Origin of the sequence: Maribellus sp. CM-23 (genome assembly GCF_021354595.1) — a bacterium.
Classification (GTDB): domain Bacteria; phylum Bacteroidota; class Bacteroidia; order Bacteroidales; family Prolixibacteraceae; genus Draconibacterium.
Genome location: NZ_JADWYJ010000004.1, coordinates 115,344 through 173,014 on the forward strand (window position 1 = coordinate 115,344; position 57,671 = coordinate 173,014).

The 57,671-nt window shown below is 44.0% G+C and carries 32 protein-coding genes, 1 pseudogene and 1 riboswitch (2 of these 34 cut by a window edge); of the genes and pseudogenes, 14 read left to right on the top strand and 19 right to left on the bottom strand.

Going from position 1 to position 57,671, the window contains the following annotated elements:
- From INQ51_RS14415 to INQ51_RS14460, 10 genes are all read right to left on the bottom strand, one after another.
- A protein-coding gene (locus tag INQ51_RS14415) for a SusC/RagA family TonB-linked outer membrane protein (RefSeq protein ID WP_233378672.1) crosses the window boundary here: on the bottom strand, window positions 1-657 show its 5' end (the start). 2,469 nt of this gene lie to the left of the window's left edge; the window shows 657 of its 3,126 coding nt (coding positions 1-657); the start codon lies at window positions 655-657; the stop codon falls past the left edge of the window.
- Window positions 658-1,021: 364 nt separating this feature from the next.
- Window positions 1,022-2,230: an ROK family protein gene (locus INQ51_RS14420; RefSeq protein ID WP_233378673.1), complete on the bottom strand. Its 1,209-nt coding sequence runs from the start codon at window positions 2,228-2,230 to the stop codon at window positions 1,022-1,024.
- 407 nt (window positions 2,231-2,637) lie between these two features.
- Window positions 2,638-3,978, bottom strand: a complete 1,341-nt coding sequence (locus INQ51_RS14425; protein WP_233378674.1) for an alpha amylase family protein — start codon at window positions 3,976-3,978, stop codon at window positions 2,638-2,640.
- Between the two features lie 46 nt (window positions 3,979-4,024).
- Window positions 4,025-5,695, bottom strand: coding sequence for a glycoside hydrolase family 10 protein (locus tag INQ51_RS14430; RefSeq protein WP_233378675.1), 1,671 nt, complete (start codon window positions 5,693-5,695; stop codon window positions 4,025-4,027).
- A gap of 87 nt (window positions 5,696-5,782) precedes the next feature.
- Window positions 5,783-7,096 carry an alpha amylase family protein gene (locus tag INQ51_RS14435; RefSeq protein WP_233378676.1) on the bottom strand — a complete coding sequence of 438 codons (1,314 nt, stop codon included), beginning with the start codon at window positions 7,094-7,096 and terminating at the stop codon, window positions 5,783-5,785.
- Between the two features lie 145 nt (window positions 7,097-7,241).
- Window positions 7,242-8,633: a DUF5018 domain-containing protein gene (locus INQ51_RS14440; protein WP_233378677.1), complete on the bottom strand. Its 1,392-nt coding sequence runs from the start codon at window positions 8,631-8,633 to the stop codon at window positions 7,242-7,244.
- Between the two features lie 13 nt (window positions 8,634-8,646).
- Window positions 8,647-10,269: a RagB/SusD family nutrient uptake outer membrane protein gene (locus INQ51_RS14445; protein WP_233378678.1), complete on the bottom strand. Its 1,623-nt coding sequence runs from the start codon at window positions 10,267-10,269 to the stop codon at window positions 8,647-8,649.
- Between the two features lie 12 nt (window positions 10,270-10,281).
- Entirely contained in the window at window positions 10,282-13,452 is a 3,171-nt protein-coding gene (locus tag INQ51_RS14450) for a SusC/RagA family TonB-linked outer membrane protein (protein WP_233378679.1), read from the bottom strand.
- Between the two features lie 269 nt (window positions 13,453-13,721).
- A complete protein-coding gene (locus tag INQ51_RS14455) occupies window positions 13,722-14,858 on the bottom strand; it encodes a DUF4855 domain-containing protein (protein WP_233378680.1) in 1,137 nt (378 codons plus the stop codon).
- A 277-nt stretch (window positions 14,859-15,135) separates the two neighbouring features.
- Window positions 15,136-16,380 carry an ROK family protein gene (locus INQ51_RS14460; protein ID WP_233378681.1) on the bottom strand — a complete coding sequence of 415 codons (1,245 nt, stop codon included), beginning with the start codon at window positions 16,378-16,380 and terminating at the stop codon, window positions 15,136-15,138.
- A gap of 319 nt (window positions 16,381-16,699) precedes the next feature.
- On the opposite strand from INQ51_RS14460, the gene INQ51_RS14465 reads away from it, so the two are divergent.
- Window positions 16,700-19,675, top strand: coding sequence for a PEP/pyruvate-binding domain-containing protein (locus tag INQ51_RS14465; RefSeq protein WP_233378682.1), 2,976 nt, complete (start codon window positions 16,700-16,702; stop codon window positions 19,673-19,675).
- Between the two features lie 68 nt (window positions 19,676-19,743).
- Here INQ51_RS14465 and INQ51_RS14470 read toward each other — a convergent pair whose 3' ends face one another.
- A complete protein-coding gene (locus INQ51_RS14470) occupies window positions 19,744-20,409 on the bottom strand; it encodes a Crp/Fnr family transcriptional regulator (RefSeq protein WP_233378683.1) in 666 nt (221 codons plus the stop codon).
- Window positions 20,410-20,536: 127 nt separating this feature from the next.
- On the opposite strand from INQ51_RS14470, the gene INQ51_RS14475 reads away from it, so the two are divergent.
- Window positions 20,537-20,986, top strand: coding sequence for an OsmC family protein (locus INQ51_RS14475; RefSeq protein ID WP_233378684.1), 450 nt, complete (start codon window positions 20,537-20,539; stop codon window positions 20,984-20,986).
- A gap of 455 nt (window positions 20,987-21,441) precedes the next feature.
- Window positions 21,442-24,561 carry a DUF5107 domain-containing protein gene (locus INQ51_RS14480; protein WP_233378685.1) on the top strand — a complete coding sequence of 1,040 codons (3,120 nt, stop codon included), beginning with the start codon at window positions 21,442-21,444 and terminating at the stop codon, window positions 24,559-24,561.
- A 212-nt stretch (window positions 24,562-24,773) separates the two neighbouring features.
- Here INQ51_RS14480 and INQ51_RS14485 read toward each other — a convergent pair whose 3' ends face one another.
- The 4 genes from INQ51_RS14485 to INQ51_RS14500 form a co-directional block, all read right to left on the bottom strand.
- Window positions 24,774-25,592, bottom strand: coding sequence for a metallophosphoesterase (locus INQ51_RS14485; RefSeq protein WP_233378686.1), 819 nt, complete (start codon window positions 25,590-25,592; stop codon window positions 24,774-24,776).
- Window positions 25,593-25,691: 99 nt separating this feature from the next.
- The gene (locus INQ51_RS14490; protein ID WP_317207966.1) at window positions 25,692-27,098 is read right to left on the bottom strand and encodes an aldehyde dehydrogenase; all 1,407 of its coding nucleotides are present in this window, start codon (window positions 27,096-27,098) and stop codon (window positions 25,692-25,694) included.
- Between the two features lie 137 nt (window positions 27,099-27,235).
- On the bottom strand, window positions 27,236-28,000 hold the full coding sequence (gene map / locus INQ51_RS14495; RefSeq protein ID WP_233378688.1) for a type I methionyl aminopeptidase: 765 nt from the start codon (window positions 27,998-28,000) through the stop codon (window positions 27,236-27,238).
- 188 nt (window positions 28,001-28,188) lie between these two features.
- The gene (locus INQ51_RS14500; protein WP_233378689.1) at window positions 28,189-28,977 is read right to left on the bottom strand and encodes an AraC family transcriptional regulator; all 789 of its coding nucleotides are present in this window, start codon (window positions 28,975-28,977) and stop codon (window positions 28,189-28,191) included.
- Between the two features lie 68 nt (window positions 28,978-29,045).
- On the opposite strand from INQ51_RS14500, the gene INQ51_RS14505 reads away from it, so the two are divergent.
- From INQ51_RS14505 to INQ51_RS14545, 9 genes are all read left to right on the top strand, one after another.
- Window positions 29,046-29,801 carry a class I SAM-dependent methyltransferase gene (locus INQ51_RS14505; protein WP_233378690.1) on the top strand — a complete coding sequence of 252 codons (756 nt, stop codon included), beginning with the start codon at window positions 29,046-29,048 and terminating at the stop codon, window positions 29,799-29,801.
- Window positions 29,802-29,994: 193 nt separating this feature from the next.
- A complete protein-coding gene (locus tag INQ51_RS14510) occupies window positions 29,995-30,858 on the top strand; it encodes a helix-turn-helix domain-containing protein (RefSeq protein ID WP_233378691.1) in 864 nt (287 codons plus the stop codon).
- Window positions 30,859-31,026: 168 nt separating this feature from the next.
- Entirely contained in the window at window positions 31,027-31,581 is a 555-nt protein-coding gene (locus tag INQ51_RS14515) for an OsmC family protein (protein WP_233378692.1), read from the top strand.
- 441 nt (window positions 31,582-32,022) lie between these two features.
- Complete coding sequence (locus INQ51_RS14520) at window positions 32,023-34,317, top strand: sodium-translocating pyrophosphatase (protein ID WP_233378693.1); 2,295 nt, start codon at window positions 32,023-32,025, stop codon at window positions 34,315-34,317.
- Between the two features lie 236 nt (window positions 34,318-34,553).
- Window positions 34,554-35,567, top strand: a complete 1,014-nt coding sequence (locus INQ51_RS14525) for a dihydroorotate dehydrogenase-like protein (protein ID WP_233378694.1) — start codon at window positions 34,554-34,556, stop codon at window positions 35,565-35,567.
- Window positions 35,568-35,739: 172 nt separating this feature from the next.
- Window positions 35,740-35,929, top strand: a riboswitch (cobalamin riboswitch).
- Between the two features lie 107 nt (window positions 35,930-36,036).
- Window positions 36,037-38,082, top strand: a complete 2,046-nt coding sequence (locus INQ51_RS14530; protein WP_233378695.1) for a TonB-dependent receptor plug domain-containing protein — start codon at window positions 36,037-36,039, stop codon at window positions 38,080-38,082.
- Window positions 38,079-39,236: a YncE family protein gene (locus INQ51_RS14535; RefSeq protein ID WP_233378696.1), complete on the top strand. Its 1,158-nt coding sequence runs from the start codon at window positions 38,079-38,081 to the stop codon at window positions 39,234-39,236. The genes INQ51_RS14530 and INQ51_RS14535 overlap by 4 nt, the downstream gene beginning before the upstream one ends.
- A 15-nt stretch (window positions 39,237-39,251) precedes the next feature.
- Window positions 39,252-40,532: a hypothetical protein gene (locus tag INQ51_RS14540; protein ID WP_233378697.1), complete on the top strand. Its 1,281-nt coding sequence runs from the start codon at window positions 39,252-39,254 to the stop codon at window positions 40,530-40,532.
- Window positions 40,533-40,558: 26 nt separating this feature from the next.
- Window positions 40,559-41,887, top strand: coding sequence for a DUF5074 domain-containing protein (locus tag INQ51_RS14545; protein WP_233378698.1), 1,329 nt, complete (start codon window positions 40,559-40,561; stop codon window positions 41,885-41,887).
- A gap of 201 nt (window positions 41,888-42,088) precedes the next feature.
- On the opposite strand, the gene INQ51_RS22640 is transcribed toward INQ51_RS14545, so the two are convergent.
- From INQ51_RS22640 to INQ51_RS14560, 4 genes and pseudogenes are all read right to left on the bottom strand, one after another.
- A complete protein-coding gene (locus INQ51_RS22640) occupies window positions 42,089-43,159 on the bottom strand; it encodes a PKD domain-containing protein (protein WP_317207967.1) in 1,071 nt (356 codons plus the stop codon).
- Between the two features lie 360 nt (window positions 43,160-43,519).
- A pseudogene (locus INQ51_RS14550) lies at window positions 43,520-50,077 on the bottom strand (MopE-related protein); the annotation flags it as partial.
- Between the two features lie 162 nt (window positions 50,078-50,239).
- On the bottom strand, window positions 50,240-50,956 hold the full coding sequence (locus INQ51_RS14555) for a LytR/AlgR family response regulator transcription factor (RefSeq protein WP_233378700.1): 717 nt from the start codon (window positions 50,954-50,956) through the stop codon (window positions 50,240-50,242).
- Window positions 50,953-52,749 (bottom strand): sensor histidine kinase, encoded by a 1,797-nt coding sequence (locus tag INQ51_RS14560; RefSeq protein ID WP_233378701.1) that lies wholly within the window; start codon window positions 52,747-52,749, stop codon window positions 50,953-50,955. Before INQ51_RS14560 ends, INQ51_RS14555 begins: the two co-directional genes overlap by 4 nt.
- 755 nt (window positions 52,750-53,504) lie before the next feature.
- Here INQ51_RS14560 and INQ51_RS14565 point away from each other — a divergent pair.
- On the top strand, window positions 53,505-53,981 hold the full coding sequence (locus INQ51_RS14565) for a hypothetical protein (protein ID WP_233378702.1): 477 nt from the start codon (window positions 53,505-53,507) through the stop codon (window positions 53,979-53,981).
- A gap of 30 nt (window positions 53,982-54,011) precedes the next feature.
- Window positions 54,012-57,671: the 5' portion of an HYR domain-containing protein gene (locus INQ51_RS14570; RefSeq protein ID WP_233378703.1), read on the top strand. The gene runs 1,989 nt beyond the window's last position; 3,660 of the gene's 5,649 nt are visible here — the first part of the coding sequence; the start codon lies at window positions 54,012-54,014; its stop codon lies beyond the right edge, outside the window.

The following is a 57,671-nucleotide window of genomic DNA, read 5'->3' on the forward strand; positions in this document are numbered from 1 at the left end:
GATGACCACTGATGTCGCATTTAATCCGTAGACTGAAGCTGAGGTGGCATCCTTGAGAATTGAGATTGATTCAATTTCGTTTGGATCGATCTCATTTATGCTTCTGATTACACCATCTACAATATAAGTAGCACCTTCACCTCTTACAAGCAGTGATGCACCATCTTGTCCCGGTTGTCCTGATTGCTGCAATGAGGTAATACCTGCCACCCTTGCCCCCAATACGTTTGTCACACCGACTACGGGAGCCTTGGCCAATTCTGTCTCCGAAATTGTTGAAACAGCGCCAGTTACACTGGTTTTGCGCTGTGTGCCATATCCGACGACAACTATTTCATCCAACCCTTCAGTTGAAGCACTGAGTTGAACGTCTATTTTTTGCCTGCTCCCTACTTTTTCTTCCCTGGTTGTAAAACCGATGAAAGAAAAAACAAGAATGGCGTCACTGTTTTCAACCGAAATTGAATAATTACCGTTAATGTCGGTAACTGTTCCTGTTAGTTTTCCTTTTATAGTAACTGAAGCCCCAATCAAGGGATCTCCGTTTGCTTCTGATACACTTCCTTTTACCATTGTTTGGGCAATGGAGTATTGCGAGAATACGCACATAAAGAGAATGAGCAGAAAACCAACCTGATAAATTCTTTTTTTCATCATATCAATTAGTATTGATTCACTCTTAAAATGATCTTTAATTCTTAAAGCAGTTTGTCTGAAATATTTTGATATTCCTTTGTTAGTGACATTCTATCTGGATGGTTGCGAGTATTTCTGTTTGATCATCACAACCTTCAGTTTTGTAAAATAGAATGTTTGCAGAGAGTTTTTGTTTTTAATCAACCAAATGATTGAAAACAAATCTTTTATATTACTGAGAAAAAAAGTAAATTTGATGCATCTAATTTACTTAGTAGCCTGTCCTAGCGCCTCCGAAGCCTTGTGGCAGGCTTTTTTTTGTCAACTGTTTAGTTAATCTTTCATAATTTCATTGTTTTTAGTCGGTTACTGTTCTATGGATTTGTTATAATAATTGTAGCTGATTAAATACAATGGCGCCCGCTCCTTTGATGGTCGCATCTTCGGTAGAAGAGAACATCAGTTCGCAATTGCGAAGAGGAAGCGACAAGGTGGTGTGGGTCATTCCCGACTTAACGGAATCCGTGAGGATGTCCCGGGCCAGGGTAAAGCCTCCGCCAATGATAATGATTCCCGGGTTCAGAAGGTTGATCATGTTGCCGAGCGCTTTCCCCAGTTTGAACCCAATATTATGTGTTAACGAAATGGACAGAGCGTCTCCTTCTGAAGCCGCTTTCAGTATGTCCTGGTATTTTATTTCGGATAAGTTTTTGTTGGTGGTCAATAACGAGGTTTCTCCTTGTTCGATGTGTTCCTGGAAGTTTTGTTCCAGGGCATGTCCGCCGACTTCAGTTCCGAGGCAACCACGTTTTCCGCACAAACAAAGGCGGTTGGAATCGCCCAGTTGTATGTGTCCGAATTCTCCGGCAAACCCCTGTTCTCCACCAATGATTTCTCCGTTTGAAATGATGGCAAGCCCCATTCCGCGGCTGAGGTTTAGCACAAAGGCATTCTGGATGTTTCGTGCTTTTCCGAAATACTGTTCAGCAAGCCCCAAAACGTGTGTGTCGTTGTCCACATAAACCGGGAAGTCAAATTTGTCCGAAAAGAAATCGACCAAAGACCCATCGAGGAAGTTGAAATAATTGTAGGAATAACCGGTGCGCGCATTAACACGTCCTGTAATCCCGATGCCCATTCCAAGAATCCGTTTGGGCTCAATTTTTGAATTTTCTACCGCCTGCCGGATAATACCAACCACATTTTCAAGACACGCAATCGAATTTTCCAGTACGAAGTTCTCATCTGAGTTTGAGTAAACCTCGTTCATCTCCATGTTGAATATGGAAATGGATATTCCTTTTAGCTGGATAACGAGGCCAATTGAGTAGGCGTATTCGGGATCGACCTTGTACAAAACGGGACGTCGTCCGTTGTCGGTTTCCTTTTTCCCTGAGTCGATAATGATCTTGTCGCTGATGAGCTCGTTGATGAGTTTGGTGCCCGTAGGAACACTTAATTTCACCTTCTTACAGATCCCGGGGATCGTAAGTTCCTTCTCGGACCGGTTCAACAAGGCAACAATTTTACGTTTTTGCGCCAGCTGACGGTTTAGGTTATTGATATCGTCAATATTTCTTGAGAACAAGTCCACAGGTCGATTACAGTTTATTTTTATTTGACATTGGCAAGTTTATAAATATTTTTAGTAATGTCAAAAGGAAAAATCAATATTTTGATTTAATGAGCGATTTTTGCACTTGGATTTGGAAGAAATACCAGAGAGGCAAGGTGCTTTTGCGCATTTTTTTCAAAGTTGTCGGCTTTTGGCAACAGAGAAGAACCGCAAAGTAGGAGATAGGTTTCATTCGGAATTTAATTTCCGGTTGATAAGTAATGCATTTTCATTTCTACACCTTCATTCTGTGAAGGGCGAGTTGTTAAAACAAATTGCTGCTTCATTGCCTTTACTTGTCTTTGTGAATTTTTTTTGGTCTTATTTCCAAATTATATTAAAGCAACTGATCGGTATTTTTGGGGGCTTAAATCATCAGGCGGTATTTATGGGTTTAAGGTTTCAGAAAGCACGTTCCACCAATTTCGATCGATGATATGAACGATATCAAAAAGCATCAGACCGTCTGATTTGTTGAGAGCCATTTTCAGAGCCCGCGCAAACTGTTCTTTGTCGCCCTCGTACTGATCGACGTAGATGCTTCCGTAAAAAGGAGTTGCTCCCTTGATCAGCTCATTGGCCATATCCGCACAACCTTCCACCGAGTACCAGTATTCACGGCCTTTCCCCATTGCCGCTTCGGTGCGGTTGTTCATCATTTCTTCATTCATTTTTTCGACTTCCTCTATCGTAACTTCTTTGAAATAAAGGCCGCCCATGAATAAGTCGAGCAACTCGGCATATCCCGTGTTTTGATAATTCTTTGTCGCCCAATCATATTTCACGGATTGGTTGTACTTTTTACTGGCCCAGTTTACGCCGAGCTCGTAATAGACCGGATACCACGCTCCGGCATAAATTCCGAAATCTATATTCGAGTCAATGTTTTTAATGGTTTTTCGGGCATCGGCACAAAAATCATGAATGATGGTGGCACGCCACTCTACCCAATGGTTAAAGTGCTTGCCGCGTTTCCAAACATCGGCTCCGTTCTCATCCTTTGCCCAGTAAATAATGTCCTCGGGGAATTTTTCAACTTTAAGCCCGGCATATTCTTCAAACATGGCTTTTGACTGGAGACTAAAGTCCGAAGTAATACCATCGTACCGCATCCGATCGAGAATTATCCCTTTGATGGATGGATACATTGTTACAAACTCACGGATTATGTTGAGCTGGTATTCCTGCACTTCGGGTAGGGCAGGATTCAGCATTCCGTTATAATTCCATTTCATTTCAGAAATAGGTCGCAAGCCATCCGTCCAGTAATTGGTCGATTGCCAGCCGGCATGTTCGTCGTAAATAATCCCCCGATCGTAAAAGTTATGTCCGCCGCTGAATACATTCAACGAAGCATAAACGCCCAACTTATGTTTGCGGGCCTTGTTCATAATTACTTTGACCATGTCGTATTTGTCAGGGCGAGCAAAGCTTTTCCATTCTCCCATGTACGGGACATATTCGCTCCTGAAAAGCGTTTCTCCCATGATGGATTTTACATCAACAACCAGATCGGTAAAACCGGCTTGTTTTACTTTTTTTAGGTAGTAATCAACTGAATCAGGATAACTCAGGCGTTCGAAGTTTGCCTGGCAGTCCAACCACATGAACAAGGGCTTATCTTGCTTTTTTTCATTTGCCAATACAGAGTTGCCGCCTGACAAGCTCCAACTCCCCAGCCAAAAGCTGAGTATGATAAGTGATTTGAAAAATGCTGTCGTATCCATTTTGTTGTTTCTCCTAAAAAAGGGCAGTCTTGATTTTTTATTCTGGCTAAAGACGACGGAATGGCCCATGTTTCAATGCTTCGAGCTGTTGTTCACTCAGTCCGTTGAATGAGAACAGGCATACACCATCAGCGCCGGCTTCTCTTGAAACTTCAATTTGCTCCAGCAAAGTTTCCGGTGTAAACCCAAGGTAGGGGCCCAGGCCCACAATCGAGCGAGCCTCTGTTCCTTTAGTGATTTTCATCAAGCTCTGTGTGTCGTTTCTCACCATCTCGTTATCAATGGCGTAACTCATAATGTAAACGACATCCACCTGGTCATTCTCTACCCATGATCCCCAGTTCTGGAATTTCAACCTTGTACTTTCAATTGGGTGGGGTACCACGTCAACGGAGAGCTTAACTTCGGTATGTTTTGTTTGCAGCAGGTCATTCACTTGTTTTACAAAGCCGGTAATATTGTTTGTGCGGTAGTTATTCCATTGTTCCCATTCCTTTTTGTTTTCGGGAGAAATGGCCATAATGTCGAAATTCAGCTGATTGCCCACTTGTTTGCGGCAGTAATCGCAATAGCAAAATCCTTTGTCCCAGGGCTCACTCAGCGAATAGCGAATGTAGTCAAGTTGTACTTCCGTGATGGGATATCTCTCCAACATGGTATCGACTGTTTTCAGCAGGAAGTCGGCCACTTCAGGTCGTGAAGGGCAGAAGTAATGAAAGCCCGGTTCCAATTCAGCAAAAATTTCTCCGTGTCTGAATTTGCCTACCCATTCAGGTTTCTGCTTCACGAGGGGAGAGTTGGCGCCTCCAACAAAAAACATTTCGCACCAGGGGATAACCTGCATGCCGTATTTTTCACATTCTTCCGTCATAATCTGCATGGGATCCCAGCCTGCAAATTGGGGAAGTTGAGGCAATAGGGCATGGGCATCGGGATAGATGGCGTAACCATCGTAAATGGTTTCCGGGAGTATGGCATTGAATCCGGCATCAGCCATGCGCTTGATGGTGGCTCTTAACTCTTCCGGCGTTTTGTCTCTTAAGCGAACCCAAACTCCTCTGAACTCATTTTCTCGTGGTTCAAATGAACTGTAATACAGATCCTTCGCGCTATTCAATAACTTTTTCCCATGCGTCAAAACCAATTCTGCATTTTGTTCTTTTTTTGCTTTTTCAAAAGCGTCGAAATCGGCTTGTCCGTTTTTAACGAAGAGGTCAATTGCCTGTTTGTTGGTCATTTTTCCGGCATCAGCACGTTGCAATACTTTTTTGTACAGTTCGCGTGCCTGGTAAATGTAGGTGTTTTCTGTGGTGGCATAATGTATCACATCGCCTTCCAGTTTAATTTCCATTCCTACATTAAGGGTCTGGTTTATCCATTGGCTCGCAATTTCATTCCCCGAAAGCACCAGTCCGTCAGCCGGAATATCGGAGTTGTTACTTCCAATACTTACCACGCGGCCATGCTGAATAACAGCTTCACTTCCCCATTCATTCGTTCCGGTTTTTTCGCCAAAGGCATTGGTATATGCCACCAGGTGATTCGGGCCTCGTCCTCCCGGGAAATCCCTGTTTTCGGGATCTACCGAGCTTAGTTTCTTTGTTCCTTTCTCATGGAAAATGGCTGGATCCAAAGAGGTGTCCAACCAGCTTGTTTTTGTTTGACAACCGATTAAGCCTAGCAGGGAAAATATCCCGATTAAAAAGTAATGCTTCATTGTTACATTATTTTCGATTAACAAATTCAATCTTTTTCTGGATTTTTCTATTTCAGGAGTATTCCCACCAGGAATGCTTCCCTTAATCTAGTCATTTGCCAAAGCACGGTCGATGCCCCGCTTAACAGCATCCCACTGATCGTACATCCTTAAATAGATCATATCAAAAAACATCAAGCCGTCGCCCACGGTCATTGCAATATACACAGCTTCTTCAGCATCTTTTGGCTTGTTCTCGTAGTTAAGCCCGTACAAACTTCCCACTACATTTACATCTCCCAAGATGACTTTTTTTGCGTTCAGGATCGCTCCTTCAACGGTCCATTCATTTGCGGCGCCGTACAAGGTTGTGCCGTAAGCCCCGGTCATGTATAAATCCAAAAGGGAGGCATAGCCATAGTTTTTGTACGCCGGGGTTGCCCAGGAATAGTGGGCAGAAGTATCGTAGCGCTTACTGGCCCAGTTCACGCCTTCGTTGTAATAAGACGAATACCACGATCCGGTATAGGTGCCAAATTTTATATCCTGATTTACTTCTTTAATGGCTTGCTTGGCTTTTTGGAAGAAATCATAGGTAATTTTTGCTCTGAATTCGAGCCACTGTTTATAATGCGTTCCCGGGTTTACTTTGTCTGCATTCCAGGTAAAAACAGAATAGGGGAAAGAATCCACCGTTTTCCCGATGTATTTTTCAAACGCAGCCTTTGTGAGTTGGGAGAAGTCGCTTTCGATGGAGTTAAAGCGGGCCCTGTCCAAAATAATACCATCGAGCTTGGAGTAATTTTGAGCCAGCTCCCTAAGGATAGACAAAAGATACGCCTGTACTTGCGGGTTTACGGGATTGAAAAATTTGGCGTGCGATTTATCATCATCCATTATTGAAATAATGCCTGACGGATAATAGAGCTGAGTTGCCCAGGTGCTTTTTTCGCTATCCCGGTACAAAACACCGCCGTCGCGTATATTTCCGCCTACCATCACATTGATGTTTGCATTCACTTTCAGACCCAGGTTGTGCGCTTCTTCGATAAACGTACCCAGATAGTCCCACGAAGCCGTTCTTTGCACATGGTTTAAAGTTGTGATTGACTCAATAATGTTGCTGTTGTACAAAACATCTCCGCAGGTAGGTCTTACATCCACAACAATTTCAGTGAATCCACTGTGTTTTGCTTTGGCGAGACAAGTCCGAACGTTTTCTTTACTGTTGGCCAGGTAATCAAAATTCGCTGAAGCATCCATCCATAAAATCCGGGGTTTTTCATCCACCGGAATCGAAGGGAGTTCGACAGGAGGTTCTTTCCATTTTACCTCGTCATCTTCAAGTTCTTGGCCAACTGACCCGGAGCAGCCAGTCAGTACCAACAGGCAAATAAATACTGTATGAAGTTTATTTTTCATGTGAAATGCCTCCAAAGTATCAATAAAAAAAGAAAGAAAGGCGGCCGAGTTTTTGGCAGATGCTTCCTGATGTTGGCACATTGCAGGAAACTTGGTGCCATAACTTAGCCACCTCTCTTTTACTATCTAAGCAATAGACTGCTTATTAATAGATTTCCCAGAGTTCTACTCCTCCGTTGGTACACAAGAAAGCTACCAAGGCTGATTTTCCGTCTGGGCTAACCTTCACTTTTACATCACCGGTAACATTGCCGTTGCTGGCAAAATTAGGATCCAAGGGGAAATTCAACCAGTCGTTCCAATTCCTGAATTTAATTAGATCCATGATCGAACTAATTTTATCAGGTCTCAGCATTACTTTTCTGATGTCGAAAATCTCCCGCATCCAGTTGCCTCCATTTTGCTCAATCATAAACATATAGTATGCTCCATCCATTTGGGCATAATCGAAAGCATGGCCACCACCTAACCATTGGTGATAAATTCCCTGAATATGGTGCTCTGATTGATAGATGGGCTGATTGGTTGTTCCATCCATATACGTAATGGCAACTTTGCCAACGCCGTCTTCGTACCGGGCCACAAAATAGTTGCTGTTGGCACCAACTTCTATCGGTACAATTTTGGCTTGTACGCCCATGGTATAGTCGAGCGAATAATCCACTCTTCGAGGTTCTTGCGTTACTACCTGTCCATCTTTTATTTCCCATTGCAGGAACATGTTTTTCTTGGAAAGGCCCAGGTAGAGGAAGGCATGGTCGGTCATATCTCCTCTAACATATATTTTTCTACCAACCTGTACTCCCGGAATATCCAGAACATATTCAAACAACATTTTAGGTGTGGCTGTTACTCCTTCCCACCAATACATGTGAATTACATCTCCTTCAGCTACTCCAAAGTTGCAGGAAGCGATGTTGCCCGCATCATCGGTAGCCATGTGTAGCGGAACTGTTCTTTGCAGGCTGCCCCAGTCGATGCCTTCCATGGAAATATTTCCGGCTCTTTCTCCGTCCGAAATGTTGGCGTAAAATAATCCGCCCCTGTCGTGCACCACTACATAATCGCCACTAAAACCTACGGCGCCGTTGTTATGGTTGTTAAAGCCCAATTCGGTGGCTGTTTTTTTCCATAGGGTACGATGTTGATAAACAACGCTCAAGCGGGCCTCGATAATATAGGCTTGACGTTCGCCGTCTGCACCAACTACTTCAAAGTTGTATGGTTGGGAGAGGTCAACCGGTCCTACGAAAGCAGGTTCTATGCGGGCATTGTTGGGAATGTTCGCCGATACGCTAATCTTAGTCATATCGGTGGTTTTTAACCCGTTTACATCAGCGTCAATTTTGATAACACTTTCTGTATCTGTTTCCTCTACAGTAATTTTAGTATCAACCAAATCAGAGGTAAGGAAACTAAGTGCAGTCAGTTTATTTCCGGCAGTGGGAACCAATTCTTCTGCTTCCTGGCACCCTGTCAGCAAAAAGGCTAAGCCGAATATGCACAACGATAATGATATATATACATTCTTTTTCATGATTGTTCTTTTTTTACCAAAGCGGTGTTTGCTTGCACAAAGGATTATTATCTATTTCATTTTGAGGAACAGGGAGTTTGTAGTAACTCTCTTTAAACACGCGATCCTTATCATCACATTCTACCGTTTCGTAAATGAATGAATCTCCATCTTTCGTGATTTTGGTACCATGCATTCTTACTCCGTTAAGAACTTCTGTTGCCAGTTTCCAGCGACGTAAATCCCAATAGCGCTGACCTTCAAAAGCCAGTTCTACTTTGCGTTCTTCCCGGATAATTTCGCGCAGTGCTTCCTTATCGCTAACAGTGATTTTGGGCAACTTGGCTCTTGTACGGACTTTATTGAGCGAAACCAGGGCGTCTTCACCTCTTCCCAGTTCATTGAGTGCCTCGGCATGGTTTAAAAGCACTTCGGCATACCTTACTTCGTACCAGGTTTGTGCGCTCACCTGATCCATCGGAGCGTTTTCATCAAGCATTTTACGGATGTAATACCCTGTAGTGGTACCTCCTGAACTTTGTTGTGCAGCATAAGGCTCAAAACCATCTTGTCCGCCTACAAAAGTTTCAATGGTGCGTCCTTTCCAGCTTGCACCGTTGTAGAGAACTGAGGCGTAAAAGCGGGGTTCCCTGTTTGCGTAAGGATTGGCAGCATGTTCCGGGTTATTCCAATCGAATTCACTTCCGTCCGCCATCCGGTATGAGTCAACCATTTCAAGCGTAGGCCCTGCGATACCGATAACCCCTTCGCTTTTATCACCTTTGGGGCAATACAACTGGTGGAATGAATGTCCTAAAGTTCCTCCAAAACGATAGGAAAGAACACCTTCTTTGCTGTCCCGGGTTTTGAAGATTTTATCATAATCCGATTCCAGCTGGTATAAATTATCCTCTTCTTTTATTACCTCTTCGGCAGCGTCAACGGCCTCCTGCCATCTTTCGGCATAAAGCATCACTCTCGATTTGTAACCATACACTGCGCCTTTTGTCAAACGTCCCAAGCTGGCAGCCTCCCATTGTGCGGGCAGGTTTTCAGCAGCAAAATCCAGTTCCTTGGTGATAAAATCATAACATTCACTCTCGGTGCTTCTGGCTTTGTAAGCTTCATTTGGTCCATCGATATAATCGCGAATAATAATTCCACCGTGACTTCTAACCAACATAAAGTGCAGGAATCCTCTGAAGAACCGGGCCTGGGCTTCCATAAGAACCTTGTCTTCGTTGGAATAGGTGACGTAATTTTCCAGACCATACAGGAACTCATTGATCCTGCGTATACGGTTGTATTCATATTGATAGTCGGACAATACAATGCCGGTTGGGCTGATGATAGGGTTGAGGATTGTTTTGTTTACATCTCCGCCATTGGCTCCCATCACATGTTGGTTGTACTTTACGATGTCGCTAAAACCGTCGTTCAGTGCAACGCCAGCATATTTTTTCCCATACGGACCATATTCATAAATGGGTTTGTAAAAACCATTGATATACAGATAGGTATTTTCTTTTGTCTTCCAAATCTCTGCTTCTGTGTACACCGTGCGAGGCTCCGGGTTTAGATACTCCTCACTGCAAGCACCCAGGAGTAGCAATGTGAACAGAGCGAGTAGCTGATATTTAAAATTTCTTATTTTCATTGTTATTCCTTTTTAAAATGTTACACTTAGACCGAACTCGTATGTACGTTGCTGCGGATAATATCCGTTGCTAATCTCCGGAGCTTCCGGGTCAATGCCATACTTATTTAAACCTGACCATGTGAGAAGGTTGGATCCTGTGAAACTTAACCTGACCACATCGATCCCGGCTGCTTTTAAGTAGCTGCTGTTTACGGTATACCCGATCTGTGCATTTTTTAACCGGAGGTAACTGGCATCGCGCATCCACCAGGATGAAGCCCATCCGTTGGCATTACCTACTTCGGCTGCAACGGTGGTAAGACGGGCAAATTCTGAGTCCATGTTTTCGGGTGTCCAGCTATCTTCAATCAGGAATCTGGGCGAGTTCCCGTTTCCGTGGAAAGGACGAGTGTAAATGGTCGCATCTACCGCTCCATTCCCGTAAACTCCACTTAGGAATATGTCACGAATTGCTGCTCCCTGAAAGAATACGGAAGCGTCAAAGTTTTTCCATGAAGCGCTCATGTTAAGACCGTACATTAATTCAGGGAAGCTGCTGTTACCCAGGAATGTATAATCCTGAGCTCTCTCGATTTTACCATCTCCGTTCAAGTCTTTGTAAATGATATCTCCGGGCCGGATCTGGCTAATCTTCTGAAGGTGACTCAAGGTAGGAGTGTTCATGATCTGCTCTTCACTCTGGTATAAGCCTTCAGCAATGAAGCCCATTTTTTCACCGAGTTTTCTTCCGGTGCGTTTTTGATAAGCCGGAGTATTCGGGCTTTCGTTCATTTTCAGAACTTTATTTCTCGACCACCCCATGTTACCTTTAACACTGTAGTTTACTTGGCCAACTTTGTTGTTGTGAGTCAGTACCAGTTCAAGTCCGTGGTTTGCCACTTCGCCACCGTTCACTGTTCCCGGGTAGTTTCCTCCCAGAGACCAGGGGTAAAGGCTGCCTCCGCTGATCAGGATATCGCGGGTGTGTTTGTAGAAGTAGTCAAACTCCATCCCGAATATGCCTCTGCTAAACATTAACTCAAAACCGACGTTGTAAGTGGCTGTTTTTTCCCAGGTAATGTCCCTGTTTACTTCTCCGGCAGTATATACCGAGATGTATTCTTTGTCGCCAATATAAATGGTTGCAGGGTTTCTTCTCATCATGTTCAGGTAGGCAAACTGTCCCACGTTGAGGTCGTTACCAAGCACACCGGCAGAAGCACGAAGTTTCAGGTTTTCGATAACATCTTTTAACCCGCTAAAAAAAGCTTCTTCTGAAATTCTCCATCCGGCAGATGCAGCAGGGAAGAAACCCCAACGGTTTTGCGGAGCGAAACGTGAAGAGCCGTCGTAACGGGCAGCCAGCTCAAGCAGGTATTTGTTGTCGAAGGCATAGTTGATCCTGCCTACAAAACCTGCGCGTCTGAATACGCTGCTGTTTCCCCATACGTTGGGTCTTCCGTTATTGTCTTTGATGTCATTCCCCATGTCCAGTTCGTGCAGGGTGGTAACATCATAATCAATGGCTACCGCCCCCAAATCTTCACCTTCCTGTAATGCCTCTTCAAAAAGGAATAATCCGGAAATGTCATGTTTGCCGAATGTATTTGCATAATTGATTGATGGCTGTAATGTTCTACGGTAGAACTGGCTGGTTGCGTGGGTGAATGATTCAACGTTGTTCGCAGTTACTGATAAGTTTGTCAGCACTTCGGAGTAGGTATTGGTAGCAATATCGTAGCTGTTTACCATTTCCGGAGCAGCCCATGCACGACGCGTAGTATAATCTTTATCGTAACTCATTTTAATGCCAAGTTCCAATCCTTTGATCCAGGGAAGTTCCCAGGCAAATTTTGCAGAAGACTGCAGGACATTCAACACCGAATTGTTGTAGCCCACATTGTTGTAAACCACCGGGTTAAACGTGTTGTTTTTGTTAAAATGGCCTACTGTCGGCAATCCGTCGTAAGTGGTTGGCAAAAACGGGAACACTTTCGATGCCAATGTGATCGGGTTGTTCCATGCCTGGTTCGATACTGCGAAATATCCTGCTTTTCGATCTTCCTGCCGGGCTGCCAAATCCAACTCCAGGCGAAATCCGTGATTCAGTTTTACGTCAATATTCGACCGTACATTGTACCGTTTGAAATCGAAGTTGTCAATAATTCCATCCTGCGAAAGATATCCTGCCGACAGGAAATATCTTACTGACTCGTTTCCTCCGTTTACACTTAAGTTGTGGTGGGTTGAGAAAGAACCCGGTTTCATAATTTCATCAAACCAGTTGGTGTTACCAATTTTTCCTTCGGGATCGCCATTTAGTGATTTCTCGTAAAGGCTTTGGGTGAAAATCGGGTCTTTTCCGTCCATCTCGAGCGCTTTGTTGTACCATTTAATAAAGTCAGGCCCGTCCAAGAATTCAGGGAAAAAAGTATTCTGGTTATAAGACACTTTGCCTGTGTAAGTAATTTTGGGCGCTTGCTGTGTCCCTCTTTTGGTAGTGACTAGAATTACACCGCCAGCTCCCTGTACCCCGTAAACGGCAGCAGCAGAAGCATCTTTCAAAATAGATATTTTGTCGATGTCGTTAGGATCAAGCTGAGCAAAGCTCCGTTGCACCCCGTCCACAATCAGGGTAGCCGAACTATTTCCTAAGGTAGAAAGTCCCCTTACCCGTATGGACGCTCCGTCAGCCCCCGGTTGTCCCGAAGTTTGCAAAGTGGAAAGTCCCGGTAGTTTTCCGGATAGTAAGGAAGTGATGTTGCCCGAAGGAGCCTGCAGCAGCTCTTTGCTTTCGATCTGTGCTACAGATCCGGTAACGCTCACTTTCTTTTGAGTTCCGTAACCTACCACGATCACTTCGTCAAGCTCTTCAGTGTCTTGCGCCAGTGTAATGTTCAGGTAGGTTCGGCCCGATAAGGGTACCTCCTGTGCAATAAAACCCACGTACGAAAAGAGCAGAGTGCTGTTGATGGAGGGCACAGAAAGAGTGAATTCTCCGTTGGCATCAGTAACAGTGCCTTGTTTCGTGTCTTTTACGAGAACAGTTACGCCAATAAGTGTTTCTCCGTTAGTGTCAGCTACTTTTCCTTGTACGTTAACCTGTGCATACGTAACGTTGGCTGAGAAAAAGAATAGTGCTAAGATCAGATTTTGTAGAAATCTGTTCTTCCAAATGAAAGATCGTTTGTCACTTTTCATGATTTAGTTTTTACTGTTTTTTAAATGAATTAAGTTGCATAGTGATTAAAAATTCAGTTTGTCAACTTTCTGAATTTGAATTAGATTATAGACTTTTTGTGGATCTATTTCACATTTGAGTTAGAATATGGTTCGGATAAGGAGGTCAAGGGCTTCCTTGCCTTCTCAAAAGATTTTTATGTTAGGTACTTTTCTTGAAATCGATTAATTCTTTTTTGAATCTGTGATTCTGATTTTATCATCAACTTGTTTTGGTAACAAAAGATTGATTATTGATCAATACGAGGCTTGTTTGCTCTTTGAGTTATCAGGTGAATAATGCGCTGATACAAGGCTTGATCTTCTTCGTCTTCAGATTGAGATAACTTGTAAAAAGCATCTCCCCCTTGATAATAGGCCACTTTGAGAGAATCAAAAACCCCGTTCTTTTCATAAACATCCAGGTAATCCGTTAATCGGTATCCCCATCCTTTGGTTTTCAACGCTCTGTCGTCGAACTCAATTTCCATATTCATCTGGAATTTGTTCGCTCTGTTGCAGGCTTCCTGAAGTCGGGAATAGGGAACGCTCTCGCTAAAGAAATAGTTGGGCTGATAATAAGGCACATTGAATCCGAGGTTTCTCCATTCGGAGTAACCGTCAGAGTTGAAATACGGAATCCAATAGAAGTCGTATTTTTTCTCGTATACATAATCTGCTACATCGTTCGCCAGGTTTCTACTGTTCGTGGCTTCTTCGGCAAGCCAGTAAAATCCAACCAGTTCAACATGTTCAAACCCTGCGTCTTGGAAGAGCTGTTCGGCATAGTCAATGTACCATTTGCAGGCATCAAGCCGGTCTTCCTTTTTAAAAAACTGAAGAGAGCGGCCATCCAGTTGCCCCCAGTCGGTTTGGTTGGGAATGGGCTCGGGAATACACAGTACAACTTTTCTTTTTTCAAATTCTCCGGTTACCTTTCCGGTCTTTTTTACCTCTTCGATCTGTTCGTTCAATGCATTTATTCCGTTTCCTTTGGCGAAATAATTTTTCAGCAGGTTTTCCCACTCGGTTTTACGGGCAGCCTTGGCCTGGTATCCGGAAGCAAAGCCGCGGCCTTGCCCATCGTGGATTTCGAGAAAAAGGAAGCCGTCGAACAGCCAGTTTTCTGCCCCGTTGACCTGTGCGGATACATAGGGTGCGAAATGCTCTTTGTTCCATTGGATGCTGCGGTGTGCCCCGCCGTCATAAATCAGTACAAGGTCATTCGGTATCACCTGATAATGCTTGAGTTCGCGTGTAGAAGGCTCATCCTTAAAAATTATATCCTCCTCGTCTTCGTGCTTTGATTCTTGAGAACAAGCGGTTATACTTGTTATGAAAAAGCATAGAAAAAGGGGAAAAACAGCTATCTTCTGCAGATTTGTCATCATACAAAATTTTAATACTCAGACCGAGTATGTATTCACTTATAAGCTATGATTATCTTATCTGTAGCTTTGTAAGCTTCAGGTAATCAGAGAGAATTAATAGGTTTGTCTTGTGCGAAACAGAGTTTTCAGCACCATCGTGAGTAAATTTGATGTAACTAATTTACTTAGTAGCCTGTCCTAGCGCCTCCGAAGCCTTGTGGCAGACTTTTTTGTAAAGGTTTAGCTTTTTGTCATAATTTATTGTTTTTTAGTCGGTTATTGTCTTATGGATCTGTTATAGTAGTTGTAGTTGATTAAAAACAATGGCGCCCGCTCCTTTGATGGTTGCATCTTCGGTAGAAGAGAACATCAGTTCGCAGTTGCGAAGTGGAAGCGACAAGGCGGTGTGGGTCATTCCCGACTTAACGGAATCCGTGAGGATGTCCCGGGCCAGGGTAAAACCGCCGCCAATGATAATGATGCCCGGGTTTAAAAGATTGATCATATTCCCGAGTGCTTTTCCCAGTTTAAACCCAATATTATGTGTTAGCGAAATGGACAGAGCGTCTCCTTCTGAAGCCGCTTTCAGTATATCCTGGTATTTTATTTCAGATAAGTTTTTGTTCGTTGTTAATAGCGAGGTTTCTCCTTGTTCGATGTGCTCCTGGAAGTTTTGTTCCAGGGCATGTCCGCCGACTTCAGTTCCGAGGCAACCACGTTTTCCGCACAAACAAAGGCGGTTGGAATCGCCCAGTTGTATGTGTCCGAATTCTCCGGCAAAGCCCTGTTCTCCACCAATGATCTCGCCGTTTGAAATGATGGCAAGCCCCATTCCGCGGCTGAGGTTTAGCACAAAGGCATTCTGGATGTTTCGTGCTTTTCCGAAATACTGTTCAGCAAGCCCCAAAACGTGTGTGTCGTTGTCCACATAAACCGGGAAGTCAAATTTGTCCGAAAAGAAATCGACCAAAGACCCATCGAGGAAGTTGAAATAATTGTAGGAATAACCGGTGCGCGCATTAACGCGTCCTGTAATTCCGATGCCCATTCCAAGAATCCGTTTGGGCTCAATTTGCGAGTTGTCTACTGCCTGCCGGATAATGTCAACTACATTTTCAAGACATGCAATCGAATTCTCCAGCACGAAGTTCTCATCTAAGTTTGAATAAACTTCGTTCATCTCCATGTTGAATATGGAAATGGATATTCCTTTTAGCTGGATAACGAGGCCAATTGAGTAGGCGTATTCGGGATCGACTTTGTACAAAACGGGACGCCGTCCGTTGTCGGTTTCTTTCTTGCCTGAATCGATAATGATCTTGTCGCTGATGAGCTCGTTGATGAGTTTGGTGCCCGTAGGAACACTTAATTTCACCTTCTTACAGATCCCGGGGATCGTAAGTTCCTTCTCGGACCGGTTCAACAAGGCAACAATTTTACGTTTTTGCGCCAGCTGACGGTTTAGGTTATTGATATCGTCAATATTTCTTGAGAACAAGTCCACGGTTAGATTGTAGTTTATTTTATTTGATGTCGGCAAGTTTGTAAATATTTTTATTAAAGACAAGAGAAAAAATCAATATTTTGATTTAGTGTGTCATCATAATAATTGTATTTAGCGGAAATGTCTATAGGACAAGGTGTTCTGTGGTATTCCTGTAGAACGTGTGTTTTTTTTGATTAAAGAATCCACTACATGGGAATGAAGCTTTTGTTCATAATTCGTGGGTTTAACAGCGTGATTTTTTTATGCTACTTTTTTGTGCTGATTTGGAGGACCTGCTTCGGGGGAGGATTTTGTGTATTCTTTTCAGACAGATTGCAAAAATTATCTAATTTCAGACCTTATTTTTACCGGCATGGATATAGACAGCATTTCATTGGCAAACATTTATAAGAAGCGAAAAACGGATCGCGATATATTTCAGGAGTTAATGCCTACTAAAGTTAAGGAGGTATTGTTGGTGGCAACGTTGTACGATTCGTACTCGATTGTTCGCGAGGGGCAGTTCAGCGATAAAATTTTTGGAGAGTACCTTCAGCTGAATTTATACGCGGCTCCACGTTTTACCAGTGTGCATACCATGGAAGATGCCTTGCTTACACTGGAGCATCGCGATTTCGATCTGATCATTGTCATGGCAGGAGTAGACAAGGATTCGCCTGTGGCAGCGGCCCGTGCCATCCGGAATATACGGCCGTTGGTTCCTCTTTTATTGCTGGTGAATAACAATGCCGACCTGCGCTATTTCCAGGAAGAAAGACGCAAGCTGGATTTTGTGGACCGCATTTTTGTGTGGAATGGAAACTCCAATGTTTTCATGGCTATGATTAAATACATTGAGGACATAAAAAACGTAGCGCGCGACACGCAGAACGGGAATGTCAGGGTGATTCTGTTGGTGGAGGACAGCATTCAGTATTATTCGCGCTACTTGCCCATGTTGTACACCACGGTTATGACCCAAACGCAAGCCCTGCTAAAAGACGATGCCAGGGATGAGTTGCACAAGATTTTGCGCATGCGGGCCCGCCCAAAGGTGATACTGGTGGATAATTACGAAGAAGCTGTACGGTTCATAAACAATTACAAGCGGTATATTCTATGCGTGATCTCGGATGTGAAGTTTGAAATGGAGGGAGTTGAAAACGAAGATGCCGGGATTGAGCTGCTAAAATATGTAAACAACACTTACCGGTATCCGCTGCCATTGTTGTTGCAGTCGCACGATATAACCAATGCACAACGGGCACGCGAAGTAGGTGCCGATTTCATCAACAAAAACTCGGAAAGTCTTTCGATGGACATTCTGAACTTTTTGTACCGGCGTCTTGGTTTTGGCCATTTTGTGTTTAAAGATATAAATGGTCTTCCTATTACCGAGGCCCGAAACCTTACCGAGTTTCAGGAGAAATTAAGGGATGTCCCGGCAGGGGCTTTGCAGTATCACGGAAGCCGGAACTCATTTTCTACCTGGTTGATGGCGCGTGGGGAAATCAATATGGCCGAACGGCTTCGTCCCGTTCAGATGACCGATTTTCAAACTTCTGAAGAGTTAAGGCAGTTTTGTCTCGATGTGTTTAAAACCGTTCGTTTTGAACGCCTGCGGGGAACCATTGTAAATTTTGATCCGGAATTTCTGAATGCCAGCCACTTTATTGTACGAATGGCAAAAGGCTCGCTCGGAGGGAAGGGCAGAGGCATTGCTTTCATTTGCAACTTTATCGAAAACATTGATTTTCGTAAGATGATCCCTGATCTCAATATCCGGATTCCGTCCACTGCGGTGATTGGGGCATTGCAATTTGATAAGTTTGTGGAGATGAACAATCTCTACGACGACATTTATTCCCTGAATGACTATGAGGCCATCCGGCAGCATTTTCTCGATTCGGAATTTGACGAGCGGATCCGTCACCGGTTGATGAATTACCTGAAGGAAGTAAAACGGCCTCTGGCTGTGCGTTCTTCCGGTTTGTTCGAAGACTCCCTTTTGCAGCCTTTCTCGGGGGTTTATGCCACTTACCTGATTCCGAACAACCACGAAGACCTGGCAGTTCGGTACCAGCAGCTCGAAACAGCCATCAAACTGGTTTATTCAAGTATCTTCACCGATGCGGCCCAAGCTTATTTCGATGCGGTGAGCTATAAAATTGAAGAAGAGAAAATGGCCGTGGTGATCCAGGAAGTGGTGGGCCACGAGTATAACGATAAGTTTTACCCAACTCTTTCGGGGGTGGCGCAGTCGTACAATTATTATCCCATTTCCTACATGCAGCCCGAAGATGGTTTTTCGGTGGCAGCGGTTGGTCTGGGAATGTACGTGGTGGGTGGCGAAAACTCGTTCCGGTTTTGCCCAAAATACCCGCAGCTGAATGCTTCGGCTTTGGGCGACCAGTTGCGTGATACCCAAAAAGAATTTTATGCCATCGATTTAACTCAGAAAGAGTTTAACCTGGTGGTGAAAGGAGAAGATGCAGCCATCAAGAAATACCGGATTCGGGAAGCCGAAATGGATGGGACCCTGGAACATTCGGCGTCAACCTATTCGATGGAAAACGATGATCTGATTCCCGGTGTTTACGGGAACGGACCCAAAGTGATCGATTTTGCCAACATTCTAAAATACAACCATCTGCCATTGTCAGAGGCTCTACAGCTTTTGTTGAAGTTGTTCAAAGAAGCCATGGGGTCGCCGGTAGAGATTGAATATGCCCTCGATATTGAACCGGCCGAAAACGGTTTGCCAACGCTTTACTTGTTGCAGATCAAGCCATTGATCCGTATTGAAGACCAGGTGGAGGTTGATATTAAGACCGTGGAAGAAGAGCGGATATTTATGTATGCCGAACGCGGTATGGGCAATGGTATTATCGAGGAAATTCGCGATGTGGTGTATGTTGATCCCGAGAAGTTTGACCGGATGAAAACCCGGGAAATGGCGCGGGAAATCAGTAAGTTAAACGAGTTTTTCGAAGAACAAAAACGGGAGTACATTCTTATCGGACCGGGGCGATGGGGATCACGCGATCCTTACACGGGAATTCCGGTGCTTTGGGCAAATATTTCGAAGGCAAAGATTATCGTGGAAATGGGATTGCCCGATTTTCCGCTCGATGCTTCGCTGGGGTCTCACTTCTTTCACAACGTAACTTCCATGAATGTGGGGTATTTTTCAGTGTCTCACAATTCCTGGAACTCAAAACTGAAAATGGAGGCCTTGAAACAACAAACCCTGGTTCATGAAACGGAATTTGTTAAGCATGTTCATTTTAACAAGCCGTTGACGATTTTAATGAACGGCCGGGAGCGAAAAGCGTTGATTCATTGTTAGGTGGGTAGTCTGTGCTTTTTTAAGAACAGATTGCAGGAATGTGCCGGAAAGCGGGGGCGTAGCTGGTTTTAGCCGTAGTTGGAAATATCCAGCAGACGGCCAGAGTCCAGTATTTTTACCTTTTTACCTGTGCTTTCCACAATCCCTTCATTTCTGAAATGGGCCAGGTTTTTCAGTACACTTTCTTTTGAGAAGCCAATGACCCGTGCGATATCGCTTCGGTTAAGCGGTAGTTCAAAGCTGCTTTTCCCGTAGCTTTTTTCGAATTCACACAATAAAAAAGCAAGAGCCCCCGCCGAGTTCTTCTGAGAGAGTTTCATATGCCAGTCGAGAAAACGCTCGTTAACCATTGAAATATATCGGATAAAGGCCATTGAAAATTCTGTGTTGTGCTTCAGATAGGCAGAAAACGTATGGTAGTTTATTGTCAAAACTTCGCAGTCGGTCAGTGCCCTGGCCGAAAAGCGGTAATTCATCGTGGAATAGGCACAGTTCACCCCGATAATTTCTCCCTGAAACAACAACATTAAAGATTGCTTGGGGCGCTGTTCATCCATTAACAGTTCAACTGCACCTTTTTGCAGCAAATACAGATCATTAACCGAGGTGCCTTTTTTTACCACGAGTTCTCCCGCTTTAAAATTCAGGCTTCTGGCCGAAGCAAACAGCTCGGTCCTTTCCTCGTCCCGAAGTGCTCTTATACAGGTGTTGTTGCTTGTATTGATTGAATTCATTCTGCTTTTCTCTGATTTCAGAGGTGTAAAATTACACCCTTTGCGGTTTCGCAATACACAGCCTTTCCATGTTTCGGCGAAAGGCTTCGCATTAGCTTTGTAAAATTATAATTTTAAAACACTTTAAATGGAAACAAAGGACATACAAAAAATAGAGTTTGGCGTTGAGTCGGCTACCAAATCGGCTTCGCAGGCAGAAATTTCAGTACGTAATTTTAAGGTGCTGGTTGACGAGCCGGAACTTTTGGGCGGAACAGATCAAGCCCCTAATCCGGTTGAGTATATTTTATGTGGCCTTACCGGTTGCATGCATATTCTGGCTTTTAACACAGCTAAAGAACTCAACATGGATTTGTCTGATATGAAGATTAAAGTAAGCGGCGAACTGGATCCCTCCAAAATGTTTGGGATGCCTACCGAGGCAAGAGCCGGGTATCAGAAAATAGCCATTGAATTACATCCAGAAACCACTGCCGACCAGGAAACACTAGACAAATGGAAATCAATCATGGCAGAACGCAGCCCCGTGCTGGATAATCTTTTTAACCAAACTCCGGTTGAAATAAAACTGGGCTAGATAGAAAGTTCCGGCTTGTTATATAGTCTCATAGCAACATTTATATACCGGGCCGGAGCTATTGTTTTTGTGCGAGCTTAAAACCAATCACCCTCTTGTTGAGCATGGTGCCTTTAGGCCATTTTGTGATTCGTTTGTATACATTGATTTCGGAAAATATAACAATCCAATAGTGTTTACGGTGTTCCCCCTTTGGTTGATAAAGTCAGTTCACGTTTTCATCTTCTGAAGTTTTTATGGTCAGGACACGCACTCTTTGATGTGTTCAAATTCTTCGCGGTACCCGTTAGTCGGAAAGGAAATTTTGGTAAATTTAGAGTCCTCGTTAGAAAGAGGTTGGGTGTGGTAATGATTAAAAGATGCATGTCGGAACTCAATTCCTCTTGAACAAGCAATGCGTGAAGCATTGTGTGTTGCAGTGAATCCTAACTTAAGTCAACTTAATATTTACGACCATGAAAAATTTGCTTCTCTTTGCCTGGCTGGTTTTATCCGTTGCTGTTTCTTTTCATGCTTATTCGCAGCAGGCAAGCATTTCGGAATCAATGGTGCTTTTTAAAACGTATCCTTATTCCGATCCCGATCCGGTAGCCAAAATCACGCATTTTTACCCGTATTTCCGTTTCGATGGATTCACCAATAGACCCGTTGAACAAGAGTGGAAAATTGTTACGCTTGAAAATCCTTACATAAAAGTGTTAGTCGCTCCTGAAATGGGAGGAAAGGTATTGGGGGCGATTGACAAAGCTTCCGGAGAAGAATTTATTTACTATAACAAGGTGGTGAAATTCAGGGATATCGCCATGCGGGGCGCCTGGACTTCGGGTGGCATCGAATTTAATTTTGGCTCAATCGGTCATGCGCCAACCACGGCTTCTCCGGTAAACTACCTTCTTCGGAATAATCCCGATGGAAGCGTGAGCTGTATTGTTGGAGCTCCCGACATTACTTCGCGCACCGAGTGGAGGGTGGAAATTCGTCTGCAACCCGATAAGTCTTATTTCGAAACCAGGGCGATCTGGTACAACCCGTCTGATTTGAATACCTCGCTTTATAACTGGTCAACCGCCTCGCTTGATGTGTCCGACGATTTGGAATATTATTTCCCGGGCGATACCGAAATCGGGCATGTTGGCGAAACCGGATCCTGGCCGGTAAACAATAGCGGCATCGATGTCTCAAAATATCCAAACAATAATTTTGGCGGGCCAAAATCGTATCATGTTTTGGGTGAATATGCCGATCATTTCCTATGTTATTTCCGGGATAAGAAATTTGGCCTAGGGCATTGGGCGCCGTATGACGAAAAACCCGGAAAGAAAATCTGGATGTGGGCACTCTCGCGTGAAGGCGAAATCTGGAAAGATCTTTTAACCGATCCGGGGAACAAGCAATACACCGAAATACAAACCGGCTTTCTGTTTAACCAGGCTTCGCCTAACAGTACGCTTACACCCTATAAACATCAGTTTTTTTATGCGGGTTCGGAACACAAGTTCACGGAACTTTGGTTTCCGGTGAAAGACATTGGGGGAATGGTAAAGGCCAATCGTTTTGGTTCGCTAAATGTAGAGCAGAAAAACGGTAAACTAACGCTTGGATTTTGTGCCAATCAGGAGGTAAAAGAAAAGATTACGATACTTTCTTATGGGAAAATATTGGTCAGTAAAGATGTTGATTTGCAACCTACCCAGGCTTTTGTTGATTCGTTTGATATTGCTGATGAGAACCTGGAAGTTCGTATCGGAAACCTGATGTCGTATTCCACTTCAGAAAGAAAGGAGAGACTTAGTGAAAAGCCTCGTGAATTAAGCCCTGAATATGATTGGAACAAGTCCGATGCACTTTTTATTTCAGGTGTGGAAAAAGAACGCCAGAGAGATTATGCCGGCGCTGCCGGAGTCTATGCCCGCGTATTGGAAGAAAATCCTTTTTATGCCGATGCGTTGGTAAAAATGGGCGGACTTCGGCTTCGTGCAACGAATGATGAGGAAGCTGAGAAATACCTGATGAAGGCACTTTCCGTTGATACTTATCATCTGGAAGCCAATTATCTGCTTGGGTTGATCTATCAGCAGCAAACGAAATATTTTAAAGCGTTGGAAGCATACAGCCTTGCCGCACGTTCAGTGGCTTTTAAAACTCTAGCCTATACAAAAATGGCAGGCATTCATTTTCTTCAAAAGGATTTTAGTCAATGCTTGAGGTATGTAGCGCAGGCGTTGGATTACGATAGGAATAACATTAATGCGTTGATGATACAAGCTTTGGCGTACGAAAGTTTGGGAGAGGCTCAACAGCGGGAATCGGCCCTTGATGCAATTTTAGTGCTTGATCCGCTGAATGCTTTTGCCCGTTTTGAAAAACAGGACGATTTCGCTTCTGTTTTAAACTACGAAATGCCGCAGCAAATTTGTCTGGAACAAGCCATCGCCTACCACGAATTGGCCTGTGATGACAAAGCCGTAAAAATATTACAGGCGGTTGAACCGGGACCCATTGGGAATTACTGGCTGGCCTTTCTTACCAACGATAATGCCTACTTGCAAAAGGCGCTTTCCGGATCGCCTTACCTGGTTTATCCTTCGAGAAACGAAACCTACGAAGTATTGAAATGGGCAGAAGAAAAAATGCCGTCGTGGAAAACAAAATATTACCTGGCCCTGCTTACCTGGTCGAAAGGAAATAAGGAAGAAGCCGGACAATACCTGGAAGCATGCAACTCTGAGCCGGATTTCGACGCTTTTTATCTTACCCGCTATCGCTTTATGAAAGGAGATAAAACGTACGACGGGGAACCGGACTTACGAAAAGCCCTGGAGTTGAACGACCGCAATTGGCGGACATACGTGGCCTTGTCAGATCATTTTCATGATAGACAAAAGTTTGCGGAGGCCTTAAACTGGGCTGCAAAAGGAGCTGAGTTGTTCCCCGATAATTATGTGCTGGCCTATCAGAAAGCAAAAGAGCTGTTGATAAACAAACAATACAACAGTGCTTTCAACCTGCTGGAGAAAACACTCATTTTGCCCAACGAAGGGGCACGGGCCGGTCGAATTGTATGGCGGCAGGCGGCGATTATGTCGGCACTTGAGAGTTTGAAGTCAGGCAAATTGTCTAAAGCATACAAGCAAATTCAACAGGCCCGCGAGTGGCCAGAAAACCTCGGCGTTGGGAAACCGTACATCACCGACGAGCGAATTGAAGATGCGCTGGAAAGTTTGTACTGGGCTCAAAAAGGAAACATTCAAAAAGCAAACGAACTGAAACAGCAAGTTATCGATTACCCGAATTATAACAAGCGGTTTTCGGCAGGCACATTCCTGACGGCCTTGTTTATGAAACAGGCCGGTAGCGTTGATGGAGCCAGGAATTTACTGAAAGACTGGCAATCAGATCAAAACAAAAGCCTGGTTGCGGCGTGGGCGTACGAAGTACTTTTTGGTTCGGAAACAGAAGCTGCTGTTTTGCAAGGCCGGATTGAAGCCGAAAGCGGAGGTAGTTTGTTAAATCCCGAATCAGGAAATGCCGATTTTGGGCTGTTGCTGGCAGTTTTCCAGGCATTAAATCAGTGAGACTCTGATTTCAGGAGCGATAGTGAGCCGAAATTATGAAGTTGAACTCGGGATCTAATGGGGTCTATTTTCCGCCCCTTGGGGCGAATTAAGAAATATCATGCCTTTGATACCCCGTCTGCTCTACGGCGGGGTAGTTCAATAAATGATCTGAAATTCACGCTTGATGAAATTACCGCCCCAGTTTATGGCAACCTGTTGATGGGCCTGCCTTATTGAGCAACTTCAAGTTGCAAGGCCACAAAACTTTGCGTTAAGGTATCGGGCGTAACCTGCCAAAGCCTGAATCCGAAAGGCCTTTTGTCAAAATTTACGCTGGTAGTTTCACCGCCAACCAATTGAATGTTCTCGTACTGGTTAAGGGTTAGCTGGTGGGTGTGCCCCGATAGGTAAGCGCTAACGTTGTTTTGCTGAAACAAGGAGAGCAACTCCTGCCTCTTGGCCAATGGAAGATTAAAATAAGCCTCTTCTTCATCGGGATTTTTGGTGTATAATGGATAATGCCCGATAACAACCACGGGGTGCTTTTTAAGTCCCTGATTTTTAAGCGTTTCTTTAAGCCAGAGGTTGTGTTTTTCTGATTCATTTTCCACATTTGCTTTCCATAATTGCGAATTGGTCACAATAAATGAATAACCTTTGTTTTCAAATTCGAAATAATCCTTCCCGATCGTTTCGCGGTAATAGCTTAGGCTTGTGCTGTTGGGCGTATTTTGAACGTCATGGTTTCCCGGGGCAACATAGCAGGGCATTGTGAAACCATCCATAACTTCTTTAAAGTCAGAATACGAACTGTCGTTGGGCATATTCACAAGGTCGCCGCATATCACCACAAAATCAGGTTTGAGTTCATTGATTTGCTTCACCGCCTGTTTGAATTTTTCCACATCCTGCTGATAGCCTTCGGGGTAAAATCCCAGCTGGGTGTCGCATAACTGAACAAACGAAAAGGGCTGCTGTTTTTTTTCTGCGCAGGAAACAACGAGAACAAACAAGGCAAGTAGCAGGTAGTTATAGAGTCGGGAAATCATGGTGCTTTTTTTATGTTTATTTACTGGTGGCAAAGAACGCCTATTTTATTGTTGCATCCACTTTTTTCAATCAGAAAAGCAGACCAGACATTGTTATTTTTATTCAAAAAACCATTTAATCAACTTCATTTTTTTTGCTGAGTAAGGAGCATATTTTATAGCGGGTTCAAGCCAGAATGGTTTATCCGATATACTTTTGTAATGAGTAAATGTGTCAAATCCTGCTTTCCCGTGATAGCTTCCAATCCCACTTAACCCAACTCCTCCAAATGGAAGATTACTGTTGGTCAATTGCATTAAACTGTCGTTTATTGCACCTCCGCCAAAAGAGATTTCTTTTAGTAACTTATCAATCGCTTTTCGGTTTTTTGAATAGATGTAGCAAGCCAACGGTTTGGGTCTTTCTTTTACCCGTTTTATCGCTTCATCAAGGTCAGTAAAGGATATCACCGGAAGGATTGGCCCAAAAATTTCATCTTGCATTATTTTGTCTTCAAACGTAACGTTTTGCAAAATTGTGGGGCTGATAAATCTCTCTTCCCTGTTCGTTTTGCCACCGAAGAACATTTTATCCTTGTCAATTTGTTTCGTAAGCCTGTCGAAATTATTGGTATTGATTATCCGGGTGTAATTTTCGGCAATCTCATTTTCATCGCTTTTATGGTATCGTTCAATTTCATTTTTTAATGCCTCCAGAAACTTCCTTTCTATCGATTTTTCAACAAGAATATAGTCGGGAGCAACGCAGGTTTGACCGGCATTGTAAAATTTCGCCCAGGCAATTCGTTGGGCTGTGACTTTAATATCTGTATCCGCAAGTACAAAAGTTGGACTTTTTCCCCCAAGCTCAAGTGTAACGGGTGTCAAGTGTTTTGCGGCGGCCTGGTAAATTATTTTGCCAACAGGAATACTGCCGGTAAAAAATATTTTATCAAAGCGGTATTCCAAAAGCTCAGTTGTTTGTTTTACTCCCCCTTCAAGTACGCAGAAATAATCGCTTGGAAAATTATCATTGATGATTTTGGCCATTGCTTCTGATGTTTTGGAAGGAAGTTCGCTTGGTTTTAACAGTACTGTATTTCCTGCTGCAAGCGATGTTATGGCCGGCATTAACGAAAGTTGATACGGATAGTTCCATGCACCGATAACCAATGTTGTTCCTAAAGGCTCCGGAATGATGTAACTTTTAGCAGGGAAATTGGCCAGCCCGGTTGATACTTTTTTTCGTTTGCTCCACTTTTTTATGTTTTTCACGAAAGTGTTTATTTCGTGATACAACAATGACAGTTCAGAGCCATACGTTTCAAATTCTGACTTTCGGAAATCTTCGTAAATAGCCTTGTAAAGTAGATCTTCGTTTTCTTTTAAAATGCTTTTAATCTTTTTTAGTTGCTCAATTCTAAAATCTAAATCCTTTGTTTGGTTTGAATTAAAAAAGTCGTTTTGCCTGGCAATTATTTCGTTTATTTCCATGTCTGGTTTTTGTCTTGATTTAATAACGGTAATCTGTTTAAAAAACTATTTTCGAGGCCATATCCCAGAGCTTAATGAAGCGTTTTGGGAACCGGTTTTTATGGCAGCTGTTTTCATTTTTTAGGTGTACGTTTGTTTGTAGTTTACTTATATGGCTTGAATTTCGTTTATTAATTCCAGATCCCATTCATTTTTGTCAGGATTATTGGTTTTTTATCTGTTACCACAATGGTATGTTCATGCTGTGCCATGTATCCACCTCTGTCACCAACCATTGTCCAGCCGTCATTCAGCGTGTCAGCATACGTAGATGTTGTTGCAATAAATGTTTCTATCGCAACTACTGAGTTTTTTGTAAATCTTCTTTGGTCAAACCTGTTTCTGTAATTAAGCAATTCATCTGGTTGTTCGTGAAGGCTTCTGCCAATTCCATGTCCTCCCAGGTTTTTAATCACTTTGTAACCTCTTTTTCTTGCTTCGCTTTCCATTAAGTGTCCGATGTCCGAAATTCGCACGCCACTTTTTATGTTGTCAATAGCCGCCTTTAAAATATGTTTGGACGCATTCACTAGTCCCTGGTGTTGATTGATGTCTTCTCCCAAAACAAATGAGCTTCCATTGTCTGCCCAAAATCCATTTAACTCAGCAGAAACATCAATGTTTATTAAATCACCTATTTTCAAACTTCTCCTGTTAGAGGGTATCCCGTGGCAAAATTCATTATTAATGCTAATACAATTATGACCGGGAAAACCATAGGTAAGCTTAGGTGCTGATTTGGCTCCAAACCCGGAAAGTATCTTTGCCCCCTGTTCATCAAGTTCTTTCGTCGTCATGCCCGGTTGAGCAAATTTTATCATTTCTTTTAGTGTGTAAGCAACCGCTTCGCTTGCTTTTTGCATTCCAGCCAATTCTTTTTTTGTTGTTATGGTCATATATACTTATGTTTTTTAGCTAAACATTTTGACGGCGTGGGTGGTTCTTGCCCTGATGGTGGTATATGAAAAGTAACGGATTTTTTAGCACTATCTTTTCAGGTTTATACTGATCTTAAATTTATAAAATTCACTTTCGTTAAAACATGAAAGCACTACTTCTTATAGCCGTTGTTATGTTTTCGTACTTATCTCACGATGTAATTTGTCGGCGTTTTTCCAAAGTGTTTTTTAAAAGTAGCTATAAATGAACTAACATTTTCATAGCCTAATTCAAATGCAATTTCTTTAACACTTTTCTTTTCTCCTAATTGCTTAACGGCTTCCATTAATTTCAAACGCATCTTCCAATCTCCAAAACTCATCCCTAGTTCTTTATGAAATAACCTTGAAAGTGTTCTTGGACTTACGAATGCTTTACTTGCATAGTAATCAATCGTGTGTTTGTCCGACAATTCATTCATTAGGGCATCCAGTACGATCTTTATACTTTTGTCTTGGCTGGTTGGAAGAAAAGTTTTGCTGGGTGTCAAAGTAGAAAGTTCATCCAGAAAGACCTCTATAATTCTACTATGTTGTTGAGTAAAAATGTTTGGGTTGGAAAAGGATATTATTTTTTCTAAAAGACTGGTTAAAAAACTGGAAGGTTCAAAAGCGAAACTACTCTTTGGTAAGTTATTCAGTTTCGATTCATCTATAAATGCTGTAACTACTTTTACATTGTTGGGGAAATAAACCTGATGTTCTTCATTACTGGCAATCCAAACACCTTGTAACGAGTTAACTATCCAAATATTATTTTTTGTCACAACCTCCGTAATACCGGAACTGCATGATATGATTTGAGCTCTTGGGTGTGCGTGCGAATTTGCACATTTAGCATTCTGGATCTCTTCCGAATAGGTGGTAACCGGTCTCAACGGGTTTACTTCAAAACCATAGTCTATTTTAAGGCTTGTCTTATAATCAATATTCATTGTCCAAATATAGTAATTGGGACTTTGGCGGAAGTTCTGAAATTTGTTGAAAATTAAAATATTAGATTATGGACACTAAAAATCACCACAAAAACATTGTAGAGCAATTCACAAAACAAGCAAGTGGATACTCGTCGATACGCTCGCATAGCGATTCTTTAGAGAAGCTAATTGCACTATCTTCCGCATCCGGGAAAGATGATGTTTTGGATATTGCATGCGGGTCGGGCATTGTTTCTTGCGAGTTTGCGAAATACACCAGGCATGTAACAGGCATTGATATGACTCAGGGAATGCTTGATGAAGCAAAGAAATTACAGTCGAAACAGAATATTAAAAATATTACCTGGCAAATAGGGGATGTGGAAAACTTACCCTATGATGACGGGAGCTTTTCAATTGTTGTTTCAAGATTCGGCTTCCATCATTTCTTAAATCCTTTCAAAGTTTTGTCTGAAATGAAAAGGGTCTGTAAAACTGGCGGAAAAGTTATAGTTGTTGATGTGTCCTTACCAGATTCCAAGATTAAAAAGTATAATGAAATGGAAAAAAACAGGGATTGTTCTCACGTAGCTGCGCTTTCGTTGACCGAGTTCACAGTTCTTTTTGAAAAGGCGGGTTTCAAAAATTTGAATACCGATTACTATTCTATGCAAATTGGACTCAAAGAACAACTTGAAGCTTCGTTCCCAGGCGATCCAGAGGCTTTAAAGAAAATGATTGTCGCTGATGTTGGCGTAAATGACTTAGGGATAAATGTAACAAAGACAAACGATGAGTATAATTTACATTATCCAATTCATATTTTCTCGGCAAACAACTGACATGTTCTTAATGCCCTTTTTAATTGAAGGGCATTTTTCGGAATGAAGCACAATGGTCGCTTGTATGTGGCGGGTGATAGCCTTCCATATTGCAAATTGTTGTGTGCAGTTTTATTCTACCGGCCGGAAAAAGAGAGCTAGGAGTTTTTGATTTTTTGCCCTAACTTAATTGGAAACAATACATTGACAGAAAATGCTCGATCTTCATTCATTTATCCGGAATAACAATTTCTACAAAAAGCTGATCATCGACGACCTCTTGTTTGTCGAGTACAAATGCATGGCCGAGGAAACGAAGGCAGGTATCTGGTCGGATACCAATTATTTTGTGTTTGTAACCAGTGGTAAAAAGATGTGGCGCAGCATTTACAACGACTATGTGGTGCAAACCGGCGATTCGTTGTTTGTGCGAAAAGGCGCCAACCTGGTGCATCAGTATTTCGAAGAGCAGTACTGCGCGTTAATGGTGTTTATCCCCGACGATTTCATCACAAAATTCACCAGCCGGTTTTCCAGTGTTATCCGAAGCTTACCGCAGCAGGTGGCTGAACCCGACTCGGTAATCCGTATTCAGCTCGACGAATACCTGGAAGCCTACGTAAATTCGCTGGCCACTTTTTTGGGTGCCCAGTTGCTTCCCGATAAGAATCTGCTGATCCATAAATTCGAGGAATTGCTGTTGAATATTTTTACGCGTCCCTTGCACACCGAGGTGGCCCGTTACCTGAATTCACTCAATAAAGACCAAAGCACACAACTTCGGCAGGTAATGGAAGAGAATTTTGCCTACAACCTGAAACTGGAACAGTTTGCAACGCTTTGCAACATGAGCCTGAGTTCGTTTAAACGGGTGTTTAACTCGGTTTACGGCACATCGCCGGGGAAGTGGCTCACCCAAAAAAGGCTCGACTTTGCAGCGCATCTGCTGCTAACTTCGGACAAAGCGGTTGGGCAAATTTCGTTTGACTGTGGATTTGAAGAGCCTTCAAGTTTTATCCGTGTATTCAAACAAAGATTTAACTGCACCCCGCTTCAGTACCGTTCGGTAAAAGCGTGATGACCATTTTTTTCTTCCGTTTTTTGCTGAAAAACAATCGTGAAATACGGTAAAAAGTTCATTTGGACTTTTCTGCTGATTTTGTGAACCGCTGTGCCTACCTGCTGCCCGTTGCTCCGACCTATCTTTGCATTGTACTTGATTAGTAAACCATAAAAACAATTAAAGATGGAAACAACAGTAAAAACAGTAAACGGCTTCAGCACCGAAGGAATCATGAACACAGTAGCAGCCATCCAGGGAAATCCTGAAGTATCAAAATTTGAATTGCGTGCCACCAACACCTGGATTTCGGGCGGACACAACCGAAGTTTTGTGCAGGGATTTTACGGCGCCTGCCAGGAAGACACTTCGCGGGAAACTCCGTTTGTTTTCGACAACGACGAACCACCGGTTTTGCTGGGCGAGAACAAAGGTGCAAATCCCGGCGAAATATTACTACACGGTTTGCTTGCGTGCATGACCACGGCAATGGTTTTGCTGGCAGCAGGTAAGGGAATTGAAGTTTCAGCGGTTTCTTCCAGTATTGAAGGCGACGTGGATGTGCAGGGATTTTTGGGAATGAACCCCGATATTCCAAAGGAATTCAGCCAGATTCGTGTGAAATTCAACATTGAAGGTGCTTCCGAAGAAGAAAAAGAACAGCTACTCAGCTTTGCCAAACAGTCGCCGGTATTTAACACGCTGATCAACCCAACCGATGTTCAGGTTGCGGTGAACTAAAGCTTCATGGTATATAAAAAATGATGCATTCTTGAATGGGTGAAAAACCTCGCAGTAAAATGCGGGGTTTTTTGTTGCATGCCGGTCTTGTTTTTCGGAAGATGATTGTCTTGGAAAGTTGATTTTTTGTTGCTGCCAAAAACTAAATTTCCGAAGATCGTATTATTTGTTGTAAAAACACATCCATTTGTTTCAAAAAACAGCAAAGTTTCACTAACTTTTTTACAGAATAAAAGACCCGAAAGTATTGTTAATTTATACTGAATCAGGAAGAAACAGTAGGTGCAAAGCTTTAGCAATTCAATCTAAGATTTATCTTTGTCTTAGGAACCGGAGGAAAGAAACTGACCACTGCCCGTCGAAAAACAGGGTGGTTGCAATCATATAATATTACGTTGAAATCTAAACCGTAACAGTGTTACACTAAAAATTTATCATCTTATGAACAGTATTTTTATTCTAGTACCCATCGCCTCCATTCTGGCGCTGGTGTTTGCCTGGATTTTCTTCAAATCGATGATGAAGAATTCGGAAGGTACCGACCGGATGAAAGAAATTGCCCAGTACGTTCGCGACGGTGCAATGGCTTACCTGAAGCGTCAGTACAAAGTAGTGGGAATCGTATTTGTGGTTCTGTTCATACTACTTTCCATTATGGCTTTTTTCAAAGTCCAAAACCCGTTTGTCCCGATTGCATTTATTACCGGGGGTTTCTTCTCGGGCCTTTGTGGTTTCCTGGGTATGAAAACCGCTACGTTTGCATCGGCACGTACTGCTCACGGAGCTTCGCAGTCGCTCAATAAAGGCTTGCAGGTAGCTTTCCGAAGCGGTGCTGTTATGGGACTTGTGGTAGTGGGTTTTGCACTTCTCGATATTGCAGCCTGGTATTTATTTTTAAGCGAGATCGTTTTTACCCCGGAGCACATGACCAGTGGTCTGCACTTTTTGGGGCTTGAGTTTGTTCATGCCGGAACTACCGAACATCAGAAACTGGTGGAGATTACAACTACCATGCTTACCTTCGGAATGGGGGCTTCTACCCAAGCCTTGTTTGCACGTGTAGGCGGTGGTATTTATACCAAAGCTGCCGATGTGGGCGCCGACCTTGTGGGGAAAGTGGAAGCCGGTATTCCGGAAGACGACCCGCGTAACCCTGCTACCATTGCCGATAACGTGGGTGATAACGTTGGTGATGTGGCCGGTATGGGTGCCGACCTTTACGAATCGTACGCCGGTTCTATTCTGGCAACTGCCGCTCTGGGGGCTGCACTTCCTGCCATTGCACTCGAAAAAACAGGCATAAGCGCCATTCAGGCAGTTACCGCTCCAATGATTGTGGCGGCACTGGGTATCATCCTTTCCATTGTCGGAATTTTCATGGTACGCACCAAAGAATCAGCTACTCAGAAAAACCTGTTGAACGCCTTGTTGCTGGGAACAGGAGGTAGCTCATTGCTTATTTTGCTGGCCATGGTAGGGCTGGCATACGCAGGCTGGATTACCTGGGGTGTTTTTGGCGCGGTGGTAATTGGTTTGGCTGCCGGTGTTATCATTGGTCAGGCTACCGAATATTATACATCAGATGAATATGGCCCGACAAAAGGTATTGCCAAACAGGCGCAACAGGGACCTGCCACTACCATTATCGACGGTATTGCTGTGGGAATGGGCTCAACCTGGGTGCCGGTAGTAACCATTGTTCTTGGAATTATGGGCGCTTTCTGGGCTGCCGGAGGTGGCAGTGAGTTTGCAATGGGCGTTTACGGAATTGGTTTTGCCGCAGTGGGTATGCTTTCTACACTGGGAATTACTTTGGCAACCGATGCTTTTGGCCCGATTGCTGACAACGCAGGAGGTAATGCCGAAATGTCTGAACTGCCAAAAGAAGTTCGTGAACGCACCGACGCACTCGATATGCTGGGTAACACAACGGCCGCAACTGGTAAAGGTTTTGCCATTGGTTCGGCAGCATTGACTGCCATGGCGCTGATTTCTGCCTACATGGAAGAAGTGCGCTTGTGGTTTGGAAAAATTGCCAAAGCGGGTGAAGGTTTTATTACCAAAGGTGAATACATTTTCTACAACGATGTGGCACCGGCCGTTCACGACGGAATGAAAGCGGTGAAAATATCGGCTGCCTCAGTAAAAGATTTCTCGGCAGCTTACGACATCACACTGTTTAACCCATTGTTCCTGGGAGGGCTTTTTCTGGGATCGATGATGGCCTTCCTGTTTAGTGCGATGACCATGAAAGCCGTTGGCCGGGCTGCCGGTGCAATGGTGGAAGAAGTACGTCGCCAGTTCCGCGAGATCAAAGGTATCCTGGATGGAACCGGAACTCCGGAATATGCAAAGTGTGTGGAAATTTCGACTAAAGGCGCACAGCGCGAAATGTTGGTGCCATCGTTGGTGGCCATAATCGTGCCGGTAATTGTAGGTGCAGCCATGGGCGTAGCCGGTGTTATTGGTTTGCTGGCAGGTGGTCTTACAGCTGGTTTTACGCTGGCAGTGTTTATGAACAATGCCGGTGGTGCCTGGGACAATGCCAAGAAATTCATCGAAAAAGGAAACTACGGTGGTAAAGGCAGCGAGGCGCACAAAGCCGGTGTGGTTGGCGACACAGTGGGCGATCCGTTCAAAGATACTTCAGGTCCTTCACTGAACATCCTGATCAAATTAATGACAATGGTTTCGGTAGTAATGGCCGGGTTAACCGTAACATTAAGTTTGCTGTAAAAGCATTTTAAATAACGATAGCAGGAGCCGCTGGTCAAACGATCAGCGGCTCTTTGTTTTTATGGCTGATTGTGAATGTGTTTCAGCATAGTGATTGCGAAGAAGGGGTGCCTTTGAACGGGATGGATTGCTTATTTTTCAAAACGGGAGTTAATTTTCGTGTAATTCATGAACAAAATATTTGTAATTTAAGTTCCTCTATCAAAAAAGAGTTAAATCAATAAAAACGATACATTATGGCAGATCTATCAACAACCTACATGGGTATTCAGTTAAAAAACCCACTTATTCTCGGAGCATGTAACCTGGTAACAAAACCTGAAGTGATCAAGCAGATTGAAGAAGCCGGAATTGGAGCCATTGTTTACCGCTCGCTTTTTGAAGAGCAGATTCAGCTGGAAGGTCTTCAGATGGACGAGTTGCTTTCGGAATATGAAAACCGCAATGCCGAAATGACAAGTCTTTTCCCGGGGCTCGAACACGCCGGACCCAAAGAACACCTCTACAATTTGGAGAAACTGGTAAAAAGCGTGAGCGTTCCGGTTTTTGCCAGCTTAAATGCCATTTACGAACCCACCTGGGTGGAATACGCCAAAGAGCTGGAGAAAACAGGCGTGGCCGGGCTGGAACTTAATCTGTATGCCGTTCCCGGTTATTTTGAAGTTACCGGCGAATCGATCGAAGACAAACAGGTGCAAATTGTAAAGGCCGTAAAAGAAGCGGTGAGCATCCCGGTAAGTGTGAAAATGAGTTTGTTCTACACCAATCCGTTGAACTTTATCAAAAAAGTGGATGAAGCCGGTGCCGATGCTTATGTTTTATTCAACCGCTTTTTCCAGCCGGAAGTGGACATCGACAAAGAAGAATATTTCTATCCGTGGGAACTAAGCAACCCGAAAGACCACATGGTGGGGCTGCGTTTTGCCGGTTTGCTGCACGGTAACCTGGAAGGCAGTATCTGTATCAACCGCGGTATTTACGATGCTAACGATGTGATAAAAATGATCCTGGCCGGTGCCGATGTGGTACAAATGGTAAGCACCATTTACCGGAATTCGCCGTCAGTGGTTTCTGATATTCTGATGGACATCAACCGCTGGATGGATGACAAAGGCTACAAATCGCTGGCTGATTTCCGCGGAAAACTGGCTCGCAAGAATATGAAAGATCCGTTTACTTATCAGCGTGCGCAGTATGTGGATATCCTGATGCGCTCAGAAGCGATCTTCAAAAAATACCCGATGGTATAACAGAACTTATACTATAAAGTTAAGCTGCCGCAACATCGTTGTTGGCAGCTTTTTTTTGCCCTTATCCGGAATGTTATGAAAAGGGGGAGTTGCAAACTTTTCATAAACAGAGTGTTGTGTTTTAAGTTGGAAACTCCTGCCCGGGCATTCTCTTTTTATCAAAATAATATTATAGTTTTGCCCCAACATTGGTGCCATCGTTTGTATGGCTAAGAGGGAATCAGGTGAAAATCCTGAACAGGCCCGCTGCTGTAAGCTCAGTAAAGGTCTTGTACTGGAAGAACCACTGTTCGTCGCTTGACGGATGGGAAGGTGTACAAGATGAGCAAGTCAGAAAACCTGCCAGTGAAAACATAATTTTTAAACTTTCGGGGACTAAAGTTTAGAGAAAGAAAAGTTCTTCTTCGGAACTGCTTTTCTGTTCTGTATTGGTCATTTCCTGGAAGTAGTAATATTCAGGAATTAGACAATGAACAGAAAATTCTCTTTAATATTGCTGCTTTATTTATTCTTGCCTTTTTGTCTGATTGCGCAAAGCAAATTGGATAGTGTGCAGCACATTGACGAGGTGAGGATAACAGCCGCAAAAACTTCTGCCAAAGCCATTATCCCGGCGCAGCAGCTCGAAGGGGCGCAACTTAAAGCACTTAACAGTTTCTCTGTGGCCGACGCCATCCGCTATTTTGCCGGTGTGCAGTTGAAAGACTACGGCGGCGTAGGAGGTTTGAAAACGGTGGATATCCGTAGCATGGGAACCAACCACATGGGGGTTTTCTACGACGGGATCCAATTGGGGAATGCGCAAAACGGACAAATCGACCTGGGCAAATTTTCGCTGGACAACATCGAAAGTATTTCTCTCTACAATGGACAAAAAAGCGACATCTTTCAACCGGCCAGGGACTACGGATCTTCCGGCTCTGTTTACTTAAGGTTCCGGCGTCCGCATTTTAACAAACAGGAAAAGCAGCATCTGAAAGCCACGTTCCGTACCGGTTCGTTTGATTTGGTCAATCCTTCTTTTTTATACGAGCGCAAGCTCAGCGAGACAGTAAGCGCTTCGTTGAATACCGAATATATTTATTCTTCGGGGAAATACAAGTTTCGTTACAAACGCGTATTGCCCGGCAGCAACGAGGTGGCTTACGATACAACTGCCATCCGGACAAACGGGGACATTTATGCCTTTCGCGTAGAGGCTGGTTTGTATGGCCGGATAAACGACGGGAACTGGGAACTGAAAACCTATTTCTACGATTCGGAACGGGGAATTCCCGGAGCCATTGTCAATAACCGGTGGATGAACGCCCAGCGCCAGTGGGATACCAACTTCTTTGTCCAGGGAGGAGCGCGGAAAGTGCTAACTGACAAATACGATGTGATGCTGAAATTTAAGTTTGCCAACGATCGCATGCGTTACCTGAACCCCGACACCACACTGATGTACATTGACAATACCTTCCGGCAAGGCGAGGCCTATGTTTCGTTGGCGCAAAAGTACGCCATTACCGGGTTTTGGGATGTTTCACTTTCTGCCGACTTTCAGCGAAACTGGTTGGAATCTGATCTGGATGACATGGTTTACCCAACACGCAACTCAACGTTAATAGCCCTTGCAACTGCCATCGATCTTGGAAAAATAAAAGCGCAGGCCAGTATCTTGGCTACCTTGATCAATGAAAAAATTAGCTCCGGTAAAAACACGGCAAATCAGGCCGGTTCTGCTCCCAATAAAGAAGAATTTACTCCTGCCGTATTCTTTTCATACGCGCCTTTCGCGGCTCAAAACCTAAGCTTCCGGGCTTTCTATAAGCATATTTTTCGGATGCCGACTTTTAACGACTTGTATTACACCGATATCGGAAACATTCAGTTGCAACCCGAATTCACCCATCAGTACAACCTTGGTCTAAAGTATTCAAAAAGCTATGAGCAGCAAACGTTGGCTCACTGGGAGTTGCAGATCGACGGGTATTACAACGAGGTGCGAAATAAAATTGTGGCTGTTCCGAAGGGAAGTGGAATGTATCGCTGGATGATGATGAACCTTGGAAAAGTTGAAATTCGCGGTCTCGATGTTTCTTCAAAAGCTGTTTTTCATTTGCCCCGCAACGTGCTGTTTCATGTAAAAGGTACCTATACTTATCAAAAAGCACAGGACTTTACGCGCCGTAAAAACCCGGAACTGGAAAAGATTACCTGGGGCGGGCAAATACCGTACATTCCCTGGCACAGTGGTTCGCTCATTGTATCGGGAGGCTACCAAAACTGGCAGCTTAATTACAGCTTTATTTATGTGGGCGAGCGTTACCACAATTCTGCCAATATCCGCGAAAATTATGAGCAGCCCTGGTACACGAATGATATGTCGCTTCTGAAAAATTTCAGTCTAAAGGAATCCAACCTGAAAATAGCCCTCGAAGTGAGTAACCTGCTAAGCCAGGATTACGAGGTGGTGTTAAACTACCCGATGCCCAAACGCAATTACAAAATCACTCTCACATTTGAATTATGAGCAAATTATTTTTACGAATGATCGGTTTGTTGTCGGTCCTGATCCTGTTTTCGTGCCGCGACGATGTGGAACTTTTTTCCGCAGACAACATCGATGTTGATGCAGGAGAAACAGGAAAATACCGCGGATTTTACCTGTTGAACGAAGGGAATATGGGAAGCAATAAATCGACCCTCGATTTTTATGATTTCGAATCGGGCACCTACAAGCGCAACATTTATGCTGAGGTGAATCCCAATGTCCCCAAAGAACTAGGTGACGTGGGCAACGACCTCCAGGTGTACGGCTCGAAACTCTATGCGGTCATCAACGTGTCGAACAAGGTAGAGGTACTGGATGCGCAGACTGCGGTTCGCATTGGGCAAATCGAAATTCCCAACTGCCGTTACATCCTTTTTCACGGAAAATATGCGTATGTAACTTCCTATGCCGGCCCGGTGGAGATCAACCCCGATTATACCCAGCTTGGCTTTGTGGCCAAAGTTGATACAGCTACGTTGGAGGTGGTCGGCAAGTGTCTGGTAGGATTTCAGCCCGACGAGCTCGCTATTGCAAACGGAAAAATTTACGTGGCGAATTCGGGCGGATACATGGGATCCGGAAGTACGGAGAATTACGAACGTACGGTTTCGGTTATCGATCTCGAAAGTTTTACGGAAGAAACGCGCATTGATGTCGACTACAACCTGCATCGCATACGGGCTGATAAACGGGGTAACCTATGGGTAAGTTCCCGTGGCGACTACAAAGAACTGCCGCCGCGTTTGTTCTTTATCGATGCCGAGAAGCAGGTCGTGACCGATACCCTTGAGGTGCCGGTAAGCAGCTGTTGGTTGCACGGCGATTCGCTGTATGTATGCAGTGTTTCCTGGAGTTACATTACTTTTTCGAACGAGATTACCTACGCCATTGTAAACACCCAAACCCGCGAAGTTGTCACCCGGAATTTTATAAACGATGGCTCTGAACAGCAAATTGAGATTCCCTACGGAGTGATGGTACACCCCGAAAACGGTGATATTTTTCTTAGTGATGCCGGGAACTATGTAACGCCGGGGATGCTGTACTGTTTCGACCGGCACGGAACCCGGAAATGGAGTGTTCGTGCGGGCGATATCCCTGCCCATTTTGCCTTGATAAAAACAAATGATTAACATAAATACATAAAAATGAGAAAGACCAATCGATTTTTGAGCTGGCTTTTGGCCGCGGTTGCTGCCTCTGGTATGGTAGCTTGTTCCGATGAGGAGGATGTAAAACCCGTTTCTGAGATTTCGTTAAACGAGAGTTACACCATTACCCGTTCAACGGTGCTGAGCATTAAACCCGAAATAACCGGTTTTGACAATGCAAGTTTTGAATGGCGCCTGATCGAAACGCCTGACGGTGAAAAAGATTCAGTGATACATGATGAGGCAGAACTTGACTTTATTGTGCTTCCAACCGGAGAGTACGGGCTAAAACTCCTGGTTAGCGATAAAACGGGGAAGGATACCTTGTATACCCGCGTTACGGTTGAGCAGGAAGAAGAGCCGTTTAGTCCTTACCTGTCGCAGGTTCATGATTATTTGCCGGGTATCGGGCAATTTGTAAACAAGCTTCCCAAATACGACGAAGGGGATACAAAGGAAAATATGATTGCGAAAGTCAACGAGGCCTTGGTGGGTGGACAAGCAAGCATGATTACGCTTGGTGGTTTTGGGGGCTACGTGGTTTTTGGTTTCGACCATACGGTGGCCAATATTCCGGGCAAGCATGATTTCCGGGTAAGAGGCAATGCCTTTGGGGCGGCATCCAATCCGCGCCCCGATGCTCCGTTTGGCGGAAGTTGTGAGCCGGGAGTGATTATGGTGGCTTATGACAGGAACAAGAATAATGAGCCCGATGCGGATGAATGGTATGAAATAGCCGGCAGTGCGCATAATCCGGAAACAAGCGAACCGTGGTATCCGATGGCCGAAGAGGCTGGCAATAATATGGAGTTGGAGCGCGAATACAAGATCACTTATTTCAGGCCCGAAGAAGAGGCAGAAGGGGCGATAGCGGAATACATCCGCTGGGAAGATAACCGCGGAAATTCAGGGTACAAAGTAAAAAATGCCTTTCACCGGCAGCCTTATTTCCCTGCGTGGATTGATGGCGATTCTTATACACTGGAAGGTACACTCTTGCCTCAGAATGGTGTTGACGAAAGCGGTCAGGGGAGCTACTTTGTTTTGTATGCTTTTGACTTTGGTTATGCCGATAACTATCCAAACGGTCATGAAAAATCAGGCATCGACATCGATTGGGCGATTGACCAAGACGGCAACAAAGTACACCTGCCCGGAATTGATTTTGTAAGGGTGCACTGCGGTGTTAACCAGGAAAACGGATGGCTGGGAGAATGCTCCACCGAAGTGGCCGGGGCCGAAGATTTACATTTGCTTGAAGCAGATAAAGACGAATAAAATAATTCAAGAGTTTAAAAACAGATATGAAGAAAAATTTGAAATTACTGGCGGCACTTTTTATCGGAATCACTTTACTTTCCTGTTCCGATGATGATCCAATTTTACCGAATCCTCCAAGTGCAAATATCAAGAGCCTCGGGGGAGGAGAGGAAATAGCCCAAAACGATACCCTGTATCTGATTGCCGAAATTAACAGTAGTGAGGAAGCTACTCATTCGTGGCTGATCGATAACCAAGTGGTGGAAGCAGGCGATACCCTGGCTTTTGTTTCCGGTGAGGTAGGCAACCATGAGATTGTACTGAAAGCTTCGAATGCTGGAGGAGAATACTCAACAACATTTTCAGTCAGTGTTTTTGGAAAATACCGCGATGGTGTTTGGGTTTTGAACGAAGGCAACATGACTTCGGAGAATGGCACGCTTATTTTTATCAGCTCAAAAGGAGTTGCAACCGATAGTGTTTACCAAAAAGTGAATGGATCGGAATTGGGAAATTCAACACAAGATCTTTTTATTGCCGATGGTAAAATGTACATCATGGCTCAGAATGGTGACCGTGCTGGTGGAGATGGAATGTTGGTGGTGGCGAATGCCGAAACACTCGAAAAAGAAGTGGCATATTCCAATGCAGAATTGGAGGCGCTAAGCTGGCCGACCCATGTGGCTGTTGTTGGCAACAGTGCTTACATCCGGGATAATGCCGGGGTATATTTGTTGAACCTCGAAAGCAAAGAGCTAACTTTTGTCGACGGCACATCGGGAGCCATGAAAAACCGGATGGCGGTGGTAAACGGAAAAGTTTTTGTGCCTGCCGGAAAGAAAGTATTCGTTTTGCAGGATGGCCAGCTAAAAGGCGAAATCGAGTTGCCGGGGACACTTTCCGGAATCGTTCGTTCTGCCGATGATAAACTGCTGGTTTCGTGCAACGGAACTCCTTCGTACGTGCTAAAAATCGATCCGGCCGATAACAGTACCATTCAGCAAAATGAAGTGGCGGATGTACGAATCAGCGCGGGATGGGGAGCGTCTCCGGCCATTGGCGCCAAAGGAGACACTGTTTATTTTAGTTCATCTACCAAAATTTACCGGCACATTCTGGAAACCGGGGAAACAAAAGAAATGACGGATGTGAAAAATCACATCGAAAACGCAGGAATTGTGTACAACAATCTGGGAGTTCACCCCATAAGCGGAGAAGTGTACTTTAACACGATTAAAGGCTACGGTCTGGATTTTTTAATCAACGATATTACCGTGTTTAACTTTAGCAGCGAAACACCTGTTCTGGTGAAAGATTTTAAAGATTATACAAATTTCCCTGCCGGGATTTTCTTTACAGATAATTTCCGCTAAGCGCCATATTGATCCATTACTCAACGAGAGGAATGACCTGTTTTTGGTTGTTCCTCTTTTTCTTTTACCAAGGATTTCTGTAAGAGAGAAAGATCACCTCTTTTCATTTTGACAGGCAGCAGGTGTTGTGCTTTCAGCATAAAAATGAGAGGCCGTCAGCCGGATCACTCCGGGACGGCCTGTCTTGATGGGTAATGGTTGTTATTGTCGCTTGTCGTAAATAAGCCGGTCGGTAAACACCGATTTGCCAAGTTGCAAACGGTAAATAATAACTCCCGTAGCAACATTCGAAGGAATGTATTCGACGGTTACTTTTTCGTTTTCGTCTACATGCCTTCTCAGCAAAGTATTGATTTTTGCCCCCGATGCATTGTAAAGTTCAAGCAAAGCAGGTCCGGCTTCTACTGCGGTGAAATCAAATACGACCCTTTCATTGAATGGATTGGGCCATACCTTGATTTCGATGCTCTGCGTGGCGGTGAGTTCCGGAGACGCTATGCTGGCTGATTTATTTCCTTTGGGTTTATGGATGATGACCGAACCGCCGCTAACCACCGTTGCCGGTTCTGCTGTTTCGTCGGTCTGTTCAATGTTGTTATCGTAAACAATCGCACCATCGTTATCAAGATCCCAGATTTTTATTCTGAATTTGTCGAGGTCGCTGCTGCCACTAAGGGCTCCGTCAATAACTGAAATCATAAACCCGTAATTGCCACTGTCATTAATGGTTCCTACTCCTTTAAACTGGGCTTTGGCTCCTGAAATAATAAGTCGCATGGCATCGAAAGTCGAACTGTTGAATTTCAGGTTTCCGGCCTGGAACTGAAACTCGGTATGTCCCACCGGAACGTTACTCCCTTTTTTGTATTTGGCCACAAAACCAAAGTTGGCTCTGCCTGTAAGTGTCATGTCCTCTTTATAGGCACCTGCCGGAGACCAGATCCAACCTCCCCCGGTTACAAATCCGCCATCGGGGTCATAAACCGGGATATAGTCGGAAAGCATCGTATCTAAATTGCCGCATGTATCGCTAACGATCAACTCAATGCGGTAAACTCCCGGCTCGTTGTAGGTATGAGAAGCAGTGGATGTTTGTGCAGAAGAATTTTGATGAGTGAAATAGCCGTCACCCCAGTTCCATTCCAGCTCTGCAATTGCTCCGGAACATTCGGCATTGGCAATAATCTCAGTTCCCACCGGGTTCGGATCAATAGGAGTAGTGAGTGAGACTATTTCTACTGAAACCGGACAATCTCCTTCGCAAGCCCCCATGTTACAAGGTCTGTACTCAATGGTGTCCCCGCAGAGAGTTCCTCCATTCGAGGGATGTTGCAGTACTGTTCTTGTTCTGAATTGTGTTCCATCGCCGCACTCGGCACTACAGTTACTCCATTCGCTCCACTCACTCAATACGCAGTCTATGATATAAGGAGTATCGTCACACACATCGCCAATATTGTCTTCATCGGAATCCAACTGATCAGGATTATAAGTGTCCGGGCAGTTATCATCTGCATTGGCAACAAAACCTTCCGGCTGTCGGCATGAGACAGAATCAACAGCCACATCTCCATAACCGTCACCATCTACATCGGCGTACCAGGCAAAAGTCTGGACGTCTTCGTCGATTTCTCCGTCGCAATCGTTGTCGATGCCGTCGCAAACTTCCGGATTTCCCGGGAAAATATTTGGATTGGTATCATCGCAGTCGCCATCGCAACTGCTAACTCCGTCAGCGTCTTTATCGAGTGGATTGATTGACGGGTTAGTATCATCACAATCAAGGTTGTTGAAAACATAACCATCGGGTGCAGAACAGGCCAGCGAGTCAATGTTTTCATCGCCAAATCCATCACCGTCAGCATCGGCATACCAAACCGAGCCAACTCCCTCGTCTATGAGATTATCACCGTCATTATCTTTGCCATCACAGATTTCTGTTGCATTGGGGAAAACGGTCGGATCAGTGTCATCGAGGTCACCCTGGCAGGAAGAAAATCCATCATTATCTGCATCTAGCTCATTGGCAGGTACGACTCCGTCACAATCGTTGTCAATACCGTCGCAAAGTTCCGGTGCTCCCGGGTAAACAGTCATATCAGAGTCGTCGCAATCGAGGTTGTTTTCAACAAAGCCATCGGGTGTGGAACAAGCCAGCGAGTCAATGTTTTCATCGCCAAATCCATCACCGTCAGCATCGGCATACCAAACCGAGCCAACTCCCTCGTCTATGAGATTATCACCGTCATTATCCTTTCCATCGCAAATTTCCGGTGCATTGGGGAAAACACTTGGGTCAGAGTCATCCAAATCACCCTGGCAGGTAGAAAATCCATCATTGTCTGCGTCTAGTTCATTGGCAGGTATGTTTCCGTCGCAATCATTGTCGATACCGTCGCAAAGTTCCGGTGCTCCCGGATAAACGGTCACATCTGAGTCGTCGCAATCGAGGTTGTTTTCAACAAAGCCATCGGGTCTGGAACAGGCCAGCGAGTCAACGTTTTCATCGCCAAAACCATCGCCGTCAGCATCTGCATACCAAACGGAGCCAACTCCCTCGTCAATCAGACCATTGCCGTTATTATCGATGCCATCACAAACTTCTGTTGCATTTGGGAAAACGGTCGGATCAGTGTCATCGAGGTCACCCTGACAGGAAGAAAATCCGTCATTATCAGCATCTAGCTCAGTGGTAGGTACATTACCGTCACAATCATTGTCGATTCCGTCGCAAAGTTCCGGTGCTCCCGGATAAACGGTGATATCAGAGTCGTCGCAATCGAGGTTGTTCTCAACAAAGCCATCGGGTGCGAAACAGGCTAGCGAGTCAATGTTTTCATCGCCAAATCCGTCACTGTCAGCATCGGCATACCAAACCGAGCCAACTTCTTCGTCAATCAGGCCATCACCATCATTATCCTTTCCATCGCAAATTTCCGGAGCATTGGGGAAAACGGTTGGGTCAGTGTCATCCAAATCACCCTGACAGGAAGAAAATCCATCGTTGTCTGCATCCAATTCATTGGCGGGTACGTTTCCGTCACAATCATTGTCAATTCCGTCGCAAAGTTCGGGTGCTCCCGGATAAACGGTGATATCTGAGTCGTCGCAATCGAGGTTGTTTTCAACAAAGCCATCAGGTGCTGAACAGGCCATCGAGTCAATGTTTTCATCACCAAATCCATCGCCGTCAGCATCGGCATACCAAACGGAGCCAACTTCTTCGTCAATCAGGCCATTGCCGTTATTGTCTTTGCCATCGCAAACTTCTGTTGCACCAGGGAAAACCGTTGGGTCAGTGTCATCGAGGTCACCGTTGCAGGCCGAAAAACCATCGTTGTCTGCATCGAGTTCATCGGTAGGTATGTTTCCGTCACAATCATTGTCAATTCCGTCGCAAAGTTCGGGTGCTCCCGGATAAACAGTTATATCAGAGTCGTCGCAATCGAGGTTGTTGGAAACATAACCGGCAGGCGTTTCGCACGACAAAGAATCTGTTCCGAAAGCGCCGTAGCCATCTCCGTCGCTGTCCACATACCAGGTGCGAATGCCAAGAAGGATCTTGATCTCCTGTGTTTGATACGATCGGTTCCCATTGGTGTCAGCAAAAGTCCAGGTAACCGTGGTGTCGTAATCGATTGGCAAAGTTAAATCCGGAACTCCCGTAATTTGCCCACCGCAGTTGTCTGTCGCTGTGGGAGCAGTCCAGGCAGTAATTCTGCAGTCGGCAGAAAGCAATGGTAATACAGGAATATCAGGAGCCGGTTGTTCCGTGTCGTTAACTGTTACTTTAAACGAATCAACCCGGATGTTTCCATGAATATCTTCGGCAGTGTAAATTATGCTTGTTATCCCGACAGGGAAAGATGCACCTGAAGAAAAGTTGCTTGCCAGGCTCGCCATAGCGCAGTTGTCTGTGGCTTGCAATTCTGCCCAGGTTACGAGGGCAGAACACAACCCGGCATCGTTTGAGACTGAAATATCAGCCGGTAGATTTACAATCGCAGGTGGGGTGGTATCAATAACCGTAATTTTTTGCGTGACAGTATCGGCCTTGTTTCCGGAATTGTCTTCAGCTGCCCAAAAGATGAGGGTTTCACCAACAGGGAATTCTGAGTTGAAGGCCAACCCATCGTTTCTTGTTCCGGTGGCTGTGACTTCATCCCGGTTGTCGGTGACCGACGGAGCAATGATTTCTACCAAAGCGCCGCACTGGCCGGGATCATTGTTTACTGTCATATTACTTACAGCACTAATTACCGGAGCAATTGTATCTTCCAAAACGGCAATCTTGAAATACACAATGTCGGATAGATTGGATGGATTGAGGCCATCGTCAGCGACTGTTAGCTCAACGTCGTAAGTCAGTCCGCTTTGTGCTGCAACCGGAGTAAAACTAAATTCTCCGGTAGACGAATTCAAAATCATTCCTGCATCCAAAGCAGCTTGGTTTATGGAATACGAAAGTAACTGGATCGGAATATCGGGATCCGTTGCTGCGAAATTTAAGGTCAGCGTCGAATCAAAATCAATAAACTGATCATCCACCAGATCAAGTGTTGGCGGTGAATTGGTTTCGACAACCGAAATGGTGAATGTCGCGGTGTCAGCCAGTGTATCCGGGTTATTTCCATCATCGGTTACTGTAACCGTTACGGTATAATCTGTTCCTCCCTGTTCTTCTAAAGGAATCCAGGAAAATGCCCCTGAATTTGGGTCAATGGTCATTCCCAGGGCCAGTGAGGCATTGTCCAAAGTATAGGTCAACTGTTGAGGGGGAAAATCGTCGTCGCTTGCCGTTACATTGAATGCCAGTTCTTCGAATTCATTTATGGTTTTGTTTTCGATGGAATCCAGCACCGGTGGAATATTGTCGGGTAGCGTTGTAACAGAGCCGTTTGCAGTTGTTGGGATAAGATAGCTTACGATTGTTCCTCCGTTGAATGCGTTGTATTCATAAATCGAGAAATAATAGGTACGGTTGGCAGTAAGGCCTGTTACAATAATGTTGTCGTCTTCGCCATCATATACAACATAATTGCCCGAACCGATTGAATCTCCGGCGCCCAGGTAAGTGTTTTCGATGTAATTTACATTGTCAACGGGATCTGAATCAACCGGAGAACCTTCGCGCATTACAATTATCCTTTTCTGACCGCTTCCCGGAAGGAAATTGATCTGGAATGAATTTTTTGTGATCAGGGTAGCATCCAGTACCTGCGCATTTTCCTGCGGAGGCCCGAGTGTGGTGAATTTTCCGGTTAACGGAGGCCTTAAAAGTACAGGACCAACATTTCCATTGTATTCATAGGCCGCCAGATGGTAGGTTGTTCCGCCTTCGAGGTCGAGCATGGTGAAATTATTGGCAGTTCCTTTGTAAACCACATAGTTCTGATCGCCCAAATGACCGTTTCTTCCAAAATACTGGTTCCACGAATAGGTGGTTGTATCTTTGGGTTCAACACTAACCGGACTTCCTTTTTTGGCAACCACCATCCGGCGTTGTCCATTCCCGTTTGTCCACGATACATTCCCTGATTCGGGGGTAATTCCGCTAACTGCCAGGTTGGAAGCTTGTATGGTAGGAGGGCCGTAAGTCCATCCATCCGTTGAGTCATGGGCCGAAGTGAGGTAATCGATGTCTGTTCCTGTTCCTCCGTATTCAAAAATCTTAAAGTAGTACTGTGTGTTGGTCCCCAATCCTTTGGCATAGGCGAAATAGCTGGCGCCGTCGTAAATTACTTTTTGTCCCGGACTTATTTCGGGAGCAAGCCTGAAATCTTCGTTGGCCACATAATCCACTCCATCTTGCGGAACTGCATCAACCGGTTGTCCTTCGCGGGCAATGATGATTCGGTTGTCACCAGCTCCTTTCGTCCACATTAATCCAAGCTGGTTGCCATCAGTACTGTTTATTCTGAAATCGGTAGCAGGTGCCGGAGGTTCAAAAGTCACGGTAAAGGAGCCGATCTCGGGATCTATCTGTTTGTAAACGGGGGCCTGTATTCCGTTGTACTCAAAAATGGCAAAGTGGTAGGTATTTCCGGGATCGATGCTGGTGATCTCGGTATAGACTGTATCCATATTATTGCCATCCGTTCCGGAATAGGTATAACTGAATATGGTACTGTTGTCGCCGATTTTTGCCCCGCCACCAAAGTAGGTGGAGGCATAATAGGTTTTCAAATTTTTCGGAACTCCGTCAACGGGTGCATTGGCCTGGGCCAGAATCAGCCTTCGCCCGCCGCTACCTGGTGTCCAGTAGATTCGAAGTTTGTCGAGTGTGATAAGTTTAAAGTGCATGTCTCGGGCGGAAGTTTCTGGAGCTGCAGCTGTTGATCTTACCCCTTTAAGCGTTTCGCTTAGCAGGTAATTACTGATGTCTCCGCTTCCGTTGTATTCAATTACCTCAAAATAATATCTTGTGCCTATTTCTAGGCTGTCGATATCAGCATAGTAACCGGTGCCATCGTAAACTACTTTTTGCCCGGGTGCGATTTCGGGTGCTAAATTAAAGGCTCGGTTGGCCGTATACTGTACTCCATTGGAAGGAACAGCTGTAATGGCAGAATCTTTTCGAGCAAGAATTATGCGCCTGTCACCATCTCCGGGAGTCCACATCAAACGCATGGAATTTCCTTCAATGGAGTAAAAGTTCAGCGTACGGGATGGCTCGGTTGGTGGTGGAGGTAATTTTGTTGTAAATGAAAAGGTATCAACGTTTGTGGTGGCGTACACCGGAGAATTGGTCCCGTTAAATTCAAATGCTGCAACATGGTAGGTTTTGTTCGGACTTAATCCGGCAAAACAGGTAGTATCAGTTCCTTTGTAAACCACATAATTCCCGTTTCCAACATGTCCGTATGAACCAAAGGTACTGTTCCAGGAAGAAATCCGAACAAATTGTGTCGGGACATAATCAACCGGAGCACCTTCTTTCATGACAACAATTCTGCCCATTCCGTTACCGGGAGTGTAGTTTAGTTGTGCCAGGTAGGCGCTGACGGAAACGGTATCTATATTACTGACATTTACCGAAGGGACTGCTTGTGTGGACTCACTGTGTGTCGGGAATTCACTGGTTAAATAGCCGATCTTGTTGCCGGATCCGCTGTATTCAAAAACTGCGAAATGGTAAGTAGTTCCCGCTTTTAGGTTGTGTATATAGCAGTTGTTGTAGGCGTTGTCGTACACCACTTTTTGCCCGGGAGCAATCGAATCTGCCTGATCGAAATACGACGATTCTTTGTAATCTATATTGTTTTGCGGAAGTGCATCCACCGGTGCACCTTCACGGGCAACAACAATACGTCGTGTCCCATTTCCCGGAGTCCAGCTTAGTTGTAACTGATCGCCTTCGATCAAACCAGAAGTTTGCAAGTTGGTGGAGGCAACAGTGGGATTACTTAAAGTTGTAGTATTCGCACGTGCCGGATTTGTTGTTAGATACACGGGGCCGGAACTGCCGTTGTATTCAAAGGCCGCGAAGTGATAAGTTGAATCAGGATAAAGATTTGTGACAGTGAATGAACCGCTGGTTCCCTTATACACGACAAAATTTCCGTTTCCGATAATCGATGCTTCGTTTATGCCGCGGTAGTGCATCGCCGTGTTGGATTTGTATGAAATCAACTCAACGGGATTGGCATCGACCGGAGAACCTGCCTTGCATAATACAATTGTTGCATTACCGTCGCCACGGATCCAGTTCAGATCCATTGAGTTTCCGTTAATGTTCGAGATCTGGAACGATGTAGCCTGAACTTCCGGGGCGAAGAGGGTGGTAACCGTATCTGCCAGGTAGCTGGAGGTGAGGTACTCGGTGTCGAAACTGGTACCGTTAAACTCATAAATGGCTAAATGATATTCGGTTTCAGCCACCAATCCGTTAATGGTAAATCCTGTTGAAGCACCTGAATATACCACGAACTCATCGGTTGCGATTTGCTGCCCGCTTCCAAATGTACTGTTGGCATTGTAAGTCGATCCGTTTTGAGGAACAGCGGTAACCGGCGATCCCATTTTCATAATGGCTATTCGGTAAGCGCCGTTACCTTTTGTAAAGTTCACATACATCGAGTTCCCCTGAATGTTACTGGGAACCAGATTGCTCGAGGGAGTAGTTGGCTCAGCGGCAAAGCCAATGCCGCACAGCAACATAAAAAATGTAAGCAAGTAAAATAATTTCATAACCCATCAATTTATAGAACACCTTATCTTTTATCTGTCCAATGTTGAAGAAATGGAGCGAAGTGATTAAGATGGCGTTGTTGTTCGTCTTTTGATGCGTCAAATTAGGGCACTCCCGTTTTTTATGAAAGTGCGTATGTGTGAATGGTAACTACCGGCTTGTCAGTGGTTGTTTTGAATGAGTTTGACAACTTCCTCCCGCCGGTTTCGGGCGATGGGAAGCACGTGGTTGTTGCTCATCAACACTTCTCCGCCATCGCGTTTGAAATACTTGGTGATAAAACCGGGGTGAGCCAGGTATGATTTGTGAATGCGGATAAAAACACTGTCGGGAAGCATTTCTTCAAAATGCTTAAGCGTTTTGCTGGCAATAATTTTTCTGTTTTCGGTGCAGTAAATCTCCGAATAATTTCCGTCCGACTTTATGTAAATGATGGAGTTATAGTTGATAAATTCGATTCCGTCAAAAACCGGAACGGCAATTTTGTCACCCCGTTTTTGCTCCTGTGTTTTTTGCCTGTTTCGGATAGCCAGGTGAACAACCTTTTCCAGCTCGTCGGGTAATACGGGTTTTAGCAGGTAAGCAATGGCTTTTGTGCCAACGGTTTGAATGGCGAATTCTTGGTGTGCCGTGGTAATAATAACATCCACTTTCAGGTCTTCCAGAAGCTCCAGAATGTCGATCCCCGAAAGGCCCGGCATTTCGATGTCGAGAAAAACGAGGTCAGGTTTTTCGGCTCTTATTTTCTTTAGCCCTTCTACGGGGTTGTTGCTGGTAAACAGAATTTCAACTTGTTCGTCGAAACACTCGCGCAGGTCGTAAGAGAGGGTTTCTGTTGCGTGCTTTTCGTCGTCGATAATACAGGTTCTGAGTTTCATAAGGAAGGTTGTTTTTCAATTTTGGGTAATTTACCTGCATGCTTTTTGGCAGGCTGAAGTTCGACCAGCGGAAGTTTTAGCGTGACCTCTGTTCCCGCAGCCTGGTTGTTAGCATATAAATCGGTGATAATAATGTTCTCTTCGCTGGTGTGCAGGCGTTCAATTAAATCGATTCTCTTTTGGGTAAGGTCCATTGCCATCGACTGATGCCCTTTGGGTTTAGAAGTATGATTTTGCGAAAACCGGCGTCCCACTCCGTTGTCTTTTACCCGGATTATAATTTTACTGTTTTCGGTTGCCACAAACAATTCCAGTTTTTTATCCCGGGCACTGGGGGCTAAACCGTGCCGGATGGCATTTTCAATATAGGGTTGAATAATAAGAGGCGGAACCAGCACATTGGCGGTGTCGATGTTTGACGAGATTTTAATTTCAAAACCAAAATCTTCCCTGAACCTGAGCTCTTCCAGCTGTACGTATAATTTTAGGGTATCGGTTTCTTCGCGGAGTGTTATGTTCTCTTTGGCTGAATAGTAAAGTATCAGGCGGATTAATTTCGAAAATTTGGTGATGTATTCTGAGGCTTTGTTTATTTCGTTGGAAATAACATAGGCGCGGATGGAATTCAGCGAATTAAAAATAAAGTGAGGGTTCATCTGTGCTTTCAGGGCGCTCAGTTCTGTTTTGGCAATTTCACTCTCGATCGATTTCTTTTCCAATTCAATCTGGCGGGTTCGGTATCCCATTCCTAGCGAGAAAATAAAAACCTCGATAGCGGCGCCGTACATCATAAATTGTATGTCTTTCAGTAAAAGAGCTGTTACTCCGCCAAGCAGGAAAGTAAAACTACCTGCGAGAAAAAACAGAACGATCCTTTTTTTATACTTCCGGAGAATGTAGATGTAGGCCCCCAGGCTAAACACAATCATGTAATACCTTTCGATATTGAGGATGGTTTCTTCCCAGCCTGTGAAAGGAGACACGGCGTATATCGATAGCTGCAGAATTACCACAAACACCAGCAGGTAGATGGAGACTTTTATGTACTGGTAAAGTTTCGGAAAATCATATTGGGCATTCAGAAAGGCAATGGAAAATATTAAATAACAGATATTGACAATCACTTGTATTACCGTATTGTACAAGGGGTGAATAAAGGGGGCACTGCTCATTAAAAAATCCAGGATGATGCTTGTTCTGGTGCCAAGGTATAGCAGCAGCGAAAGGAGGTAAGCCGAGTAAATGATAAAAAGCTTGTCGCGGTACAGGAAAAATATTCCCAGAAAATAGACGATCATCAGGGCTATTCCGCCGATAAACAGAAAATAGGGAAGGTTGCGTTTAAACGAAGAAACAGTAATAAAATGATGGTAAAAAGCCAGTGTCTCCTGGTTGACCAACGATGGTTTGTTTAGAAAATACCTGTTTTTGTAATCTTTTACTCGGGCCAGAAAATACCTGCCACTTATCAATTGTTCTTTTAGGATAGGGATGTTGGTAAGATCGTCGACCAGCGGGTCGTTTTCTTTGTTACGCAGTCCGGCCTGGTACGAAAGGAGGACCGAGGTGTTCTGGTAGAACATTTCAATTTTGTCCCAATAGTCAAAGCTGATGTACCATTGCGTATCGTCCGAGAGTTTTGCACTGTCGAGCGTCATTAGCACCCAGTATGTTTCGGCAGATTTCATCAGGTACTTTTCAGGAAAGGGCTGGAATTTCTCAATAAAACCGGGAGAAAGCAATGCCGGGATGTCAAAGTGCTCATCGTTGCTGATAAACAGGCGGGTTTCCATTATTTCGCTTCCATCAGCAAAAACAACGGGTGGTTGAGACTTTGCAAATTCGGGAAACAGCAACAATACATATAGTAACACAAAGTATCCGGGCTGCATAATCGGTTGTAGTCAGGTTTAATGTTTACATAATTTGTTGAATGTAAGAGTATAACAACCGTGAGGGAGGGATTGTTGAAAATTAGCATGTTTCCTCTTGATGGTAGGCCGCAAAAGTGTTTGATATTTTCTTCGTTATCTGCCCTATTTTTTAACATATGGTAAATATTGCCCGGTTTCTAATCGCTATTTTCGGTATGTGCATTAAATCTTTAAATCCGTGGCGCTTGTTGTTGATATTCAGGAGTTAGAATCAATTTGTTTTAATGTGTGATCTCCCTTTTTCCCTCTCATGCAGGGGGGGCGTATTTTTGTGAATTTTACCCATCCAATGTTTTTTGAGTTGGGACAAATGCGAAAAAGGAGGTCCGAAGAAAAAAAGAACTGGTCCAATTTGAGTCCCGGCAGGAGAGGAAAAGAGACTTTTCTTATTGTTGGGTCGGTAAAAAGTAGGTGGTTTGTTCAGAGCGTTTAACATTTTTGAGGCTCTTTGTCTTTTTATATGATTTTCTTACTCCCGATCAACAGCCATAAATACAGAGAAATAATGTCGTTTAACCGTAAGCTGCTATAAGAGTAGAGGTAAGGTTGGGGAAGATGTATAGTTAGCTAAACAGAAATTGACACTTATTAGTAAACCAAAAATCTATATTGGAATGAAAAAAACCGTTTTTATTTCTTTACTGTTTTTTTGTGCAACAGCTGCAAGTGCAGATAATTATGTTGACCAGAGAAATAGTGGTTCAAAGAATCCGATTGATGATGTAACAGCTTCATCATCTGCGTTTTTACAAAACAATCTTAAAAAAACAATTCCCCTTTATCATTCTGAATTTTCTGATGAAGCAGATTGGAAACTTATTAAAGTACTGGAGGGAGTCGAATTTTATCAAAAGAGAATTAAATGTAAAAAATCTGAGAATATTATTCTTAGGATATTGAATAAGTCGGAAAAGCAGACTTCTTGTGAGGTGCGTTTTACTCCTGTGTTGCCTGTAGTTCCCGAATTCCATGAAGTTCATGATATTAAGGCAGGAGGTGAACTTGAAGGTTTCTGCTCTGCGAAATATCTAACATTCCCAGGGCTGGGCAAAGGAGAGTTTAAATTAGAATTTTCTGTATCTGTAAACTAAGAACCTGATAATTTTCTAAAGAAATATCGTATGAAAAAAATATATACAAGTACTTTGTTGTTTCTTTTTATTAGCCTGCTTTCTTTTGGTCAGATAAATACCGAAGGATCAGAATTCTGGATTGATTATCATACCAATTTAGGAGTAGGCAGTTTAAAACTATTTATTGCTTCGCCTGAAGGGGCAAAAGTAGAGATATCGAATAGTCATGCAGCATACAGCAATCAGTTAAATATAGAAGCAGGCGCACTACAGGAAGTGGTTCTTCCGGCAGCAGCGTATTTACAAGTTAATGGTGTTAGCTCCAATGCATTTCACATTGTATCCGATAGAAGAATTGCCGTTTATGGAGTGAATTATAGATCATCTACAACAGATGCATATGTTGCCTTACCTAAGGAAAGCTGGGGTACGGAATATCGGGTTGCTGCGAATAGTAACAGAGAACATCAAATTTCTGTAATTGCCGGAGAAGATAATACCGACGTGGTTGTTACTGACGCTGCTGGAAATACTTTGTGGGGAGCAACCCTAATGGAAGGACAGGTTTATTATTACGCGACAATGACTAGCCTTGCAGGAGCATTGGTTAGTTCCAATAATCCTGTAGCTCTTTTTGCTGGAGCCAATTGTGCTAACTTGCCCGGTTCATCTGCTTGCGATCACCTTGTTGAGCAATTACCGCCAACGCAGTCTTTTGGTCAGAACTTCATCGTTTTACCAAGTGGCGAAACTAACTTGGGAAGTGGCAATGCCGATTTTGTTCAAATTATTGCCAATGAAGATAATACTGTTGTAACATCATTGACTGATGGTGAATTTGTTCTGAATGCCGGAGATGAACGTTATTATCAATACAAAGCGGCAGAGCAGATTGTTGCCAACAAGCCGGTACTGGTGGTTCAATACGGACGTGGCACGTATAATGGTAATGGCTCATACGGAGATCCAATGATGATGGTAATACCTCCTCAGGACCAGTTTTTAAAAGGTTACATTGTTGGGGCTCCCCAAGGATTTGAATATCATTTTCTTAACATTGTAGCTTCTGAATACAATTATACAGGAATAACACTTGACGGAGTTACAATACCTGAATCAGAGTTCAGTGAAGTTGGTGAAAGTGGTTACTATGGTACCCGTATTCAAGTGTCAGAGGGAAATCATACATTAAAAAGCAGTATGCCTTTTGGGGTGTTCTCATATGGAATCAATCCTTACAACTCATATGGTTATGCAGGCGGTATGTCATTGGCTCCGGTTGCCAGTGTTGATCAGGTGGGTATTTCTCCCGCAGGACAAACTGTTGATGTAAAGGGAGATGGAAATGTTACTGCAACTGTTCTTGACTCAGATGGAGTCCCGATGGAAGGGATTCTGGTTAACTTTTATGTTTCCGGAATTGGAGAACTTCAGGGAGGCACTTATACGGATGCTTCAGGAAAAGCAGTATATACTTATACCAGGACCGATGGCGGCGTTGATCATATCTATGCAAAAGTTCTTAATATTTCCAGTTCTACGGTTACTGTAAATTGGTATGAAGCGCCTCGTGTGCCGGTTGCAGTTACCAATGATATTACAGCTGTGGATTCAATTGGAGCGACATTTAATGGAACTGTTACCGATGTCGGTCACCAGGATGCAACTCAGCATGGCTTCTGCTGGGGAGAGAACGAAGATCCGGATTTTGACAGTGAATTTTCAAGTTTAGGAGCTCCAGCTGAAGGCGTTAATTTTAGCCGGACCGTTACCGGCTTATCGGCTGTAACCCAATACTATGTAAGGGCTTATGCAATAAATGATCTGGATACAGTATTTGGCGAACAGAAAGTATTTGTAACAGCAATGATTGATCAAAAGGCATCAGCTGCTTCCAATATTAGCTGTAACAGTTTTACCGCAAACTGGGAAAAAAACAGCTCTGCGACCGGATATAAACTGGATATTTCTGAATTTGCCGATTTTCGCACTTATTTAGTAGGCTACGAAAATAAATTGATTTCTTCTAATGATATTGTTTCAGAGGATGTATCAGAACTTGCGAATGGGAAAACCTATTATTACCGTGTACAGGGAATTAATTCAGAATACGACTTGAACTCTGAATATTCAACAATTTTTTCGGTAACTATTGAAGATAAAACGCCGCCCGAAGTAATTTGCAAGGATACAGTTCTATTTCTTAATGAGTCGGGAACGACAGGTATTGATCCATCTTTTGTAGATAACGGCTCTTCTGATAATTGTTCGATTGCAACAATGACCCTGGATATAACAGAGTTCAATTGTTCCAACATTGGGGAAAACACGGTAACACTTACAGTAACAGATCCAAGTGGTAACGTTGCCAGCAACACAGCTATAGTTACTATTGTGGATAGTACTGAAATAACTATTGAAGGTCCTTCTGATATTACTGTTCAGAACGATCCGGGCCAATGTGGAGCCGTAGTAACATTTGAATCACCAATTGTTATTGACAATTGTACGGAGGCTACTTTTAAACTTACTGAAGGACTTGCCAGCGGTTCAGTTTTCCCCGTGGGAACCACCCAGGTTAAGTTTACAATCAGTTCCATGATTACAGATGCAATCCCTACAATTAATTTAGCATCTACTGCAACAGGAACACCAATGGATGTAGCATACAATCCTGAAAAAGATTTATACTACTCGGTAACAGGGGGATACCCTGGTGTCCCAATTGAGACATTCAACAATGAAGGAACACTCCTTTTGAAAACAAACAATTCTAATCATGACTGGAGAGGGCTTTGGTGGAATCCAAATACAAATAAACTGGAGGGTAATGCATACAATAGTGTAGGTATAAAAAACCAGCAACTCGATTCCGATGGATATGCAACAAGTGAGGGAAGCATCGTACTTCCGGGACTTCAGCCCGATTATCAGTCACAAGGAGCATACAACTATGAGGATGATCAGATTATATATTATTCCAATGGAAACATATACCGGGTTGACCGCACAACGAACACATACCTTTCTCAACTAACTATAACCGGCTTACCGGTTCCTGTTTCTTTTTTGAATCAATATAGAATTGGATACAGTGGAATAAACAAGGCTGAAATCATGGTTTATGATTATCAGAACAAACAAATTCACTTTTTAAACAAGGCCGATGGTAGCTATACTTCTTCATGCCAGTTGCCTGCTGAAGCTCCGGCTACTTCTTCTATGTGGAACGTAGGTTTTGCCAACAATCAAATCTTCATTAAAAATTCAAATACCTGGTATGGATACCGCTATTACACACAGAGTGTAGACACTTCTTATAGCTTTAGCGTTACTGTTCAGGACACAGAACAGCCGGTTGTAAACACTCAAAATGTAAGCATTTATTTGGATGAAGACGGTTTAGCAAACATCTCAGCATCTGATGTTGATAACAGTTCAACTGATAATTGTAGCATTGCTTCAATGAGTCTGGATATAACTGGTTTTGATTGCAACGATGTGGGAGCTAACCCGGTTACTTTAACTGTAACAGACGAAAACGGGAACTGGTCAACCGGTAGCTCCAATGTTACCGTCCTGGACACGATTAAGCCAACGGTTATCTGCAAAGACCTTACATTGAACGTAGGAGAAACAGGAATCGCCATCATCGATTCTTCGTTTCTGGATAATGGATCTTACGATGTTTGTGGAATTGCAGGCATG

Coding starts and splice junctions, on each gene's coding strand:
- INQ51_RS14515 (WP_233378692.1), top strand. CDS start 31,027: ATGGAAACAACAGTAAAAACAGTAAACGGCTTCAGCACCGAAGGAATC.
- INQ51_RS14485 (WP_233378686.1), bottom strand. CDS start 25,592: ATGATTTCCCGACTCTATAACTACCTGCTACTTGCCTTGTTTGTTCTC.
- INQ51_RS14430 (WP_233378675.1), bottom strand. CDS start 5,695: ATGAAGCATTACTTTTTAATCGGGATATTTTCCCTGCTAGGCTTAATC.
- INQ51_RS14500 (WP_233378689.1), bottom strand. CDS start 28,977: ATGAATATTGATTATAAGACAAGCCTTAAAATAGACTATGGTTTTGAA.
- INQ51_RS14435 (WP_233378676.1), bottom strand. CDS start 7,096: ATGAAAAATAAACTTCATACAGTATTTATTTGCCTGTTGGTACTGACT.
- INQ51_RS14555 (WP_233378700.1), bottom strand. CDS start 50,956: ATGAAACTCAGAACCTGTATTATCGACGACGAAAAGCACGCAACAGAA.
- INQ51_RS14525 (WP_233378694.1), top strand. CDS start 34,554: ATGGCAGATCTATCAACAACCTACATGGGTATTCAGTTAAAAAACCCA.
- INQ51_RS14560 (WP_233378701.1), bottom strand. CDS start 52,749: ATGGAAACCCGCCTGTTTATCAGCAACGATGAGCACTTTGACATCCCG.
- INQ51_RS14475 (WP_233378684.1), top strand. CDS start 20,537: ATGGAAACAAAGGACATACAAAAAATAGAGTTTGGCGTTGAGTCGGCT.
- map (WP_233378688.1), bottom strand. CDS start 28,000: ATGACCATAACAACAAAAAAAGAATTGGCTGGAATGCAAAAAGCAAGC.
- INQ51_RS14520 (WP_233378693.1), top strand. CDS start 32,023: ATGAACAGTATTTTTATTCTAGTACCCATCGCCTCCATTCTGGCGCTG.
- INQ51_RS14465 (WP_233378682.1), top strand. CDS start 16,700: ATGGATATAGACAGCATTTCATTGGCAAACATTTATAAGAAGCGAAAA.
- INQ51_RS14445 (WP_233378678.1), bottom strand. CDS start 10,269: ATGAAAATAAGAAATTTTAAATATCAGCTACTCGCTCTGTTCACATTG.
- INQ51_RS14540 (WP_233378697.1), top strand. CDS start 39,252: ATGAGAAAGACCAATCGATTTTTGAGCTGGCTTTTGGCCGCGGTTGCT.
- INQ51_RS14545 (WP_233378698.1), top strand. CDS start 40,559: ATGAAGAAAAATTTGAAATTACTGGCGGCACTTTTTATCGGAATCACT.
- INQ51_RS14440 (WP_233378677.1), bottom strand. CDS start 8,633: ATGAAAAAGAATGTATATATATCATTATCGTTGTGCATATTCGGCTTA.
- INQ51_RS14450 (WP_233378679.1), bottom strand. CDS start 13,452: ATGAAAAGTGACAAACGATCTTTCATTTGGAAGAACAGATTTCTACAA.
- INQ51_RS14530 (WP_233378695.1), top strand. CDS start 36,037: ATGAACAGAAAATTCTCTTTAATATTGCTGCTTTATTTATTCTTGCCT.
- INQ51_RS14470 (WP_233378683.1), bottom strand. CDS start 20,409: ATGAATTCAATCAATACAAGCAACAACACCTGTATAAGAGCACTTCGG.
- INQ51_RS14455 (WP_233378680.1), bottom strand. CDS start 14,858: ATGACAAATCTGCAGAAGATAGCTGTTTTTCCCCTTTTTCTATGCTTT.
- INQ51_RS14425 (WP_233378674.1), bottom strand. CDS start 3,978: ATGGATACGACAGCATTTTTCAAATCACTTATCATACTCAGCTTTTGG.
- INQ51_RS14535 (WP_233378696.1), top strand. CDS start 38,079: ATGAGCAAATTATTTTTACGAATGATCGGTTTGTTGTCGGTCCTGATC.
- INQ51_RS14480 (WP_233378685.1), top strand. CDS start 21,442: ATGAAAAATTTGCTTCTCTTTGCCTGGCTGGTTTTATCCGTTGCTGTT.
- INQ51_RS14505 (WP_233378690.1), top strand. CDS start 29,046: ATGGACACTAAAAATCACCACAAAAACATTGTAGAGCAATTCACAAAA.
- INQ51_RS22640 (WP_317207967.1), bottom strand. CDS start 43,159: ATGGGGGCTTGCGAAGGAGATTGTCCGGTTTCAGTAGAAATAGTCTCA.
- INQ51_RS14510 (WP_233378691.1), top strand. CDS start 29,995: ATGCTCGATCTTCATTCATTTATCCGGAATAACAATTTCTACAAAAAG.
- INQ51_RS14565 (WP_233378702.1), top strand. CDS start 53,505: ATGAAAAAAACCGTTTTTATTTCTTTACTGTTTTTTTGTGCAACAGCT.